The organism is Draconibacterium sediminis, from assembly GCF_000949475.1.
Taxonomy (GTDB): domain Bacteria; phylum Bacteroidota; class Bacteroidia; order Bacteroidales; family Prolixibacteraceae; genus Draconibacterium; species Draconibacterium sediminis.
This window is the reverse complement of the sequence record NZ_JRHC01000003.1, coordinates 115,343-173,013: the sequence shown is the minus strand read 5'-3', so window position 1 is coordinate 173,013 and position 57,671 is coordinate 115,343. Positions and strand designations below refer to the sequence as shown.

General features: G+C 41.5%; 53 protein-coding genes (2 of these 53 running past the window's edge). 37 read left to right on the top strand and 16 right to left on the bottom strand.

Translation table 11 applies throughout. The features are described 5' to 3' along the window. The 3 genes from LH29_RS13215 to rocD all read left to right on the top strand — a co-directional run. On the top strand, positions 1–785 hold the 3' portion of the coding sequence (locus LH29_RS13215; protein ID WP_045031030.1) for an isoaspartyl peptidase/L-asparaginase family protein. Its footprint begins 193 nt before the window's first position; the window shows 785 of its 978 coding nt (coding positions 194–978); the start codon falls outside the window, past its left edge; the stop codon is at positions 783–785. Positions 786–829: 44 nt separating this feature from the next. After that, a complete protein-coding gene (locus LH29_RS13210; RefSeq protein WP_045030572.1) occupies positions 830–2,884 on the top strand; it encodes a BatA domain-containing protein in 2,055 nt (684 codons plus the stop codon). Between the two features lie 223 nt (positions 2,885–3,107). Beyond that, complete coding sequence (gene rocD, locus LH29_RS13205) at positions 3,108–4,331, top strand: ornithine--oxo-acid transaminase (protein WP_045030570.1); 1,224 nt, start codon at positions 3,108–3,110, stop codon at positions 4,329–4,331. Between the two features lie 61 nt (positions 4,332–4,392). Here the strand turns inward: rocD and LH29_RS13200 are convergent, their stop codons facing one another. Beyond that, complete coding sequence (locus LH29_RS13200) at positions 4,393–5,316, bottom strand: hydrogen peroxide-inducible genes activator (RefSeq protein ID WP_045030569.1); 924 nt, start codon at positions 5,314–5,316, stop codon at positions 4,393–4,395. Positions 5,317–5,438: 122 nt separating this feature from the next. Between LH29_RS13200 and ahpC the strand changes: the two genes are divergently transcribed. Further along, positions 5,439–6,002 carry an alkyl hydroperoxide reductase subunit C gene (ahpC, locus tag LH29_RS13195; protein ID WP_045030567.1) on the top strand — a complete coding sequence of 188 codons (564 nt, stop codon included), beginning with the start codon at positions 5,439–5,441 and terminating at the stop codon, positions 6,000–6,002. A 70-nt stretch (positions 6,003–6,072) separates the two neighbouring features. Beyond that, positions 6,073–7,632, top strand: a complete 1,560-nt coding sequence (gene ahpF, locus LH29_RS13190; RefSeq protein ID WP_045030564.1) for an alkyl hydroperoxide reductase subunit F — start codon at positions 6,073–6,075, stop codon at positions 7,630–7,632. A gap of 190 nt (positions 7,633–7,822) precedes the next feature. Here the strand turns inward: ahpF and LH29_RS13185 are convergent, their stop codons facing one another. The 8 genes from LH29_RS13185 to LH29_RS13150 all read right to left on the bottom strand — a co-directional run bounded on the left by LH29_RS13185 (position 7,823) and on the right by LH29_RS13150 (position 18,192). Further along, entirely contained in the window at positions 7,823–8,626 is an 804-nt protein-coding gene (locus LH29_RS13185) for an SDR family oxidoreductase (RefSeq protein WP_045030562.1), read from the bottom strand. Positions 8,627–8,807: 181 nt separating this feature from the next. Then, complete coding sequence (locus tag LH29_RS13180; protein ID WP_045030560.1) at positions 8,808–11,282, bottom strand: AsmA family protein; 2,475 nt, start codon at positions 11,280–11,282, stop codon at positions 8,808–8,810. A 103-nt stretch (positions 11,283–11,385) separates the two neighbouring features. Next, positions 11,386–12,633 carry a competence/damage-inducible protein A gene (locus LH29_RS13175; RefSeq protein ID WP_045030558.1) on the bottom strand — a complete coding sequence of 416 codons (1,248 nt, stop codon included), beginning with the start codon at positions 12,631–12,633 and terminating at the stop codon, positions 11,386–11,388. Between the two features lie 161 nt (positions 12,634–12,794). Further along, positions 12,795–13,142 (bottom strand): DsrE family protein, encoded by a 348-nt coding sequence (locus LH29_RS13170; RefSeq protein WP_052670918.1) that lies wholly within the window; start codon positions 13,140–13,142, stop codon positions 12,795–12,797. 252 nt (positions 13,143–13,394) lie between these two features. After that, positions 13,395–14,633: a M48 family metallopeptidase gene (locus tag LH29_RS13165; RefSeq protein WP_045030556.1), complete on the bottom strand. Its 1,239-nt coding sequence runs from the start codon at positions 14,631–14,633 to the stop codon at positions 13,395–13,397. Positions 14,634–14,740: 107 nt separating this feature from the next. Next, a complete protein-coding gene (locus LH29_RS13160; protein WP_045030554.1) occupies positions 14,741–15,472 on the bottom strand; it encodes a LytR/AlgR family response regulator transcription factor in 732 nt (243 codons plus the stop codon). Next, complete coding sequence (locus tag LH29_RS23865; RefSeq protein ID WP_157493689.1) at positions 15,465–16,571, bottom strand: sensor histidine kinase; 1,107 nt, start codon at positions 16,569–16,571, stop codon at positions 15,465–15,467. Before LH29_RS23865 ends, LH29_RS13160 begins: the two co-directional genes overlap by 8 nt. A gap of 376 nt (positions 16,572–16,947) precedes the next feature. Continuing rightward, entirely contained in the window at positions 16,948–18,192 is a 1,245-nt protein-coding gene (locus LH29_RS13150) for an Lcl C-terminal domain-containing protein (protein WP_198152446.1), read from the bottom strand. Positions 18,193–18,355: 163 nt separating this feature from the next. On the opposite strand from LH29_RS13150, the gene LH29_RS13145 reads away from it, so the two are divergent. Next, positions 18,356–19,402, top strand: a complete 1,047-nt coding sequence (locus tag LH29_RS13145; protein WP_045030553.1) for a M20 family metallo-hydrolase — start codon at positions 18,356–18,358, stop codon at positions 19,400–19,402. Between the two features lie 159 nt (positions 19,403–19,561). Here LH29_RS13145 and LH29_RS13140 read toward each other — a convergent pair whose 3' ends face one another. Further along, positions 19,562–20,788: a transaldolase family protein gene (locus LH29_RS13140; protein WP_045030551.1), complete on the bottom strand. Its 1,227-nt coding sequence runs from the start codon at positions 20,786–20,788 to the stop codon at positions 19,562–19,564. Between the two features lie 324 nt (positions 20,789–21,112). On the opposite strand from LH29_RS13140, the gene mnmH reads away from it, so the two are divergent. The 14 genes from mnmH (at position 21,113) to LH29_RS13070 (ending at position 32,813) form a co-directional block, all read left to right on the top strand. Beyond that, on the top strand, positions 21,113–22,171 hold the full coding sequence (gene mnmH, locus LH29_RS13135; protein WP_045030549.1) for a tRNA 2-selenouridine(34) synthase MnmH: 1,059 nt from the start codon (positions 21,113–21,115) through the stop codon (positions 22,169–22,171). After that, entirely contained in the window at positions 22,128–23,174 is a 1,047-nt protein-coding gene (gene selD, locus LH29_RS13130) for a selenide, water dikinase SelD (RefSeq protein WP_045030547.1), read from the top strand. The genes mnmH and selD overlap by 44 nt, the downstream gene beginning before the upstream one ends. Positions 23,175–23,259: 85 nt before the next feature. Continuing rightward, entirely contained in the window at positions 23,260–23,505 is a 246-nt protein-coding gene (locus LH29_RS13125) for a VF530 family protein (protein ID WP_045030544.1), read from the top strand. Positions 23,506–23,685: 180 nt separating this feature from the next. Then, positions 23,686–24,330: a DUF4395 domain-containing protein gene (locus LH29_RS13120; protein WP_045030542.1), complete on the top strand. Its 645-nt coding sequence runs from the start codon at positions 23,686–23,688 to the stop codon at positions 24,328–24,330. 235 nt (positions 24,331–24,565) lie between these two features. Continuing rightward, positions 24,566–25,696: an NAD(P) transhydrogenase subunit alpha gene (locus LH29_RS13115; RefSeq protein WP_045030540.1), complete on the top strand. Its 1,131-nt coding sequence runs from the start codon at positions 24,566–24,568 to the stop codon at positions 25,694–25,696. 10 nt (positions 25,697–25,706) lie between these two features. Next, positions 25,707–26,021, top strand: a complete 315-nt coding sequence (locus LH29_RS13110; RefSeq protein WP_045030539.1) for an NAD(P) transhydrogenase subunit alpha — start codon at positions 25,707–25,709, stop codon at positions 26,019–26,021. 6 nt (positions 26,022–26,027) lie between these two features. Next, positions 26,028–27,467 carry an NAD(P)(+) transhydrogenase (Re/Si-specific) subunit beta gene (locus LH29_RS13105; RefSeq protein ID WP_045030538.1) on the top strand — a complete coding sequence of 480 codons (1,440 nt, stop codon included), beginning with the start codon at positions 26,028–26,030 and terminating at the stop codon, positions 27,465–27,467. Positions 27,468–27,677: 210 nt separating this feature from the next. Continuing rightward, complete coding sequence (locus LH29_RS13100; protein ID WP_045030536.1) at positions 27,678–28,250, top strand: acetate uptake transporter; 573 nt, start codon at positions 27,678–27,680, stop codon at positions 28,248–28,250. Between the two features lie 204 nt (positions 28,251–28,454). Then, positions 28,455–29,585 (top strand): sensor histidine kinase, encoded by a 1,131-nt coding sequence (locus LH29_RS13095; RefSeq protein ID WP_045030534.1) that lies wholly within the window; start codon positions 28,455–28,457, stop codon positions 29,583–29,585. 60 nt (positions 29,586–29,645) lie between these two features. Further along, complete coding sequence (locus tag LH29_RS13090; RefSeq protein WP_045031022.1) at positions 29,646–30,092, top strand: GreA/GreB family elongation factor; 447 nt, start codon at positions 29,646–29,648, stop codon at positions 30,090–30,092. Between the two features lie 81 nt (positions 30,093–30,173). Beyond that, positions 30,174–31,232, top strand: a complete 1,059-nt coding sequence (locus tag LH29_RS13085; protein ID WP_052670914.1) for a glycoside hydrolase family 53 protein — start codon at positions 30,174–30,176, stop codon at positions 31,230–31,232. Position 31,233: 1 nt separating this feature from the next. Beyond that, positions 31,234–31,611: a VOC family protein gene (locus LH29_RS13080; protein ID WP_052670911.1), complete on the top strand. Its 378-nt coding sequence runs from the start codon at positions 31,234–31,236 to the stop codon at positions 31,609–31,611. 1 nt (position 31,612) lies between these two features. Then, a complete protein-coding gene (locus LH29_RS13075) occupies positions 31,613–32,179 on the top strand; it encodes a pentapeptide repeat-containing protein (RefSeq protein ID WP_045030532.1) in 567 nt (188 codons plus the stop codon). Between the two features lie 22 nt (positions 32,180–32,201). Then, positions 32,202–32,813 (top strand): trimeric intracellular cation channel family protein, encoded by a 612-nt coding sequence (locus LH29_RS13070; RefSeq protein WP_045030530.1) that lies wholly within the window; start codon positions 32,202–32,204, stop codon positions 32,811–32,813. A 252-nt stretch (positions 32,814–33,065) separates the two neighbouring features. Here the strand turns inward: LH29_RS13070 and LH29_RS13065 are convergent, their stop codons facing one another. After that, positions 33,066–33,971: a phospholipase A gene (locus tag LH29_RS13065; protein ID WP_052670909.1), complete on the bottom strand. Its 906-nt coding sequence runs from the start codon at positions 33,969–33,971 to the stop codon at positions 33,066–33,068. A 729-nt stretch (positions 33,972–34,700) separates the two neighbouring features. Here LH29_RS13065 and LH29_RS23860 point away from each other — a divergent pair. From LH29_RS23860 to LH29_RS23850, 11 genes are all read left to right on the top strand, one after another. Further along, positions 34,701–35,813 (top strand): TlpA disulfide reductase family protein, encoded by a 1,113-nt coding sequence (locus LH29_RS23860; RefSeq protein WP_082063689.1) that lies wholly within the window; start codon positions 34,701–34,703, stop codon positions 35,811–35,813. Positions 35,814–36,014: 201 nt separating this feature from the next. Next, complete coding sequence (locus LH29_RS13055; RefSeq protein WP_045030527.1) at positions 36,015–36,623, top strand: hypothetical protein; 609 nt, start codon at positions 36,015–36,017, stop codon at positions 36,621–36,623. 49 nt (positions 36,624–36,672) lie between these two features. Continuing rightward, a complete protein-coding gene (locus tag LH29_RS13050; protein ID WP_045030526.1) occupies positions 36,673–37,617 on the top strand; it encodes a hypothetical protein in 945 nt (314 codons plus the stop codon). Then, positions 37,589–38,359, top strand: a complete 771-nt coding sequence (locus LH29_RS13045; protein WP_198152445.1) for a transposase — start codon at positions 37,589–37,591, stop codon at positions 38,357–38,359. Before LH29_RS13050 ends, LH29_RS13045 begins: the two co-directional genes overlap by 29 nt. A gap of 171 nt (positions 38,360–38,530) precedes the next feature. Then, entirely contained in the window at positions 38,531–38,944 is a 414-nt protein-coding gene (locus LH29_RS13040) for an RDD family protein (RefSeq protein ID WP_045030524.1), read from the top strand. Position 38,945: 1 nt separating this feature from the next. Next, complete coding sequence (locus LH29_RS13035; protein ID WP_045030522.1) at positions 38,946–40,127, top strand: tetratricopeptide repeat protein; 1,182 nt, start codon at positions 38,946–38,948, stop codon at positions 40,125–40,127. A gap of 64 nt (positions 40,128–40,191) precedes the next feature. Beyond that, complete coding sequence (locus tag LH29_RS13030; RefSeq protein ID WP_045030519.1) at positions 40,192–40,725, top strand: hypothetical protein; 534 nt, start codon at positions 40,192–40,194, stop codon at positions 40,723–40,725. Continuing rightward, the gene (locus tag LH29_RS23855; RefSeq protein WP_052670904.1) at positions 40,722–41,462 is read left to right on the top strand and encodes a putative signal transducing protein; all 741 of its coding nucleotides are present in this window, start codon (positions 40,722–40,724) and stop codon (positions 41,460–41,462) included. The genes LH29_RS13030 and LH29_RS23855 overlap by 4 nt, the downstream gene beginning before the upstream one ends. 314 nt (positions 41,463–41,776) lie before the next feature. After that, on the top strand, positions 41,777–42,979 hold the full coding sequence (locus tag LH29_RS13020; RefSeq protein WP_045030517.1) for a hypothetical protein: 1,203 nt from the start codon (positions 41,777–41,779) through the stop codon (positions 42,977–42,979). A gap of 11 nt (positions 42,980–42,990) precedes the next feature. Then, the gene (locus LH29_RS13015) at positions 42,991–43,554 is read left to right on the top strand and encodes an FMN-binding protein (protein WP_045030514.1); all 564 of its coding nucleotides are present in this window, start codon (positions 42,991–42,993) and stop codon (positions 43,552–43,554) included. A gap of 465 nt (positions 43,555–44,019) precedes the next feature. Continuing rightward, the gene (locus LH29_RS23850; RefSeq protein ID WP_157493688.1) at positions 44,020–44,826 is read left to right on the top strand and encodes a hypothetical protein; all 807 of its coding nucleotides are present in this window, start codon (positions 44,020–44,022) and stop codon (positions 44,824–44,826) included. Between the two features lie 169 nt (positions 44,827–44,995). Here the strand turns inward: LH29_RS23850 and LH29_RS13005 are convergent, their stop codons facing one another. The 5 genes from LH29_RS13005 to LH29_RS12980 all read right to left on the bottom strand — a co-directional run bounded on the left by LH29_RS13005 (position 44,996) and on the right by LH29_RS12980 (position 50,551). After that, complete coding sequence (locus LH29_RS13005) at positions 44,996–45,703, bottom strand: phosphoadenylyl-sulfate reductase (protein WP_232302842.1); 708 nt, start codon at positions 45,701–45,703, stop codon at positions 44,996–44,998. A 270-nt stretch (positions 45,704–45,973) separates the two neighbouring features. Next, positions 45,974–47,173: a class I SAM-dependent rRNA methyltransferase gene (locus LH29_RS13000; protein WP_045030509.1), complete on the bottom strand. Its 1,200-nt coding sequence runs from the start codon at positions 47,171–47,173 to the stop codon at positions 45,974–45,976. A gap of 2 nt (positions 47,174–47,175) precedes the next feature. Next, positions 47,176–47,748, bottom strand: a complete 573-nt coding sequence (locus LH29_RS12995; protein WP_045030508.1) for a 3'-5' exonuclease — start codon at positions 47,746–47,748, stop codon at positions 47,176–47,178. Further along, the gene (locus LH29_RS12990; RefSeq protein ID WP_045030505.1) at positions 47,749–48,354 is read right to left on the bottom strand and encodes a DUF5063 domain-containing protein; all 606 of its coding nucleotides are present in this window, start codon (positions 48,352–48,354) and stop codon (positions 47,749–47,751) included. A 298-nt stretch (positions 48,355–48,652) separates the two neighbouring features. Beyond that, the gene (locus tag LH29_RS12980; RefSeq protein ID WP_045030500.1) at positions 48,653–50,551 is read right to left on the bottom strand and encodes a RecQ family ATP-dependent DNA helicase; all 1,899 of its coding nucleotides are present in this window, start codon (positions 50,549–50,551) and stop codon (positions 48,653–48,655) included. 136 nt (positions 50,552–50,687) lie between these two features. On the opposite strand from LH29_RS12980, the gene guaB reads away from it, so the two are divergent. The 6 genes from guaB to LH29_RS12950 form a co-directional block, all read left to right on the top strand. After that, the gene (gene guaB, locus LH29_RS12975; protein WP_045030498.1) at positions 50,688–52,163 is read left to right on the top strand and encodes an IMP dehydrogenase; all 1,476 of its coding nucleotides are present in this window, start codon (positions 50,688–50,690) and stop codon (positions 52,161–52,163) included. Between the two features lie 85 nt (positions 52,164–52,248). Then, positions 52,249–54,147, top strand: a complete 1,899-nt coding sequence (locus LH29_RS12970; protein WP_045030494.1) for a peptidylprolyl isomerase — start codon at positions 52,249–52,251, stop codon at positions 54,145–54,147. After that, positions 54,140–55,003: a hypothetical protein gene (locus LH29_RS12965; RefSeq protein WP_045030492.1), complete on the top strand. Its 864-nt coding sequence runs from the start codon at positions 54,140–54,142 to the stop codon at positions 55,001–55,003. The genes LH29_RS12970 and LH29_RS12965 overlap by 8 nt, the downstream gene beginning before the upstream one ends. 7 nt (positions 55,004–55,010) lie before the next feature. Next, a complete protein-coding gene (locus tag LH29_RS12960; protein ID WP_045031005.1) occupies positions 55,011–56,357 on the top strand; it encodes a peptidylprolyl isomerase in 1,347 nt (448 codons plus the stop codon). 20 nt (positions 56,358–56,377) lie between these two features. Further along, positions 56,378–57,340: an AAA family ATPase gene (locus tag LH29_RS12955; RefSeq protein ID WP_045030490.1), complete on the top strand. Its 963-nt coding sequence runs from the start codon at positions 56,378–56,380 to the stop codon at positions 57,338–57,340. Next, on the top strand, positions 57,340–57,671 hold the 5' portion of the coding sequence (locus tag LH29_RS12950) for an OstA-like protein (protein WP_052670898.1). Its footprint extends 1,258 nt past the window's final position; 332 of the gene's 1,590 nt are visible here — the first part of the coding sequence; the start codon lies at positions 57,340–57,342; the stop codon falls past the right edge of the window. Before LH29_RS12955 ends, LH29_RS12950 begins: the two co-directional genes overlap by 1 nt.

The window sequence follows — 57,671 nt, the reverse complement described above, 5'->3', positions numbered from 1 at the left end:
ATGGTGCCGCAGCTACCGATGTTGTGGTGAAAGTGATTAACGTAATGGAAAACTCGCCACTATTTAATGCCGGCAAAGGAGCTGTATTTACGCACGACGGAATAAACGAACTGGATGCTTCCATTATGGAAGGCAAAACATTAAATGCCGGAGCCGTTGCAGGCGTGCAGGATATTAAAAACCCGATAAATGCGGCGCGCGAAGTAATGGACAATTCGGAACATGTAATGCTAAGCGGGAAAGGCGCCTCGGACTTTGCAAAAAAACAGGGCCTTGAAATCGTTCCCAACAAGTATTTTTATACCGAGCACCGTTACCAGTCGCTGCAAAGTTTATTAAAACGTGAACGCGAGCGTACACAAAAAGACAATACGGGAACAGTTGGTTGTGTAGTTCTCGACACACACGGAAATTTATGCGCAGGTACATCAACCGGTGGAATGACGAACAAAAAGTATGGCCGCATTGGCGACGCACCAATTATTGGAGCAGGTACTTATGCCAACAATAAAACATGTGCTGTTTCATGCACCGGTCATGGCGAATATTACATTCGTTTGGGTTTTGCCCGCGACATTTCGGCAATGATGGAATACCAAAACCTGAGTGTGACCGAGGCCTGTAAAAAAGAAATCGACAAATTAAGCGAACTTGAAGGCACCGGTGGTGTTATTGCTGTTGATGCCGATGGTAACATTGCCATGGAATTTAACACCAGCGGAATGTTTCGTGGATACATAAAATCAAGCGGCGAAAAAGAAATTGCTATTTTTAAAAACGAATAAAAAAACTGAGGTCCCAAAGTAAATAGACACAACGAAAAACCGGCATGAAGTTTCTTTATCCAACATTTTTGTTTGCACTACTGGCAGTTGCCATCCCAGTATTGATACACTTGTTCAGCTTCAAGCGTTATAAAACCGTGTATTTTAGCAACGTCAGTTTTTTAAAAGACATCAAAAATGAATCGAAAAAGAAATCAAGGCTAAAACAATTACTCCTTCTTGCCGCTCGAATTCTTACCATAATTTTCCTGGTTTTTGCGTTTGCCCAACCGTTTATTCCCACCAACGATGATGCGCAAAAACAAAGCAAACAGTTGGTGGCCGTTCACATCGACAATTCGTTTTCGATGAATGCCCTCTCGGAACAGGGACAGCTGCTGGAAGTGGCGCGCAACAAAGCCCTTGAAATTTGTATGGCCTACCCTCCCGGAACAAAATTCAGGTTATTTACCAACGATTTAAATCCGAAACACCAGCATATTTTTAATAAGGAACAGTTTATTCAGCAGGTTTCAGCTATTCAGGCCAGCCCAACAGTGGTACCGCTGTCGATCATCTACAACCGCTTTGCAAGCGAATTGAACGATAACGAGGCCGACAAAAACCTGTATTTTATTTCCGATTTTCAACGCAGCATTACCAACATCGATAATTTTTCGGATAACGGGATATTCAGTTATTACCTGCCGCTGGTTCCCAACGAAGTGGCTAATCTTTATATCGATTCGTGCTGGGTGGAATATCCGGCTCATGGTTTGGGGCAGGAAGAAAATATGTTCGTACGCATTAAAAACAGCTCGAACCAGAATTACCAGAATTTGCCCTTAAAGCTGTTTCTGAACGACTCAATAAAATCCATCACGAATTTCTCAATTGAAGCACAAAACGAAATTATTGCCAACCTTAAATACAACAATACCAGCAGTGGAGCGCAGTTGGGAAAAATAGAGATCACAGATTATCCGTTTACGCATGATAACAACTGGTACATCAGCTATTTTGTGGAGCCGAAGTTAAAAGCACTGGCACTTTACACCGATGCCACCGACTCGCAGGAAGGGCTGAATTATTTACGTGCCTTGTTTAATAACGACGATTATGTGGTGCTCGACGAAATGAACCGCCAAAACCTGCAAGCCAACCGACTGAGCGACTACAACACCATATTTTTGCTGAATATCGACAATTTCTCAAGCGGCTTGTTAAACGAGCTTGAATCTGTTGTAAACACCGGAACGTCAGTGGTTCTGTTCCCGAAATGGATAAGTGACATGAGTGCCGGAAACCGTTTACTGGCAACGTTCGGAGCAAATCGTATGGCTCGTATCGATTCCACAAAACAGGATATTTCGGCTATTGATTACGAGAATAAGTTTTATGCCGATGTTTTCAAAAAGCGGGAAGAAAATCCGGTTTTGCCACAGGTTGATGGGCACTTTCGTTTTGCACAAACTATGCAAACCGACGAGCACACACTGCTGGCATTTCAAAATGGCGACAAAGCACTTTCGCAACTCAATTACCTGGATGGAAAAGTGTGGGTATTTGCATTTCCCCTGTCGCAAAAAAACGAATCGTTTGCCCGCGATGTGCTTTTTGTACCAACACTTTACAACATTGTTTTGAATAGTTTACCCAAACAGGAAATGTCGTTTATTGTTGGAAAAAACAGCTTTATCAACCTACCCCGCAACCTGACGGTTGATCTGAATTCGTCGATCGAAATCGAGCATGCCGGAACTGCAGAAAAATTTATTCCTGTAAAAAATATCAACGGCAGAAATATTCGTCTCGAATTTGGCGAACAGATAACCACCGATGGTCATTACCTGATTGAAAACGATGATAATACCATTGCGTCAATGGCCTTCAACTATAATCGTTTGGAATCGGATTTGCGCTATTTCCAGACAAATGAGCTAAATACCCGGCTGCAAACCAATCAGCTAAGCAATGCAACGGTTATTGAGGAAGTTGACCGCAATTTCTCTGAGATATTCGACGACATTCAAAATGGCCGTCAATTGTGGAAATGGTGTTTACTGCTGGCATTGTTCTTTATTCTGTGTGAGGTGCTCATTGCACGTTTCTGGAAATAGAGAAAACACTCGTATCCGCTCAATTAGCTGATTTTTCTCACTGCTTTTTAACACCACTACTCCCGTTGCTTTTTCAGCGCAAAAATCGTAATTCTGCATTAAAATAAGATCACGGTTTCTCGCAGATTACGCAAATCCGCGCAAATAATAATCCCAAGAGGAGTTTCAGCGTAATTCAGCGTTATCTGCGAGAAATAAAACGACGATTATAAAAAGCTACACTATGACTAAATTAAGTTCTGCAGACTACATCGCCAAAGAGGATAAATTTGGCGCTCACAATTACCATCCGCTACCGGTTGTTCTATCGAAAGGCGCAGGCGTTTTTGTATGGGATGTTGAGGGTAAAAAGTATTTCGATTTTCTGGCGGCATATTCAGCTGTTAACCAGGGCCACAGTCATCCAAAAATTATTGATGCACTTACCGAACAGGCAAAAACGCTTGCATTAACGTCGAGGGCATTTTACAACGACGTTTTGGGCGAATGGGAAGAGTATATGACCAAGCTGTTTGGTTACGATAAAATGTTGCCGATGAACTCGGGGGCCGAAGCGGATGAAACAGCTTTGAAACTGATTCGCAAATGGGCCTATAAAGTAAAAGGCATTCCAACAAACGAAGCCAAAATTGTGGTTTGCGACGGTAATTTCCACGGGCGTACCATCACCATCATTTCCATGTCGAGCGATCCGGATTCCTACAGCCATTATGGTCCGTACACGCCCGGTTTTGTAAATATACCTTACAACGATCTTAATCGACTGGAAGAAGAGTTACAGGATCCGAATGTGGCAGGATTTCTTGTGGAGCCCATTCAGGCAGAAGCAGGCGTTTATGTTCCTGAAGACGGCTACCTGAAAAAAGCCAGTGAGCTGTGTAAAAAATATAATGTTTTGTTTGTGGCCGATGAAGTACAGACCGGTTTGGCCCGCACAGGAAAAATGCTGGCTTGCGATCATGAAAATGTTCGGCCCGATATTTTGGTGCTGGGGAAAGCGTTGTCGGGCGGAATTTACCCGGTTTCGTGTGTGCTGGCCGACGATGAAATTATGCTTACCATAAAACCCGGTGAACACGGTAGTACCTACGGCGGCAATCCGATTGCAGGAAAAGTTGCGATGGCGGCACTAGATGTTATTCAGGACGAAAAGCTGGTTGAAAATGCAGAGCGACTGGGCAAAATCTTCCGAGAAGAAATGCTATCGATCGATTCGCCATTGATTGAAATAGTTCGTGGCAAAGGACTATTAAACGCTGTTGCCATAAAACCTACCAATGGAAAAACAGCGTGGGACGTGTGTCTGGCTCTAAAAGAAAACGGACTGATTGCCAAACCAACACACGAGCATATCATTCGTTTTACACCTCCTTTGGTTATTACCGAAGAACAATTGATGGAAGCGATTGAAATCATCAAAACTACTTTGAAAGAATTTGAAGTTTAATCCAAAAAATAGTGATACTATCACTTGAAGTGATAGTATCACTATACTTCCTTTCAACTAATTACAACCTGATAGCAAACTTCTTTAAGCGCTCATCAATCATTTCATCCGGAATAATAGCTTTGAACGCCTCTCCTACTTCGTTTAAAATCCGCTCTTTCACAAAATTCTTGTGAATAACAATCGACACCTCGCGAATAGCCGGCGGGTCTTTTATTTCGCGTACATTTTTGCGTTGCTCATCACTTAATAAAGGCAAATGCAATTCGGGAATTAAAGTATAACCACCGTTTATATCAACAATCCGTACCAGCGTGTCAATGCTTCCGGCTTCAAAAATATGATTGTATGGCAGTTTAGTGGTGCAGAAATTAAAAACCTGATCGCGCAAACAATGCCCTTCTTCCAGCACCCACAATTTCTCGTGCGGCATATTTGTAGGGTTTAGCGGAACATCTTTTAACGGATGATCGGCAGCGAAATAGGCATAAAAGCGTTCGTAAAATAAAGGAATCTCCAAAAAGTCGGGTTCCTCGAGTGGTGTTGCTGCAATAAACATATCTATCCGGTCCTTTTTAAGCGTTTCAACCAGCGTTGCCGTGTTCATCTCCGAAATGGTAAGTTGCACTGTTGGGCAGCTTTCGCCAAACGATTTAATAAAACGAGGCACCAGGTAGTTGGCCAAAGTGGGGATAACACCAACATGTAACGCCCCGCTCAACGAATCGGTTTCATTCGATACCAGTTCTCCGATTTTCCTGATCTCTTTTATTGAGCGTTCGGCCTGTTCAATAATCTTTTTACCCAACGCAGTTGGCTCTATCGGATGTTTCGAGCGGTCAAAAATATCAACTTCCAGCTCGGTCTCCAGCTTTTGTATCATCGTACTCAACGTTGGTTGCGTAACCCCGCATTGTTTCGAAGCAGTTACAAAATGCCTGTATTTATTCACTGCCAGAATATATTCCAATTGTTGCAATGTCATAATATTGATTTTATCAATACAAATATACATTTTATCTGTTTGATTAATAAAGTGGCGCGCATTATGTTTGCAACAGAATTTAAAGAGAAACACAAATAAGTTAATTAATTAAAGAAAAAACTATGTCACAAATTGGAAAACAAGTAGTAGATTTTGAAGTACAGGCATTTGCAAACAACGCTTTCAAAACAGTAAAAAAAGAGGATGTATTAGGAAAATGGTCGATCTTTTTCTTCTACCCTGCCGACTTCACATTCGTGTGTCCGACCGAATTGGAAGACCTCGCAAACAAGTACGAAGAATTTAAAGCCACCGGTGCCGAGATTTATTCGGTTTCAACTGATACACACTTTGTCCACAAAGCATGGCACGACACTTCAGATACAATTAAAAAAATCAAATACCCGATGCTGGCCGATCCAACCGGTGTTTTGTCGCGTGGGTTTGATGTAATGATTGAAGAAGCAGGTTTGGCTGAGCGCGGAACATTTATTGTAAATCCACAAGGCGAAATTGTTGCTTACGAAGTTGTTGCCGGAAATGTAGGAAGAAATGCAGACGAGCTGCTTCGTCGTTTGAAAGCATTGCAGTTTGTTGCCGAAAACCCATCGGAAGTTTGTCCTGCAAAATGGGAAGAAGGACAGAAAACATTAGAGCCAAGCATCGACCTGGTTGGTGTGATCTAATAAACGTCTCAAAAATAAATCTTAAAAAATCAGGAGCAGCATTTTAGCTGCTCCTTTAAAAACCAAAGTCATGTTACAACAAGCCATAAAAGATAAATTAAAAGAGGTTTTCAGCCCCCTAAAAAACAATTACACCTTTCAGGTTGCAGTTGCAAATTCTCATCCTGACAAAGCCCAGCTAACTGGTTTGTTGGATGACGTTGCATCTACCTCGGAAAAATTTGATGTTACTATTGAAGAAGGAAAAGAGCTGGAATTTACCATCTTAAAAAATAACACCCCCACAAACATCATTTTTCGTGCAATACCCAACGGACACGAATTTCCGTCGTTGCTAACCGCAATTTTAAACCTCGACGGCATTGGTAAAAACCTGCCCGACGAAGCGGTTGCCAACCAGATAAAAGGGCTAAAAGGCGAGATTGTACTAAAAAGCTACATTTCGCTAAGCTGTACCAATTGCCCGGAAGTGGTTCAGGCATTAAATGTTTTAACGCTGTTAAACCCCAATATTCGTCACGAAATTATCGACGGACAAATTAACAAAGAAGAAGTTGAAGCGCTGGGAATACAAGCTGTTCCAACGGTTTATGCCAATGGCGAACAAATGCATGTTGGCCGCTCATCAATTGGCGAATTGCTGGCCAAACTGCAAGAAAAGGTAGGCTCGGAACCTGTTACAAGTGCACCCGTTGAAAAAGAATATGATGTAGTAGTTGTTGGCGGCGGACCTGCCGGCGTATCTGCAGCAGTTTATTCAGCACGAAAAGGTTTTTCGGTGGCTTTGGTGGCCGAAAAAGTTGGCGGTCAGCTAAACGAAACTGTTTCAATCGAAAACATGATTTCGATACCTCAAACTACCGGGACAAAACTTTCGGCAGATTTGATGAGCCACTTAAAAGACTACCCGATTGATGTACTTGAAAACCGTCGAGTTGAAAATGTAAGCCTAAAAGACGGCTTGAAAGAAGTACAAACATCGTTAAATGAAACATTTAAAACCCCTGCACTGATAATTGCCACCGGTGCAAGCTGGAAACGTTTGGGGGTTCCCGGCGAAAACGAATATATCGGTTCAGGAGTAGCATTCTGTACCCACTGCGACGGGCCATTCTACAAAGGCAAAAAAGTAGTTGTTGTGGGGGGAGGAAACTCCGGCTTGGAAGCTGCCATCGACCTTTCGTCAATTGCATTGGAAGTTACCGTGCTTGAGTTTATGGACGAACTAAAAGGCGACCAGGTTTTGCAAGACAAACTAAAAACATTACCAAATGTTACGATCCACACCAATGCGCAAACAACAGCTGTTATTGGCGATGGCAATAAAGTTACCGCATTGGAATACAAAAACAGAGAAACAGAAAAAACAGAAACAATTACTACTGATGGTGTGTTTGTTCAGATTGGATTGCAAGCCAACAGTAAAGTATTCTCCGAAGTGGTTGAAACCAACCGAATGGGCGAAATTGAGATTGACGCGCATTGCCGCACAAAACAAGCGGGCGTTTATGCCGCAGGAGACGTTTCGGTGGTTCCTTACAAACAAATTGTAATTGCAATGGGCGAAGGATCGAAAGCTGCCCTCTCAGCCTTTGAAGACAAGATTAAAAATAAGCTGGTTCAGAATTAACAACTGATAATTAACAGTGATACATTTTCGTTTTTAAATCATCCCGGCATTTTGTCGGGATTTTTTTTGTCTGGATGCCCCGACGCTTCCGGTCGGGATTTCGCTTCGCTCAACTGGATATCCGATACCAGATGCTCGATGCTGGATGCTGGATGCTTGTAACTCGTAGCTAGTGGCTCGTGGCTCTTAGCTATTTCAACGGTGAATCCGGTTCGTTTTTGAAAACGGCATAAAGAATCTGATCGACCAACCAGGCCCAGAGTTTAGCCACAAGAACAATCACCTTTCCATCCCAGAAAGAAACGATCATTTTTCGCCGGCGGTTTTTAATGGCACGGTACATAATTGATGCACAACGCTCGGCCGACATCATTTTATTTTCGTTGCGAGGTGTTTTGCCTTGCTGACTACCATCGGCAACCAGCGCGGTTTCGCGAATTTCAGAAGCTGTAAAACCTGGAGCTACTACTAAAACATGCAATCCGGCACGCAAATATTCAACCCGAAGTGTATCTAAAAATCCACGTACTGCAAATTTTGATGATGAATAGCCGGTACGACCTGGCAACCCAATGTATCCACCCGTTGAAATCACCCCAACAACAGAACCTTTTTGCTCCAACAAATACGGAAGTGCATATTTGGTGCAATAAACGGTGCCCCAGTAGTTCACATCCATTACTTTTCGCAATACTTCGGTTTCAACGTCTTCGAGTACCGCCCGCATCGAAATTCCCGCATTATTAATAAGAATATTGATTTTTCCGAAGCGCTCGATTGCTTTATCGATCAAATGCTTGCAATCCTCTTCATTCGAGACATCGGTTTTTACCGGCAAAACTTCAACATTGGAAAGTTTTTCTTTCAACGCCTCTAAACGCTCAATTCTGCGCGCTGCCAATACCAGGTTGAAACCCTTTGCTGCATATTTTTCGGCTAGTGCTTTTCCTATTCCCGACGAAGCTCCGGTAATTACAACTACTTTGTCTGTCATTTACTAATTCAATTGATAATGCTGCCTGGTTGCCCAGATAATTTGCGTCGGCAAAATACGCATTTTTCTGTGTTTATTCTGTGGATTACCTAATATTATACAACAAAACCCCACAGAATATTCAAAAGCTATTCTGATAATAAAGTTACACCATCCGGTTTAAACCAATTGGCGGTAAATGTTATTTGAATAATTTCTTAAGACCGTCGCCCAATTTATTCAACGAGTTTTTCAGATCGTCTTTTGTGGCATCGGTAACTGCTTTTTGCGTGGCACTTAAATCAAGATTTACTTTTGCATCGCCAACCGGACCTTTCAGAACAACTCCGGCCGGTAGCATGGTAATCTTTTCATTTCCCGGTAACACAGCCAGTATTTTCTGAATATCGGGGCCAAACATTTCACGCTCGACATTAAAATCCAGTCGCATATCGAGTAAACTTTCCGCATTTAAACTTCCACTTATCGTTGTTTCCTGCCCAATCACTTTAGTGGTAAACGGACGCAACAACAAGCTTCCGTCTTCAACGGTTAAATTTGCTGTAAAATCGCCGATAGTTACATTCCGAAGTTTTTCCTTTTTCAGAATCCCACTCAGTTGGTTAAACAATGGCGAATCATTAATTTCAACATTATTGGTGCTGAATGATCCTTTACCGTTGGTTGTGGCAGCAATCAGCTTAAGCTGCGGGCTCAATCTTCCTTTCATTCCCAGACTTGTGCTGAGTTTTCCGGTACTGTTTCCCGCGCCCGGAATCAGTTTCCTGAACCCCGCTACGGTATGGTACATGGTAGGAATATCAAATCCTGCAATGTCAAAACCAAGGTCAAACAAAGGTTGGTTTTGAGCGGTATTTTCGTATGATCCGTTCATGGTCATTTTTCCATCCAGCATGTTCATGTCCAGTCCGTCGAGGATCAGTTTTTTATCCACTGCCTGAACTTCTCCTTTTATGTCTGTAATCGGAATGCGGTTGAAAACAGCGCGGTTTATAGTTGAACGGAAGGTGATATCGATATTTTCCGGTACATCAAAAGCCAGTGTTTCCAGTTCTGTTTCCGCATTTTGCTCAGCCTCTTCTTCCATTACCTGTAAACGAAGCAATTCGTTTAAGTTTACGTAGTTCGAATTCAGCTGCAGATTCCCTTTCAGCACACCGTCTTTCATCACATAATTCAGGTAATTACTCACTTTTCCCGACAAACGAAAATCGCTTTCACCAACTTTAAGGATGAAATTTCCGAGGTTAATATTCTGCGGCGAAAAATCCATTTGCCCTGATGGAATTACCACCTGTTGTGTGAGATCGGGCGAATCGTAAACAAAGTTGCTTAACAACACTACTCCATCCGATTTTATTTTGTCGTAAGCCTCGGCTTCAACGTCGGAGTAACGACCGTTGGCAAACAGATTGGCATCAATAATTCCTGAAATATTTACGCTGTCCATTGGCAGCGCATCTTTTAAATGATCGAGATTTATTTTGCCAACAAATGCGCCATCAAATAACGGATCGCTTACCGGATTCGAAATTTTCAATGTCAGATCAACCGGGTTGTTACGAATTTCAGCATGTGCTTTGTTGATGTTTATTTTCAGCAGATCCAGCTCGCCTTGAGGTTTTCCGATCAGCATTTCGGCTCTGATATTTTTGATTTCCTCGGGCATTTCGGCATACTTAAAGTTGCCATTGTCGACTTTAACCTGCAAGTCTATTTTCGGATAATCCTCATCAATGTAATAGCCCGAAACGCCACCTGAAATCGTTGCCGATCCGGTGGTGGTAATGTCTTTTAAATATTCCTCGTAATCTTTGGGAACCAGCGCTAAAAAGTTCTCGAAATCCGATGCTTTTGTTTTTAGCTGAAGATTCAGAAAGGTAGTATCGTTGGGCACGCTAACATCGCCACTCAATTCAAGTGGCAGACGGTTTATCAGCAACTCGCTTTCGGCAATCGTAAACAACATCGATTCAAAATCAACATCAAGCAAGGTTTTCAAATCCAGCGAAGTATTCGACACATAGTTAATCCCTTCCATTGAATAGGTAAGATTGCTAACCACTCCCCCAATATTCAGTTGTGTAGTATTGCCAAACATTTCGCCCGAAATATCCAGGTTGATGTCTTCCAAATCGGCACGCATTTTTGCCAACTTATCGTTATAAATCAGGCGCGCATCCTTCACCTCAATATTTTCGAGCGCCAACTGGAACTCCTCAGCATCAGCTCTGGTTGCACTTTCTTTTTCAGCCGAAGCCGAAGCCGGAGCAACATCCCAGTTTAAATTTCCTGATTCTGCAACAACCAAATTCAGCGAGGGTTTTTCAAGAATGATTTCCTCAATACTTCTGTCTGAACTAAAAAGCGATGACAAATTCATTGTTGCAGCAAAACGCGGGATATTTAGCAATGTATCCTGTGCAAACTCAGCTTTCCCTTTGATCAGTACATCCTGCAGATCAACTGTAACTTTTGGGAAATTTTTAAACAACGACAGTTTCAGATCGGCAAATTCAACCTCAGCATTTAATTGTTTATTGAGGGTCGTTTTTGCTGTATTCAGAATATTCTGTTTGAAGAACACCGGAATTGCCAAAATGGCTCCAAAAAGCACTACAATTACGATGAGTATAATTACTAGTATTCGTTTCATATTTTTCTGTTTTCTGATTCAAAAATACATCATTAGAACGTTTAAGAACGTTAGAAGTTGTTAAAAAGTTGGAAGATTGAAGACGACAGACCGAAGCTGAAAATTAAAGCTCACCAAGCACCATTCGTCGCAGCAATTGCAGTGCTGTTTGGCCGGAGCGTACAATATTCCGGTCGCGCTGATCGCCAACAAAGGTGTATTTTTTCACCAATGTTTTCTCCGGTCCCGACACAGCGATCCAAACCGTTCCAACTGGTTTTTCTTCTGTACCTCCTGTTGGTCCGGCTATTCCGGTGGTTGCCAGAGCATAATCGGCATTCATCACACGTTTTACGCCTTCAACCATTTCGCGTGCCACTTGCTCGCTAACAGCACCGTATTTTTCCAGATTTTCGCGACTAACGCCAAGCAACCTTTCTTTCATTTCGTTGGAATACGACGTAACCGAACCGTTGTAATAGGCAGAACTACCGGAAACAGAAGTGATAAGGTGCGAAATATAACCGCCCGTGCAACTTTCGGCAACAGCCAGTTTTTTATTTTGCTGCACCAATTCACGGCCAATTACCTCCGCCATCGTTTCAAGATCGTAGCCGTAAATGGCCTCCGGAATTATGTTTTTAAGCTTTTCTATTTCGCTCTCCACATCGCTTTTTAAAGACTCCACATTGTAACCAATTGCGGAAAGCCGCAGTCTCACAGCCATCGGATTGGGTAAATAAGCCAGTTTAATGTGCGTTGGCAAAGCATCTTCCCAATCGGCGATTCGTTCGGCCAGCATCGACTCGGGAACCCCCTGTGTCAGCACCGTTTTATGAAAAATTGCTTTTGTTCGTCCGGTTTCGCGCAAACGAGGTAACAATTCAAATTCTACCAGGTATTGCATTTCAAAAGGTACGCCCGGCATCGACACAAAAATGGTATCGTTCTTTTCGAACCACATTCCCGGAGCAGTTCCCATTTTATTGGGTAGAATCGTACACGATTCGGGCAACATTGCCTGGTCGCGATTCATTTTGTTCATATCAATCCCACGGAATTTGAATCGCTCGTAAATTGCTTTTAAAGTGGGTTCGTGAAAAACAAGTTTGGTGTTGAAATACTCGCAAAGCGTGTGTTTGGTAATATCGTCTTTGGTGGGTCCAAGTCCACCGGTAATTACCACCAAATCGGCATGTTCTTCTGCACTTTTTATCGCTCGCATAATATGATCGTGATCATCGTGAACTGATGTTATTTGGTAAATTTCAATACCATTCAGGTTAAACTGCTCGCCCATCCAGGCCGAGTTGGTATCAACAATCTGTCCGATCAGTATTTCATCGCCTATAGTAATTATTTCTGCTTTCATTCCTTTAATTTAATTGCACATGTTTTAGGATTAGCAAATTTAACATTATAAAAGGCAAAAGGACAAAGTAGAAAGGCAAAAGTAAAAAAAGCCACTAGCTCCGAGTTTCGAGCCGCGAGTTCTCATTTAAGCATTATCGCATTAAAACATTCAGGATTGATTTAGAGGTTCACAACCTTTTCCGCCACTTTCTGAAAATGCATAATGTCAACCATTGTTCCGGCTATACCGACTTCAACTTTTTCCAGCAATCGAAAATGGTTTAAACAAGTTTTGCAAGCCACCAGTTTTACTCCTTTTTCCGCGAGCTGTTTTAAAGGTTCAAGAGCTACGGAACCGGAGCAGATAAGTTTCACCCCTTCATTGTAAAAGGTAATCACTTTGGGAACTTCTTCTTCTTCGCAAAGTAATGTCAGGTAGTTTTTTACCAGTAGTTGCCCCAGTTCTTCATTGCCTGATCCCATTCCGTTATGTGTGATTTGAATGAGTGTATTTTTGAAAGAATTCATTTGTGTTTTGTTTTGTTAGCACTAAAGTAAGTGAAAAACTATTTGGATGAAGTAAATCGAATGAATTGCAATTTGCGGCCGGGACTTTTCTTCTTTGTGCAACCTTGTGCCGACTTTGAGCAACTTTGTGGTTAAATTTTCAAATGCGTAAATGCTTTAATGCAACAATGCTTAATAGGCTTTCCAAATAAGCTCCGTCAAAAACATGAATATTTCGCTTCGCGCTTTTGCGCCTTTGCGAGAGTTTTCGTCCTACTTCTCAAACGACTTTAAAAACGCCAAACGCTGCAACAAAGTCGGGTGCGAGTAATGAAAGAATACAAAGGTTTTGTGTGGCGTTAGATTACTCAGGTTATTGATCGACAACTTTTTTAATGCCGATGCCAACGCTTCCGGTTTATAATTTTCAGCTGCAAAACGGTCGGCCTGGTATTCGTTTTTCCGCGAAAGGATATTCATAAAAATGCCGGTGAAAAAGGAAATGGGCGTATACAACACACCAAAAGCCACCATGCCAATATGAAAATTGGGTTCTTCAACACCCAATGCAGCACTTAAAACCGGGCTGTCGATCAGCAAACCAAAAACAAACAAAACAATGGCTGTTTGCACCAAACCAATCAATAGTCCCTGTACTACGTGTTTCTTTTTGTTGTGGCCAATTTCGTGTGCCAAAACAGCTACCAGCTCTTCGGTATTCAGGTCGTTTATCAAAGTATCGTAAAGAACGATTCGCTTTTTTGCGCCCAAACCGGTAAAATAAGCATTGGCTTTTGTCGATCGTTTTGATCCGTCGATGACAAAAATGTTATCCAGTTTAAAACCGACTTTCTGTGCAAAAGCGCTGATGGCATCGCGTAATTCGCCTTCTTCAAGTGGCGTTTGTTTATTAAACAATGGCACAATCAGGTTGGAATAAAACATAGCCATAAAAATGGAAAAAGCCGAAACCACAAGCCAGGCGTAAATCCAGAACATGCTACCGGTTAACTGATAGATAAAAATAATCAGTGCCAGCAATCCGCCACCAATAAGTGCACTTACCAGCCAGCCTTTAATTTTATCAAAAACAAATGTTTTAGGTGTGGTTTTGTTAAAACCGTATTTCTCCTCGATTTTAAAGGTGTCGTAAATTTCAAACGGGATATTTATAATATCGGAAGCGAACATGATTATTCCGAAAAAAATTAACGCTGCCAAAATCGCGTTTCCGGTAAAACTCCATGCCCAACCATCAACCAATGCAAAACCATAAAACAAAAACATAGCTAAGGTAAGTACCATGCTAAAGCTGCTGGTTAATATCCCGAAACGATGATTTTCGCGCTGGTAGGCCTGCTGTTTTTTGTATTTCTCTTCGTCGTAAATCCCCTTTACCTCCTCGGGAATGGTGTCGCTCATGGTTGTGGTATTCAGGTACGACAGGTATTTCTCGAAGATAAAATCAACAACAAGAATTCCGATAATGATCCAGAAAAGTATTTCGTGCATAGCTTTGTTCTATTTAGAGGCGCAAATATACGGGAAGTAATTTTAGCGTTCAAAACTTTAGTACTACTTACTAAATACCTGTAATAAAATTACTGGCAAACAAGAACTTAACCCATAAAGTTCTGATCTAAAAAGTCTTGAAATTTTTCCTTGTAATTATCTGAAACGGGAATTATTTTTTTATCATCGAAAATAATTCGGAAACGCTCAACCATACGAACTTTTTCAAGATTTACGATAAATGAACGATGAATCCTCATAAATTTTGATTCCGGTAACTTTTCTTCAAGAGCTTTCATACTCAGCAATGTCATAACCGGTTTTTGGTTAACCTGATGAATTCTTACATATTCTTTCATACCTTCAATGTATTGTATGTCATTCAGATTTATACGTATCAGTTTGTATTCTGATTTGATAAACAAATAATCGTCATCACTAGCGAACTGCTCATCGTTCTTTTTATATCCATTTACTAATTCAAACTGAGCCAGGGCTTTTTGTGCTGCTCCTGAAAACTCAGCGAAGGAAAACGGTTTTAACAAATAATCGATGGCATTAACTTTAAAGCCTTCAACAGCATATTCGCTGTAAGCGGTAGTGAAAATTAAAAGTGGTTTTTGGCTTAGAGTTTTTACAAAATCAAGCCCATTAAGATCGGGCATATTTATATCAACAAACATCAGATCAATGGTCTCTTCTTCAAGTAAATCATATGCTTTAACAGCACTTGTATACTGCCCTGCCAGCTCGAGGTAAGGAACATCCTCAATATAAGCCATTATTTGTTTTAAAGCAAGGGGTTCATCGTCAATCGCTATACACTTTAGTTTATTCATTTACCGGTAATTTAATACTTATCTCAAATCGGTTTTCAGTTTCTTTCTTTATCATACTGAAGCTGGTTCCATAAATCAGATCTAATCGCTTTTTCAGATTTTCAAGACCAATGCCTCCATACTCTTGCTTTAGGTTTGCATTGCCGTTTTTACTGTTGCTTATTCTGAATATCAAAAACAAGTCTTCCGAATCAATTTCAATTCTCACAAATGAATCTTTCTGATAGCTAACTCCATGTTTAAACGCATTCTCCAACAGCGATGTAAAAAGCATAGGAGGAATCTTCACATTCGGGATATCCTCTGGAAAAGACAACTCGATTTTAACCTGTTCTGTAAAACGTAGTTTCATCAAATCCACATAACTTCGAATAAACTCTATTTCCCTTTTTAAAGAAGTTTTCTCTTCATCGGATTCGTATAGCAAATAGCGCATTAGTTTCGAAAGTCGGATTATTGATTTTTTTGCATCGTTGGAATCCACATCAATCAACGCATGAATGTTGTTCAGGGTATTCATAAAAAAATGCGGGCTTAACTGATTTCTTAAGAATGCCAACTCAGTTTCCAATTTTTCTTTGCGCAGATCTTTTAACTTTTGTTCCTCAAATTGTTTGGTGATAGCCAGTTTTATTGCCAGATTAAATCCTACCACCAATGTGCAAATAAGTAAATCATCGAGAATCATTAAGCGTTGTGGAGGAAATATTCTCCTCGAATACATTCCTTCGGAAGCTGGTGGCATTCCCTGAATCATTTCAGGAATTCCACGTTGTCTCACTTCTCCGGGACCGGCTACAAGATCGTGCAGCACGTGTCCGAATATAGATTTAAGGTAAACGATAAATACAATGGTTCCAATCGTTAAAAAAAGGTAATACCAATATCTTTTTCTTCTGAAATAATATGGAAAGAGAAAATAATTGTGAATCAGAAAAACAAGTAAAAATGGAGCCACCCGAATCCATTCGAGCCATACCCTTTGCCAAATGATTGATTCGTCGCGGGTAAATACTATCGGCATTAAAAAAACAACCATCCAAACGATGACATTTACCAATAGTTCAACACTTCTTAATTTCGTAATTCTAATCAACACTTTTTTAACAAAATAAATAAAAAAACGAATTGCAAAAAGAACAAGGAGGACAGAATGTCCTCCATTGGTCTTTTTTGGGTTGTAACTAGAAAAGGTACAGTCATTCCCTTATTCTTATCTTCAGTTTTTCAAATGGAATGATTTGAATGTGCATTACAAACAAAGTCATAATAGTAAAGTAGCAAAAACAAATTCAACCAATCGGGTAATTCTATCAACGAATCAGGTACGTATCCGACTGAATTGTACTTTTCATCATCAAGTGTAATTCAAACAGCAGGCATATATACTTTTCTAAAAAGAAAAAGGGAAGACAAACCCATATCTTCCCTCAACAAACCACTTGGTTGTAATTATCAACACTCTGCATATATGATCATTTTATGTTTCTTACTAATCTCACGTAATTGTAAATTCGAACTGCATCTCCCTGCGGTCCTCGTCCGTTTGAAAACTGCTGCGGGTCTCCAATTTTCGGATCGCTGCGTTGCGCACCTGCACCGTGTATATCGATCCACCCCCACATGTTTCCCAGACTTCGGCCAAAAGCCACATAAACTGCTGCTTTGCCACTCATCTGACTGGCATGTGTTGTGCTGCTCCAATACCACGGAAAATCTTCCTGCCCCGCTTCATTAACGATTCGGGAACAATTAAACACAGGATTTATTGCTGCTGATCCGGTTGTTGCAGGCGATCGTTCATAGTCGACAATACTTTGTAATTCTTTTGCATCGGGTAAACGCCAGTCGTCATAACCGGCAAACACCGCTCCTTCAGCATATGCCAAAGCATCCTTCCAAAGCATTCCTTCTCCGTTATCATCTTGTTTCCACATTAAGCCTGTGGCTAAATCAGAAATCGTTCCATCACCGTTATCCTGAAATTGATTTATACCGTACGATACATTCCCTCGTACCAAAAGATAATTAAAAGCCTTTTTCTTACCTCCGGGAAACACCGTTCCATATCCTTTAATCCGGCCATCAGCAAAATTCACCCCGAACACCATGTAATTTACCTCATCACTAACATAAACCGTTGTTGTTGCACATTGCATATCAATCAGGCGTTCTCCAGCGTTAAGATCTCCATACTCAAAAGCATAAGTTTCATTGTCGATAAAGGGAGTTAAATGCAAAGTTGATGTGCTAACGGGGCTAATGTCTTTGCCACTAAAGAGAACAAGAGAATACATCTCTTTTATAGAAGGCAAACGCCAGTCATCATACCCGGCAAAAGAAACACCTTTATCAACAAGATCAAGAATCTCATCATAAGAAAGTTTGTCTTCGTAATCAATCGATCCATCATTATTATGATCGAAAGATTGTTGCCACATTAATCCGCTTACATTATCGGTAACTGTTCCGTCTCCGTTGTCGGTATAAGATGGAGAATTGCCCGGATAATTGGAGTTCTGCCCATAAAAAGGATCACCAACTGCAGGTTTTTCAATCTCAGCAAAATTATCGAAAGATGTAGTTTGATTTGTTCCAACAATTGGGAAACCGGCAATTTCAGCCAGGTCTAACCGACCAATGGTTTCCTGTGAGTTTTCCTGACATGATGCAAAAATGGATAGTAAGAGCATAATTCCAAAAATAACCTTGGCTTTCACTTTAATCTGTTTTAATGTTCACTGTAAAGGAAAAGGGAAGAAAATTCAAATGAAAAAATATTCAACGAAACGGTAATTTCTCTCAACGTTTCAGTAAATCAATGAAATCATATTTGCGATATGATATTTTTTCCCACTTTTGCAGCGTTACAATAGGTAAACTATGGAGAAATACATCGAACTGTTAAAAACACTGATCGCTACGCAGTCGTTTAGTAAAGAGGAGGAAAATGCAGCCGCCGTTATGCGTGCATTTTTGGAAAAAGAAGGTATTCCGTATAAAACAAAGGAGAACAACACCTGGGCCTACAATAAATACTATTCGGAAGAAAAGCCTACGATTTTACTCGACTCGCATATCGATACGGTTCGTCCGGCGAAGGGCTATACCAAAGATCCGTTTTCGCCCATTGAAGATGGCGATATTTTATACGGATTAGGAAGCAACGACGCCGGCGGCCCGCTGGTTTCACTGCTGGCAACTTTTGTACATTTTTACGAACGCGATGACCTGCCCTACAACCTGGTTTATGCGGCAACTGCCGAAGAGGAAATTTCGGGCCGCCGCGGAATGGAAATTGTTATTCCGGAGATTTCGCCGATTACCTTTGCCATAATTGGAGAGCCCACAAAAATGGAGCTGGCCATTGCCGAAAAAGGGTTGCTGGTGTTGGATTGTTACGCCCATGGCAAATCGGGCCATGCTGCCCGCGAAGAAGGCGAAAATGCACTATACAAGGCTATTGAAGACATTTTAAAACTACGCAATTTCGAGTTCGAAAAAGTGTCTGAAGTGCTCGGAAAAGTAAAAATATCGGTTACTCAAATTGAGGCCGGCACGCAACACAACGTAGTTCCCGACAATTGCCATTTTGTGGTTGATGTGCGTACCAATGAGCATTACACCAACAAGGAAGCCGCTGAAATTATCAGCCAACTGATTGATTCGGAAGTTAAACCACGTTCGGTTCGTTTAAATTCATCGGGTATTTCGGCACATCACCCATTTGCCAAACTGGTTAAGGAAAAAGGCATAAATACATACGGTTCACCAACAACTTCCGACCAGGCCATTATTCCTTTCTTATCTGTAAAAATGGGACCCGGCGATTCGGCACGTTCGCACACTGCCGACGAGTACATTCACAAAAGCGAAATTATTGCAGGGATTGAACGCTACATTGAATTGCTGGAAGAACTAAAGCTGTAATCAGTCTTTGTAAGAAAACGCCAAATGCTGCGTTACTCTCGGTTTGAAAACGGTCGATTACGAAAGTAAACTCCCTGATTTCCAAACCTTCGAAAGCCTTGCCTTTGACGCGTTCTTATCAAAGACAAAGAAATAGCTGAGTTTTCTGGCAAACACTAATTAGCCTCCAATTATTCTTCTGATGCGGTCGTCCAGAGCAGCCTGATCGGCAGTAAAACTTGCCAGTCCGGCCAGGTTTAGTAAAGTATCGATAGCCAGTTCACCATTGGCAAGGCGCTGTGCCCAACGCTGATGATTGGGTATTTTTCCATCGTCAGCAATCAGTTTATAATCTTTTTCGCTGAGGTATGGAAACATATCGCCGCATTCCGCTTCGTGAACCCGGTCGATCAATTCATTTTCATTTATTGGAAGATTCGCATCCAGACTTTTTGCAAGCTCTAGTTCTTTTTTACTCACCTCCCATAATTTTTCAGGGAAATAGCTGGCAGCATCGTCGGTTAAATCTACCGGATAAACTTCGTTCAGTTTTGATTGAAAGTTGCCATCCATGTTTATTTTTCCCTCGGCAGCCACTTTTGTGGGCATGGTAAAAACATCGGTTCCGGCCAGTGCATCCAGCTGCGAATAATGGCGCAAACTTGCGGCAATCAATTTGGTAGGTGTTTCATTGTGTTTGGTCAGTTCGGTAACAATATGCTGTGCCGAAATAACTGTCCGCTCACCTGCCCCGCTGCCGCTTCCCAGCTCGTTATCTTTTATGTAAGCGCCAATCCGGCCTAAAAACACATTGCAATAATTGGGTTTGGTAATGGCAGCCACCATCGCATTTTGCCGGGCCGAAAACTCAAGTGTAAAATTGATTTTCACACCCAGCTCACGCAGTTTTCGTGCCCCCAACAATCCGGTTGCCGTGTAGGGTACCTTTACAATAAACTGATCGGGACAAATGGAAAAGTAGCGCAATCCGTAATCAATAATGGCATTAAAATTATAGGCCGTATTGGTGTGCAATTCAACACTTACAAAGCCTCCAAACTTTTTGGCCAGCCGAATACCGTGCCGGGCATTTAAAATAAATGCGATCTCAACAATTTGCTCCTCTGTTGGCAGGTCTTTTACAATTTCAACGGTCTGCTCAATAAAATCGTCATAAATACCTTTCTGAATTTCGTTGTTTACCAGCGAGTTGTTGGTGGTTAAAGCCGTCATTTCGGCCGACCAGTTTTTTTCGGCCTCCTCCATATCGCCGGTGTCGAGCCAAAGTTCTGTGCCTGTGTTTTTTAATCCCTGCCAGAATGGATCCGGGCCGGCACTCACTTTCGATTCATTTACATCTTGTAAAACAAATTGTTTGATCTTTTCCTTTAACTTTTCATTCATCATTATTCAGCTTTGTAATTATACCATCATTACGTTAATTTAACTTTTGGGTTATACCCGCCAAATCAATACTTGCTAACTACTTTTAAACCTGAAAAATTGGTAAAATTTTTCACACGAAGTGTTGACGATTGAAAATCTGCATGTTACAAAAACAAAATAGGGTGACTTTCAGATTTTCAATGTCAAGGTTAACCCCGTCAAATAATTGTATTTCAATTATTTCGTCAGCGTTTCAGGTGATTAATTCACTTTTATAAATTAATCAGGGTAACATTATGCGCGTTCTGTTTATGATATATTGCCCGAATAAATAACTTTGTCACCATGTTACACGAGATCAGTATTTCAGAATATATAAAACTGGCCGAGTCGGTTCCGCTTGTCGATGTTCGTTCGCCGGGCGAATACGAAAAAGGGCACATACCGGGAGCATTTAGCATTCCGTTGTTCTCGAATGACGAGCGTGCCGCTGTGGGCACTGTGTATGTTCAGCGATCAAAAGAGAAAGCCATTGAGTTGGGTTACAAATACGTTACACCAAAGTTGGAATGGTTTATTTCGGAATCAAGAAAGCTGGCTCCCGATGGTATAATCGCCGTACATTGCTGGCGTGGTGGAATGCGCTCAAGGTCGTTTGCCCAACACCTTGCAGAGAACGGTTTTTCAAAAGTTTATGTAATTACCGGTGGTTACAAAACTTTCCGAAACCATGCATTGGAGTCGTTTAAAACAGAAGCAAATATTTGTATTCTGGGAGGATACACCGGCAGCGGGAAAACACATATTTTATATTCGCTGAAAGAACAGGGGGAACAAATTATCGATTTGGAAGGACTGGCCAACCACAAAGGATCGGCTTTTGGCCGTATTGGAGACGGCAAGCAACCCTCCATCGAGCAATTTGAAAATGACCTGTTTTGGGTATGGAAAGACCTGGATTACAACAAAACCATATGGATTGAAGATGAAAGTCATCGTATTGGTTTGGTAAATATCCCCATGAACTTTTTTGAGAATATGAGAAGCCAACCGGTGATTTTCCTTGATATTTCACGGGCAGAAAGAGCGCGTTTTCTGGTTAAGGATTATTCAGAAGCCGACAAAGCGATGCTGAGAGATTCGATTCTGCGAATAGAAAAGCGACTGGGAGGTTTAAATACCCGATATGCGCTGGAACATCTTGAAAAAAACGAACTATTTGAAGTGGCGATGATATGCCTGATTTACTACGACAAATACTACCTGAGAGGATTAAAAAACAGGGAACACCAGGATATTTACACTATAGAATCGGATACCATTTCGCCGGAAATAATTACCAAACAAATAAAAGCCTTTTATGAGTCTGTCAGATACGAAAAATATAAAGCTCACACAGTATAGCCACGGAGCCGGTTGCGGCTGCAAAATATCGCCTAAAGTTTTAAGTACCATTCTTGAAACTAAACTCGACATGGGAATTCAGCCCAATCTTTTGGTGGGCAACGATAGCCGCGATGATGCGGCCGTTTTGGATTTAGGAAACGGTACAGCCATTATCAGCACCACTGACTTTTTTATGCCCATTGTTGACGATCCCTTTACTTTCGGTCGTATAGCTGCCACCAACGCCATTAGCGATGTATTTGCCATGGGCGGGAAACCAATACTGGCCATTGCCATTTTGGGCTGGCCGATAAACAAACTGGCCCCTGAAATTGCCCGCGAAGTGGTTGAAGGCGGTCGTCAGGTTTGTAAAGATGTGGGAATAAGTTTGGCCGGAGGACACAGTATCGACAGCCCTGAGCCGATTTTCGGCCTGGCAGTTACCGGACAGGTGGATCTGAAAAACATAAAACAAAACGATACAGCCACTAAAGGTTGTCAGTTGCTTCTTACAAAACCGCTGGGAGTTGGTATTTTAACGACTGCACAGAAAAAAGGCGTTCTGGCAAGCGAACACGAACAAACTGCACCTGAATTGATGTGCCAGCTAAATACACCCGGTTTTGAACTTGCAAAAATAGAAGGTGTAAAAGCCATGACCGACGTTACCGGGTTTGGTTTGCTGGGCCACCTCACTGAAATGTGCGAAGGCAGCAAGCTTTCGGCACAAATTGAATATGATAAAATTCCGACATTGCCCATGCTTCAACCCTACGTGGAACAAAATTGTATTCCGGGAGGTACCTTGCGCAACTGGGATAGTTACGGGCATAATGTTTCGATGAAAGAAGACAGCTACAAAAACATTTTATGCGATCCGCAAACCAGTGGCGGGTTGTTACTGGCTGTTGAACCCGAAGCGCTTTCGGAAGTGGAAGCCTGCCTGGCTAAATTCAATATCACAGCTACACCATTCGGCCAATTAACAGAAAAGCAGGAAAAACTTATAACGGTAGTGTAAATTTCTGGTAGTCGCAGTTTTCAGTCACAGTATCCAGTCGTAGTTATCAGTCACAGTTAACAGTATCAAGAATCCAGTATCAATTATGGAAAAAAATGCACATAAAACACCGGAAAAACAACCAAACAATCCGCTGCACGGGAAAACTCTTGAGGCCATTTTGGTGTACCTGGTAAGTTATTACGGATGGGACGAACTGGGAGATATTATCCACATCAATTCATTCCGGAATAATCCCAGCTTAAAATCGAGCCTGAAATTTTTACGCAAAACACCCTGGGCCCGCGAAAAGGTGGAGCAACTTTATGTTGAAACGGTAAAAAAAGCTTAAGCTAGCTTCACAAATTATCTGCCCCCAACAAGTATTTATCTTGCTCTTACTAAAGTTTTAGGTGAACACGATGTTAATAGCTCATGTGTTTAAACCTTAAACCAAACGTTTTGTTATATTGGCGTTATTCCAACGACGAATAAAAATTAAAAACAACTATTAACCAATCAATTCAACAAAATGAGTAAGATCGTTCAATTTGGAGAAAACGTTCAGGGATACACCATCCCGGTTTTAAACGAAAGAGAAATCCGTGCCGCAGCAGGTATGCTTTTTATGCTGATGTTTATTTCCATTCAGCAAGCCACCGAAGGCAACTTTACACCCTTAAAATATGCCATTGTTGTTTTCCTTACCGATATGCTGATTCGTGTACTGATTAACCCGAAATATTCGCCAACACTTATACTTGGGCGTTGGATAGTACGCAACCAAACTCCGGAATATGTTGGGGCACGCCAAAAGAAATTCGCGTGGAAAATAGGAATTGCACTGGCATTTACCATGTTGGTATTGGCCGTAATTGTAAATTCATACAGCCCGATAACCGGTATTATCTGCATGATCTGCCTGGTATTTTTATTCTTCGAAGCCGTATTTGGTATTTGCCTCGGTTGCAATTTTTATCCTTTATTTTTTAAAGACAAAGTGCAATATTGTCCGGGCGAAGTTTGCGATATAAAGTCACGCCACGAGATTCAGAAAACAAACTGGTCGCATTTACTTATCGTATTAGGATTTGCAGCTTTTATCGCACTCACCTATTTTGCATTTAATGAGCAATTTGTAAAACCACCCTTCGATTTGTTTGGGTTAAGCTCATAAGCGAAATAAACTGTACCGTTCTTGTATTTTTTGGGTTTTCACGGAAACGCGGAAATACAAGCCGGTTCAGCCTTTTGTATCCCCTCCATCCGGCAAGTGGTTTTATTATCCGAAATATTATGTGAACTGTGTCACCCGGAAAACTGTTGTAAATCATAATAATAAACATTTCCGTGTGCGAACACGGTAAATAAAATTTTATAGATTTACAAAATAACTATCTAAATAAAAATTTATGATTCTTGGATTATTAAAGGAACACGGTAAAGAAACACGTGTCGCTTTACTTCCGGAAACTGTGAAAGCTTTTACCGATCTGAAAGTTGAGGTATTGGTTGAACAGGGAGCCGGCGAAAAAGCATTTGCATCCGATGCCGACTACGAAGCCGTTGGAGCAAAAACAGTTTCGCGCGACGAAGTGTTTGCCAAAGCCGAAGTTCTGCTTCAAATTCAGCCACCCGCTGAAGGTGACACCGGGAGAATTAAAGATTCTCAGGTTTGGATTAGTGCGTTCAACCCGCTTTGGGATACAACGCTGGTAAAAACTTTTCTTGATAAGGGTATCACAACATTTAGTCTCGATTTGATTCCGCGTACAACACGAGCGCAGGCCATGGACATTTTGTCGTCGATGGCAACGGTTTCGGGCTATATGGCGGTGCTGGAGGCTGCAGCAAAACTGCCAACCTTCTTCCCGATGTTTATGACAGCCGCCGGTACCATTCGTCCGGCTAATGTGCTTATTCTGGGTGCCGGTGTTGCAGGCTTGCAGGCTATTGCCACCTCGCGTAAACTGGGTGCACAGGTGCAGGTATTTGATGTACGCTCGGCGGTAAAAGAAGAGGTAATGAGCCTTGGTGGTAAATTTGTTGAAGTTGAAGGAGCAACCGAAGACAAAGCTGCCGGTGGATATGCAGTTGAACAAACCGAAGAATATAAAAAGAAACAACAGGACAGAATCAATGAGGTAGCTGCCAAATCTAATGTGGTGATCTGTACCGCACAGATTCCCGGGCGCAAAGCACCGCTTTTGATTCCGAAAGAGGCTGTTGACGCTATGAAACCGGGATCGGTAATTATCGACCTGGCTGCTTCAACAGGCGGGAACTGCGAACTTACTAAAAACGACGAAACTGTTGAATACAAAGGCGTTTCGATAATCGGGCAATCAAATTATCCGGCGCAAAAACCGGTTGATGCCAGTCGCATGTTCGGAAAGAACGTTTTGAACTTCATGAAGTTAATGATTGGCGAAGAAGGTGAACTCAACCTGAATTTTGAAGATGACATTGTAAAAGGAACCTGCATTACCCATGCAAAAGAACTTTACAACGAACGAGTAAAATCAATAATCGAAAACGCATAAATCTACAGGTATGGAACAATTCTTAACGTTTTTCTTTGAATACAAAGAAGCCATTTTCATCATTGCTCTATCCATATTTGTGGGTATTGAAGTGATTTCAAATGTGCCGGCCGTATTGCACACTCCGCTTATGTCGGGGGCAAATGCAATTAGCGGTGTAATTATTATTGGTGGTATCATCCTGGTTGGGCATGCCGACCTTTCAAAATTCTCACTCGACCTCGTACTGGGTATTTTAGCCCTGATATTTGGAACCTTAAATGTGGTGGGTGGTTTTGCCGTTACCGACAGGATGCTTGAAATGTTTAAAAAGAAAAAAAAGTAGGCAGTTATGGATAAAGTATTAGGAACACTAAACGGAATAGAATTTACGGTTGGCGATACTTTGCTCGAACTGAGCTACCTGATTGCCGCACTTTTATTTGTATTTGGTCTGAAACTGCTTTCGCACCCCGAAACGGCCCGCCGAGGTAACCTTTGGGCTGCAGGAGGTATGGGACTGGCCATGATAACAACCTTACTTTTGCACAAAAACAGTGCTGGCGAAGGAATTTCGATAACCAACATTTGGATCATTTTATGCGCCATTGGCGTTGGTGCTGCCATTGGCTGGATGGTTGCCCGAAAGGTAAAGATGACCGCGATGCCACAATTGGTATCGTTGTACAACGCAACCGGTGGTGGTGCTTCAATGTTGGTGGCATTGCTGGAATATCCGGCTGCTATGGCCGGCGATATACAATCAATTTTGGTAACCGTGCTTGGATTAATTATCGGTGCAGTTGCTTTTAGTGGTAGTTTAATCGCATTCGGGAAACTTGATGGCCGCGTGGGCGATATCATGAAACCATTTATGACCTACATAAACCTGGTTTTAATGGTATCAACCCTAGCCTTGGCTGTTTTCATTGTAATCTCACCAAATCCACCGTCAGAAATGATGTGGGCCATTTACGGGCTTACCGCTCTATCACTGATTTATGGTGTGATGTTCGTTATGCCAATCGGTGGTGCTGATATGCCTGTGGTAATTTCGCTGTTAAACTCGTTTACAGGTATTGCCGCCGCTATGGCCGGTTTTATCTATAACAACCAGGCAATGATTTTGGGTGGTATCCTCGTAGGTGCTGCCGGAATGATTCTGACCTTGCTGATGTGTAAGGCAATGAATCGCTCGCTAATCAATGTAATTATTGGTGCTTTTGGTGGCGGTGGTGCTGCCTTGGATCGGGAACAGGGAAACATAAAGGAAATTACTTTGAGCGATGCTGCAGTTCTTTTAAGTTACTCGCAAAAAGTGGTTGTTATTCCTGGTTACGGACTGGCTGTAGCACAAGCTCAACACATTGCCCACGAACTGGATTCACTGCTGGAAAGTAAAGGCGTGGATGTAAAATATGCTATTCACCCGGTGGCAGGACGTATGCCGGGACACATGAATGTTCTGTTGGCAGAGGCTGATGTGCCGTACGAGCAGTTGGTAGAAATGGACAACATTAACCCGGATATGCCTAACGTTGATGTGGCAATTGTGATTGGTGCCAATGATGTGGTAAACCCTGCGGCTTACGACGATCCGAGCAGCCCGATTTACGGAATGCCGATCATCGATGCACATCTGGCTAAAAATATCATTATCATGAAACGTGGTATGGGGAAAGGTTATGCCGGTATCGAGAACTTCCTGTTCTTTAACGACAAAACACGTATGTTGTTTGGCGATGCCAAGAAATCGATTACCAGCCTGGTAAGCGAGATTAAGAGCATGTAAACACAAAATGCTTTAAGCTTTGAACAAAATAGAAAATGCCACTTCGAAATCGAAGTGGCATTTTTTTGCGCCTGAAACTTGTTCCTTGCCCGGCAGTCTTAAATCAATTAAATATTAAACCGTTAATCTGAAACCAAATAAGAGTTAGTTCTTCTAACTGAAATCCTATTTTCGCAGGCTTAAAAATTTCAATTATTTAAATATTTAAGAATGAGTACTCAAAAAATTGGAAATCCGGCAGTTGTTGGTCTGGCCGGTTTCGGATTAACTACCCTTTTACTGCAAATTCACAACATCGGTTTATTGGGCATTGGTCCTGTACTGGCTATGGGTTTGGTTTTTGGCGGTCTGGCACAAATGATTGCCGGATTTATGGAGCAAAAAGTTGGTAATAATTTCGGATTCAGTGCCTTTGTTGCTTACGGTTCGTTTTGGATTGGCCTGGGAATTATATGGTTACTGAACCATTTTAACGTTTACAACGCCTCGCATACCGATGTGGGCTGGTTTTTGGTAGCCTGGGCGCTGTACACTTGTATTATGCTTGCAGCATCGTTTTATGTGCACAAAGCAATGACCATTACATTTATTTTACTCGAACTGGGTTTTATTCTATTGATTATCGGTCATTTTGGATACCCAAAAATGAATGTAGTTGCCGGCTACGAGCTTATTTTATGTGCTTTGTCGGCCTGGTATATGATGGCTGCCATTATCATCAACGACCTGGCAGGAAAAACAGTACTTCCATTTGGTGCTGCATGGGCTAAAAAAGCAAACTAAAATCTAAGTGATAAGATATTTAAAGGGTCAGACTGAACGGTTTTGACCCTTTTTTGTGCTTCACAACTACCTCTTTACTACTAATCAGCATGAAAAAATTGTTTAAAATCTCTATTAATTAGCGAATTAGCACCCTTAAGCTTTTATTTATTCAACACTTTTGATACATTTGTTGTGCAAACCATTTATCAAAAGGACGTACACATGCTTGAAGAACAAACCTTAACAAGCTATGCTCCGGCAATGCGTTATACAAACGGGCAGCTTGAGAGCCAATTCAAAACAATCCTTGAAAATAAACAACTGGTGAATTTTGTGGAGTCGATCTCACAAATGGTGATTATTTTAAACAAACACCGCCAGGTAGTTTATGCCAACAATAGTTACAAGGATTTTTGTAAACAGCTTAATCATGATCCACTTATTGGGAAACGCCCGGGAGAAACTTTCAATTGTGCCAATGCATTCAATTCGTTAACAGGATGTGGAACTACCGATGCCTGCAAATCATGCGGAGCAGTAAATGCAATTTTGGAGTCGCAAAAAGGAAAACGTTCAACAAAAGAATGTCAGATACTCACCATTCATAACGATGCTTTGGATCTGGAGGTAACAGCAAATCCTTTAGATCTCGACGGAGAAAAATTAACAATATTCTCGGTTAACGATATAAGCGCCGATAAAAGAAGAAAATCGCTGGAACGGGTATTTATCCACGATTTGTTAAACAGCGCAGGAGCCATTTCCGGCCTATCTTCTATTCTTAAAGAAATTGATGATCCTGAACAATTAAAAGACATTGCCCAAACAATTGAAGACGCTTCGCAAAACCTTATTGAGGAAATACAGGCGCAACGCGAATTAAGCGCAGCAGAAAGAGGTGAACTTCAATTGCAGCTCAGAGAAGTGAGCAGTAACACCCTTCTTACTGATTTGCAAAAAACCTATGCAAAACATGAATTGAATAACGGTAAACCTATTCAACTCAGCATGGATTCAACCGAGTGCACACTTACAACCGATCTTGTATTGGTACGGCGTATTCTTGGAAATATGATCAAGAATGCCATTGAAATGAATGTACCGCACGATACCATAACGCTGTGCTGCAAAGAAAATGAAAACAGCATCGAACTTTCTGTACACAATAACAGTGTTGTCCCCAACAAAGTAAAAGATCAACTATTCAAACGTTTTTTCTCTACCAAAGGACAAGGCCGCGGATTGGGCACTTACAGCATGAAACTTTTGGGCGAAAAATACCTGAATGGCAAAGTTGGTTTTACCAGCTGCGAAGAAAGTGGAACAACATTTTATATTCAACTTCCTAAATAGTTACTCACAAAGACTTTTTATAACACTTGAGCTTTATATCTTTGGTTGTTTTATTACGAAATGACCAAAGAAAAGCTCTTTTTAAAAATTATGGCGCTGATCGATGAACGGATTGAATCGGCACAAATGGCTATTGCCTTGGCTAAAGAATCGCGCGACAGCGAAACAAAAAGCAGCGTGGGCGACAAATACGAAACCGGTCGCACTTTAATGCAGCAGGAAGTAGAGAAAAACCGTGTTCAACTGCACAAAACCGAAAGGCTTAAAGCTGAACTGGAAAATATCGATCTGAAAAAAAAGTTCGACAAAGTGGAATTTGGCAGCCTGGTTTCAGATGGCAAAAACCTGTATTTTATAGCTACAGCCCTTGGTAAAATTGAAGTGGATGGCAAAAACTGTTTTTGCATATCACTGGCCTCGCCAATTGGTAAAGCGCTGCAAAACAAAAGCGTTGGCGATAAGGTGAGTTTTATGGGGAGAACCATTGAGATTATGGCTATCGATTAAAGCAAATCATAAGCTGAACTTCGTCAACCTTTCAAAATTTCATCTAACTTTAGGCATACAAAATCATAAAAACACCTTGCCATGCAAACTAATACACCTCACCATTTTAAAACGATTACATTTCTGTTTCTGCTGCTTATTTTAAGTTCATTATCGATAAATGCACAGGAATACGCCGTTGGTGCCGACCTGTCGTTTTTAAAACAAGCCGAAGACAATGGTTTTAAGTTTAAGGAAAACGGTGAAGCAAAAAAAGGTATTGAGATATTCAAAAACCACGGGTACAACTGGATACGTCTGAGGCTGTTTCACACACCCACCCGACTTCCTAATAACCTGGAATACACCATTGCTACTGCGCAAATGGCGAAAGAGCATGGCTTCAAATTTCTGCTCGATTACCATTATTCCGATACCTGGGCCGATCCCGCAAAACAGTTTATCCCAAAAGCATGGGAAGGACTTTCGCACGAAACTTTGGTTGACTCGGTTTACGAATACACCCGTCAAACCATGATCGCCTTTCGCAAAGCCGGTGTTTTCCCCGAAATGGTGCAGGTGGGAAACGAAATAAGCAATGGCATGTTATGGCCCGACGGCAAACTGCCCGACAACTGGGATAACCTGGCAGAATTGATTCAAGCCGGAATTAATGGGGTTTATGCCAGTTGCGGCAACAATCCCTGCCCGCAAATCATGATCCACATCGACAAAGGCGGCGATAAGGAATTCACTAAATACTGGTTCGATAAGCTCCTTTCGTACGGAGTGGATTTTGATGTTATGGGACAATCGTATTACCCCTGGTGGCACGGCTCAATTCTCGATTTGCGCGAAACACTGAACTTTATGGCCCGTGCCTATCAAAAAGAAATAATTGTGGTGGAAGCCGCCTACAATTTTGCACCGGCCGAATACATTGATAAACCGGCACCTTTTGCCGAGTCGCCCGAGGGACAGCGCCAGTTTTTGGAGGAAGTGAACCGTGTGGTATTAAATGTGCCAAATGGTTTGGGAGTTGGTGTTTTCTGGTGGGAACCTGCCGTGGAAAACAAAGGTTTTGGCTACCGCACTTTTTTCGATGCCGAAGGAAATGTACAACCTGTAATTGAAGTATTCGACCGATTCACAAGACACTAAAATGAATATGCTAAGAAAAGAACACGAATTGCCACAGGCGCTTGTTGAGTGGGGCTGGAAATACCATCATTTAGGTATTCCTACCAACGAAAAAATGCCCGGAGAGAAATACCTGCCTCAGTTTAAGTTTTTCCATTCAGGTTTCCCTACAAGCCCTTTTGGTGTTGAATGGATGCGTTTTGAGAAAGACAGTCCTATTCATCCGCTTATTCAAAAAGTACCTCATCTGGCTTTTGAGGTCGAGAACCTTGACTGTGAGCTGACCACCCGAAACTTAAAGGTAATTACCCCTCCAAATCCCCCTATGGAAGGAATTCGCGTGGCTATGATTGAACACAACGGAGCACCAGTTGAATTAATTGAATTTGAGAAGAAATAAGATGACATACATTACCGACAAAGTTTTTAAAAACATAGATTACTCCGATAAAGGATTGGAACAGGCCGATTACGAAAGCTGTAATTTTATCAATTGTATTTTTTCATCTGCCGACCTTAGCAGTTACAGCTTTGAAGACTGCAGTTTTGAGAACTGCGATTTCAGCAACACAAAAATTACCAATACCGCCTTTAAAAATGTGAGCTTTAAAAACTGCAAACTCATCGGGTTACAATTCGACGAGTGCAACCCATTTCTACTCGAATTTAGTTTTAACGGATGTATGCTTAATTATGCATCGTTTTACCAGTTAAAAATAAAAGGCACCCGCTTTAACCGCTGCACTATGCACGAGGTTGATTTTAGCGAATCCGATCTCTCCAAAGCCATCTTCTCGGAATGCGACCTGGCCGGAGCAGTTTTTAGCCGTACCAATCTGCAAAAAGCCGATCTGCGCAACTCCATCAACCTGGATCTCAATCCGGAACAAAACCAACTGGCCGGAGCTCATTTTTCGCTCGACATGCTTCCCGGATTGCTCGGTAAGTATAACATTAAGGTGGATTAAATATTTTTTGTTGTTTTGCAGTATGGAACTTTTACTTTGGTTTGACTACATCGGGACATTTGTTTTTGCCATAAGCGGCACGCTGACAGCTGCCGACAAGCGCCTCGACTTTTTTGGGGCTACCGTAATTGGTTTTGTTACTGCTATTGGCGGTGGTACCATGCGCGACATTGTGCTGGGCGATACGCCGGTGGCGTGGATGCAAAACAACAACTATTTCTGGATGATTATTGCTGCGGTTGTGGTAACCATTATTTTCCGCAGGCAGGTAATGAAACTCAAACGTACCCTTTTTCTTTTCGATACCATAGGAATTGCCACATTTACCCTGCTGGGATTAAAAAAGGCTTTGCTTTTTAATATTGATCCGTCGATGGCCGTGCTGATGGGCCTGTCGTCAGCGGTTGTAGGAGGCGTTATTCGTGATATCCTTTGTAACGAAGTACCTCTGATCTTTCACCGCGAGATTTATGCCACCGCCTGTATTGCCGGAGCACTGGTGTACCTCTTGCTGAGCCGACTGGGCGTTTCAGAAGTAATCTGCGAAACAGCAACCGTATCTTCCATTATTGCCATCCGTATCCTGGCCATTCGTTTTAACATTGCCCTGCCCCGGCTGACGCATAAGGATTGAGGGACTGAGGGACTAAGTAGTGAATGAGTTATTGAGTGAATGAGGAGGAATTTTGTGGTTAAACGCTCTGATTGCCTGAATGCCTGAATGCCTGAATGCTTTAATGCACAAATGCTTTAATCCAGAGGATGTATTCCTGGAATTGCCAAACTGATAAATTGTTAAATTCTACTCGCAACTCGTATCTAGTGGCTAGAAGCTACTTTTGCCTTTTGCCTTTTGCCTTTAAACTTCTTTCTTTTACATGCCTCCCTACCACTCCACCAGCGACAAACCAAAACCAACAACTGTTTGCCGGTGGTTATAATCGATCATGCTTTCGCCATAACCCGAAAACACCTGCGCATGGAATTTCAGATTATCAATAATTTTTATGGAATAAGCCAGCCGGATGCTACCTCGGTTATTTTCGCCAAAACGTAAACTGTGACGGGCGGTGCAATTAACGGCATGAATTCCTTTTCCCCACGTAAACAGCAGCTCGCTGCGCCCCAGGTAATTTTCAATTCCGGGATTATCATCATCTTCATCCGATTCGGGCAAACGCCACCAGGGTTTAAACACTATCGATGTATTTTTCCCCTCCAGCGCCACCTGCGCAACAATGCGGTTCCAGCTGCGTGACAGCGGATTTGCACGCCCGTTGCTCTGATGATTTAAGCCCAATCCCAGAAAAACAACATCCATTCCAAAAAGCCGGTAATGAACTGGAAGAATAAACATAGCTTCAGGTTCGTAATTTGTTTCCCGGAAAGGGCGCGACAAATCGGTGTTAAACACCTGCCAGAACGATGCCTGCGTGTATGCCACCCAAATATCGCCACCAACTTTATCGCCAAATACATCATTAAACACTTTTGTTTTCAGGCTTAACTGAAACATCTGCTCCGTTTTATTCAGCGGAATGGGCTCATCGATATTCCGGGCGGGATTTGTGCTGTGAGGCAAACGATTTACATTGTTCGACACTTTGGCCACCAATACATAAACCGGTTTATAGGTGCGTATTACAAACAAATCTTTATCATCGTTTTCATTATCTCCAAGGTCCCAGTGATCGGCCAGGGTGTTCTCCGCCTGCCCAAAAAGTTCCTGCGCAAAAGAGGTGTAGCCCGCAAGCACCAGACCTAATAGCAGCATCGTGATTTTTATTCTCATTATTTGGTGTTTACTCTACGAAGATAGGCAATAACAGCATGCTTTACCTCATGCGATGGCAGTTTGGCTAACATCTTTTAACAGCTGGAGGGGAATGAGGGACTGAAAGGTTGAGGGATTGAAGGATTGAAGGATTATTAAGTGAATGAGTTATTGAGTTAATGAGTTAATGCTCTAATGCTTTAATCCAAAGGCTGTATTGCTGGAATTGCAAAACTGATAAATTGTAAAATTGTACTCGTGGCTCGCAGCTAGAAACTTGAAGCTTGTAGCTTTTAACTTCTTCCCTCCTTTTCCCTTGAAAATGCATGAATACTTTAATGCGAAAATGCTTTAATCCAAAGGCTGTGTTGCCAGATATTGCAAAACTGATAAATTGTAAAATTGTACTCGAAACTCGTAGCTCGTGGCTAGAAGCTAGAAGCTTGTAACTTCTTCCCTCCTTTCTCCTTGAAATCTTTTTCCTTGTTATCTTTTATTTTATGTAAACCTTTGCTACTTTAGGGCTTCCTTACCCGGTCACAGAGAGAAGATTCGTTGCGTTGGACAGGCCCCGGAAGAAAATTGTAATAGCCATTGGTATACGTTTATCCGTCAGCTGACGGATTTATAAACGATTACAAATGGATATATCATTAAGGGTAAACACCTTATAAGAAATTAATGCGATAAGCGATATAAGAGTAATACTCTTACACATACGTTACAATCCATTTTAAACGAAAACCTATGAGAGTTCAACTAACATTAATACTTCTTATTCTTTTAGTCGTTTCATGCAGTAATGATGAGAAACGAGAATGTAATTTAACAGGGACTTTGAAAAATGCACCTGACAAGACCACGCTGTTCCTTGTTGATATGGAAAGCAGAATTCTTGTAGATTCCATTCAAGTTGTAAATGGAGAATTTAACTACTCTCTTCCACTTTCTCATCCTCAATATTTTCTATTGCATAATCAACGAAATAAGCAACCTTTCAGAGACATGAAGTATGTTTGGCTTGAACCGGGGCAAATTATAATCAACGGAGACTTTGAATTCTTAAAAAATTCAACCATCGTAGGGTCAACATCACAAAATGAATTTGAGGCTTACAGTAAGTTGGTTGATAATGCAACAAAAGAAATCAACAAAATGCAGGAGGAGCTTTATTTTAAGTCACCTGAAGACCAGAAAGCAGATTCACTGCTAATTGAAGAATTGAAAAGTAACCTGAGCGATGGCATTGTTGGATTCATCTCAAATCACTCAGATTCTTACGTGGCATTAAACATCCTTCATTCTGAAAGTTACCTTGCCTTTAGACACTTAAAAAAAGACCAAATTAAATATGCTTTTAATAGCTTGTTCAGCGAGTTAAGAGAATCTGAAAAGGGAATTGAAATCGAAAAATATATTGAATTACCGGAACCGCCAAAGGTTGGAGATTTGGCTCCTGAGATTATGCAAGTTACTCCCACTGGAGATACAATAAAACTTTCCGACTACAGGGGTAAATATGTACTGATTGATTTTTGGTCATCATCTTGTGGTCCGTGCAGGGCAGATTTTAAATGGCTTAAAAAGATTTATAGCAAGTATAAACCCAAAGGATTGGAAATCGTGGGTATTTCAGCAGACCATGATAAAAATAGCTGGACAAATGCAATTAGGCAAGATTCAATTTCTTGGATTAATGTATCTGATTTAAAGGGATGGAAAAATGAAGCCTTTTTACGATATGATGTAAAATTCATTCCACAGAATTATCTTGTAAATCCTGACGGAAAAATTATAAAATATAGACTGTGTAGTGAATCTTACGCGGACTATGAATTAGGACAAATATTTGAAAATTAAAAAACGGTTTGTAACAAGGTACATATTGCAGGTCGGGTTTGGTGGTACGCCAACTACGGATTGGCTTTAGGCCGATTTCCGCTTCGCTCCAATTCTCGTTTCGCAGTTCCGTGTCCGCCAGCTGGCGGACAGAGACGCTCTCCGAAATCCGCCCCGACAACATGTACCAACCGTAACACATTTGAGAAAACGAACCTTAATATGAGAATCTACTTTTTAACAATTTTGAGTTTAGTTTTATTTGTTTCTTGTAATACTGACCCGAATAAACAAGTTGACGAAGGAAAAGTAATAGAAAACAAATATTACAGTAAAGAAATTGGTTGGTCAATAGAGATCCCTAAAGGTTGGAACGTAACTAACCGTAACGTAACTCAAGAAAGAGAAGACAAAGGACTTAAAGCAGTCAACGAAGCGAATGGAATTAACTATGATATTAGTGGTTTAAAACAACTTATAAGTTTCCAAAAAGACAGATTCCATATTTTTTCAGCAACTTCAGAAAAATGTGAGATTGAATACGAGGGAGAATATGAAGAAAATAAGATATTGGTGAAACAATTGCTCTATAATACTTATGCAAATAATGGGATTAAATTTGATACAATTTCCTCAACAGAAATAATTGACAATTTAGAGTTTGACTTATTTCATATAACGATATATGACCCAAAAGGAAATGTCATTCTTTATCAGGACTTTTATTCAAGATTCATAAACGGACTTGATTTTGGAGTAAACCTAAATTACATTGATGAAAAAGAGAAAAATGAATTAATGAAGGTTTGGAAAAACTCCAAATTTGATTAATAACAACCTCATACTAAAACCGTTAACGGCAATTTTAAAAAACCAGACTATGAAAAAAACCTTATTACTGATTATCATTACACTTTATACGATCCCTTATTCATATTGTAATGAAACAGAAATAGTTATTAATAAAATATTACATGATTTAGAATTAACCATTAAGAACTCTCAGACGAAAAATGAGTATGTTCAAAACTGTTATGATTTAGCGATAAAGTGTATCAAAAATGGCGAGGTAACAATGGCTTATGACTCTACATTAAGCAAAAGTTTATATGGTTGTTGTGCTATTGGAACTTCAGAAGACCTTTCCAAAGTACAGTTAAAGTTTGGTAATTTTGTAATAGACACATACAAAAAGCACCCGACCATTGTCCAGGCGATATTAATTCACGAATTTCAGCACATCTATGACTTAAAAACAAAACCAGAATTGTTTAAAATCAGCTTTTCTAATCAAGTTGAAAAACTGTACTTTGACATAGATGCCTTGGTTGTTGAGACAATGTTTATCAATGATTATCTAAAGCCAAACAATGAGCTATCACCATTTGAGAAATATCTGTGCTCTGACTTGAAAAACAATATGGTAAGCGTGTCAACCTTATTCGAAAATGCTGACATAAATTTGGTTCATCAAATGGATGCACTAGATAATTCAGACCAAAACTTAGATAAGACAATAGATGAATTAGTGAATATTGGAAAAAATTTGTTGATTGAATATGACCCTAATAATTCTGATAACAATTGGGCAAAATACTGCAATTTCACTACTTTGAATACCTTCAATAGATATTACAAACAAGCACTGTACGATATTGTAAACTCAAAATCAAAAAAACCAATACAACCAAATGAGTTTAATGTAGAAGATTTCCCAAAGGTAGTTGAAGTAGTAGAGTCCATTAAAACTCATTTAGAGACAAACATTGGAATATTACAGTTTAAAAATAAGATTGTTGAGAATTTTGAAAATTACTACCACTAACCACCGCTACCGCGCCCCCGATGCTTCGGGGCATCGCGTGGTTTTTATAAAACGAAAGTCAAACATGTATAACCCGAATATCCATAACAGAAGAAGCATCAGGCTAAAAAACTACGATTATTCAGCTGCAGGATTATACTTTATTACCCTCTGCACAATAAACCGCGAACCTATTTTTGGCCAGATAATAAATGGCGAAATGGTTTACAATGCCTTTGGCACCATTGCTAACAACGAATGGATAAAAACACCCGGGATTCGGAAAAATATTTCCCTCTGCGAATTTATTCTAATGCCCAACCATTTTCACGCCATAATCAGCATCGATTATAAAATTACTGAACAGGGAAACGATCATATCGGGAAATTTCAATCACCATCGCAAACCATCGGCGCAATAATAAGAGGCTATAAAGGCGCTACCACCAAACGGATTAATCAATTAATCCGAGAGGCCAGGGAAGAGAAAGGAAGCGAAAGAACGGACGCAGCTGATACGGGCGAAAGAACGGGCGCCACAGATACGGGCGAAGCTACGGGCGTATTGCAATACGCCCCAAACGAGAACGCCCCATCAGACGCCCTATCGGAAGCCCCAAACGAGATCGCCCCAAGCGGAGCCGGCTCTATCTGGCAACGCAATTATTACGAAAGCATCATTCGATCGGAAAGGGCCTATCGAAATATTTCGAATTATATTATCAATAATCCCAAAAACTGGAATAAAGACACATTGAAATAATCTCCGGAAAGCACGGGCGTATTGCAATACGCCCTGACAAATTCCCGAAGGATATCTCCATAAAAATTATAAAAGAAAATTGGTTGCGTATTCCCAATCCGTTGAAATTTACTACATTCGCTGGTGCCGATTTGTAATCCGTGCCACCAAATAACTACCAATAAACAAATAATGGAAAACCAAAACTATCCCGGAGTTTTTGTAAGAGTAAAAGCAGTAATAACCGATTCGGTAATCCTTCTGATTTTTATGCTGGGTATTGTTGCTTTGTTCGATCGGTTCGAAAACGTTCCCGATATTGCACGTATAGCCGCTTTTGTATTTATCTTCCTGCTTTACGATCCGCTTTTTACCAGCATCTTTGGCGGAACAATCGGGCACTTTTTGTTGGGTATCCGGGTAAAACCGGCCAATAATCCGCACAAGAATATTCTTTTCCCGCTGGCTGTATTCCGCTATATTATTAAAGCTTTGCTGGGCTGGCTTTCGCTAATTACCGTAGGCGGTAACAAAACGGGTAAAGCCATCCACGATATGGCCGTGCAGTCGATTGTTGTTTTTAAAAATCAAACCGAAACGCTATAAGATGAAACTAACACTTACATCAATTTTAATTTTCTTTTTTACAGTTTCTTTTGCTCAAAAAAGTGCATTGGAAGAAGCCAGTGAATTAATTGAAGCCAAAAAGTATGAATCGGCATACAATGTACTTAACAGGGCCGATGCCCGAAATGAAAATCCCGATATTACGATTGCAAAAACAGACCTGCTATTAAACTACTTTGTTACCAGCATTATGCATCAGCTTTTTGCAATAAAAGATCTGGAGCCAAATGAAGATATACTTGATGTGCGCGGCAGTGCAGGGGATTTTACCATGTTTACATTTCCGGCCGATACCATATTATTAAAACTGATTGATAAATACCCCGACAATTATGAGTTGAAAAAAGAACTTGGATTTTACTATCACGAGGCTCATTTAAAATATCAGGGTAACTGGTTGATACCGGATTCAGATGTGATAAATAAGTTTAAATCGCTTTACCTGGATGCTTACGAAAATGGCGTTTTTGATTATTGGTCGACCTACGGAATTGGGTATGCTTATCTGATGAATCAGGATTTCAAAGCATCGATTCCCTATTTTAAAAAATCGGTTGAATTAAAACAGGAATACCCGTCGAGCCATTATAACCTCGCTTATGCCTATTTATACACCGACCAAAGAGAAAAAGCCATAGAAAGTGCACAAAATGCCATGAAACTGTATGAATTTGCTGAATATAAAGCGGATGCGGCCAGAATGATTGCTGTGATTTATCAGGAACTTGAGGAGAATGAAAAGGCTATTGACTTTTATAAACAGGCAGACAAAATACAGGCTAATGATTATTATACATTAAAACCTCTGTTGGAGATGGAGCTTGCGCTAAACAAAACCTCCTATACAGAAAGAACAAAACAGTTCTTTTTGATAGATCCGGGCAACCCAACAATTTATAAGGATTTGATGAGCATATATTGGAGTAATGAGAAAGTTGATGAACTTATGGAATTTCTGACTACGCAACATGATGAATTTGCTACTGATGATAAGGTGAACGGAAATTTATATTTCTATTCGGCGGTTATTCAGTTCGACAAAGAGGAGTATTCCAAATCGAAACAAAATTTTGAAAAAGCGCGGGAAATATTTGCTAAAGTTTTTGAAAAGAATCATGGCGTTTTTGAAGCAATAGATTCTTATGTAAAAGAAATGAATTAAGGAAAAACGACCTCTGCCGGCACGGATTCTTAATCGTTGCTTGTAATCTAAACATCGACACATTATGAAACTCCGAATAAAATCAACTAAGACTACCATCCTGATCTTAGGGATTTATCAAATCGTTGGCGCCCTTTTGGGATTCTATATTATTGCCTCAATTCTCCTTAAAACAGGCGAAATAAATGGTGCATTGCTATTAATTTACCTGGTAGCTGTCGGACTTTATAGTTTATCCTTTAAAGCCGGCAGCCTGCTTATTCGAAAACAACACAAAAGAGGCTTATTACTCTCGATGCTCAATCAGACGATCCAAATATTTGCCGTTGGGGTTGGAGCATATACTTATAATTTTATTTCCGGTGGCAGACTGGGTGGAGGGGTTGAATTTACGAATGGATTTGAAATGAATATGGACGTTGCCCTAACATCACGTTTTAGTTTTGCATGGAATTCCGGCGAGGAATACTATCTGTATATCAACCTGCTGGCTGTTTTCCTGATTTATGTTTGTATTGACATTTATGAGGAACTTTTCAAAAAAGATAAAGCAGTTTCGATAACTGAAATTGAACCGCGATCAGAAATACATGCATGATTCAACTTGTAACACTTTTTAGTTCAAACATTCCGGTGGACTGCCACATTTTAAAAGGCCGGCTTGAAACCGAAGGGATCGATTGTTTTGTTTTTGATGAAAATATTGTTTGGGTGCATCCGTTTCGGGCAGTTGCCGTTGGAGGTGTGAAGTTAAAAGTACCATCGCACCAGCTTGAGCCGGCTACTGCAATACTCGCTCACCTAAACGAAGGCTGTTTGTTCGATAAAAAGGGGGAATACAAAATCAGTGATATCCTTAATTCGGAATATGAACGACAGCGGGAGGTGTTACGAATTAAATCGGTAATCCGCAGCAATCCGGTTTTGCTGAATACACCTGCCGAAATAGAATCCTCGCTTTTAAACACTGCTGAAGTGGCCGAAATTGTTGAAGCAGAAAAGGAATTTCAATTACTGGCAAGCAAAACACTGCATTTTAACTGGAATGATTTTTTTTATGAACTGTTTGATTTCGACAGAGATGTTTTTAAGTATTTACGAATCCGACCCGTTGAATACTACCTGGATAAAGAGCTGGTAGATCGTTATAATTCTCATCATGATAACGAAAATGAGATTATTTGCCCGAACTGTAAATCGGATAACACCAAATACGGATTTGCGATCGACTATAAATGGGATGTGTTGTACCTGGTTTTGTCGCTGGTAGTCAGTACTCCCTTTCCGTTAATCCGTAAAAAATGGCACTGTTTTAATTGCGGTCACAATTTTTAATAGAAATCGTTTCCGCTATAAAGGACGGTGCAAAAATCCGCTACCGCGTGAATCATTGCACGAGGGAATAGATTGCTTCTCTGCCAGCTGGCGGCTAATGGCTCGCAACTTAATCCCTTAATCAATAATCCTTTATCTTTAATCGTTTCTCCTGTCGTTCCACCCCACAATCACAATTTCAGGTGATATAGCCTCCATTCATCACTACTAATAGTAGTTACCAACATCTAAAATCACCACTTTTTGGGATTTCACACCTCAGGTCTTCAAGCTAGTTTTGCAATGTGAATATTTAACAACTTTATCCATAGATCATGAAGAAACTATTACTATCATTTTTAATTGTAAGCGCGGGACTTTTTTCTTTCGCACAAAACGAGGAAATCAATCCCAACCAATACACCAACTCAGCCGATAATCTTTTAATTCAAGACAGCAAACTGCTGATTGGCGGTTACGGCGAAGTACATTACAACCAGCCATTATCGGGCGACACTTATAACAACGGCAAACTGGATGTACACCGTGTGGTGATGTTGCTGGGTTATAACTTCAACGAAAAAACACAGTTTATTACCGAAATTGAATACGAGCACGTTAAAGAGGTTTATGTAGAACAGGCTTTTTTGCAGTACAAACTAAACAACGCCATTAATTTCAGAGGTGGATTGATGTTGGTACCCATGGGAATTATTAACGAATACCACGAGCCTACAACCTTTAACGGTGTTGAACGCCCGCTGGTTGACAATACCATTACGCCAACTACATGGCGCGAAATTGGTTTTGGTATCAGCGGAACAATTTTACCTGCATCGTTAAAATACCAGGCTTACGTAATGAACGGTTTTAACGGTTACGATGGTTCGGCAAAACTAAGTGGTGCCAAAGGAATGCGCAGCGGCCGCCAAAAAGGAGCTGAATCGTATATGAGCGCACCCAATTTTGCAGGAAAAGTCGAATATTTCGGAATAAGAGGATTAAACCTGGGTGTATCTACTTACCTCGGAAAAACACAAAGCAAGTTGTACAACGGTATCGACAAAAATGATGACGCCGCTGTTGCCATGGCTGATTCGTCGGTAGTAGGCATTTCAATGCTCGGACTGGATGCACGTTATTCGGTAAAAGGACTTCAGTTGCGCGGTCAGTTGTACTATGCAAGCCTGTCAAACACCGATGAGTATAATGCATTTACAGCAAAAGACGGAAGCATGAACGATGTTGGAAGTGCTATGATCGGGTATTACGCCGAGGCAGCATACAACGTTTTCCGCACAGTCGACACTGAGTTGCAACTGACACCATTTGTACGTTACGAGTTTTTAAATACACACAGTTCGGTAGAAAACAATATTGCTAAAAACGCGTCGTACGAAAAAACAGCAATTACCACAGGACTTACGCTGGCATTAACAAAAGGAGCGGTTGTTAAAACCGATATCCAGTTTGTTAAAAATGCCGCCACCGATACTTACGCAAAAACGTTTAGCGCCGGAATTGGTGTAATGTTTTAAACTACAGAAAGATGAAATTAAAATCAGGAATAATATTAATTGCTACTTTATTTAGTGCCTGTTTGGCCTTTGCCCAAAGCGAAGTGGATTTTCAGCCAAAAGCATTGGAAAAGACCCTTCAAAAATCGGGTATCGAAACACTGTCGGGGGTTCAGGAAATGAAAATTACCGACCCAACCTGCGACGAAATAAATGGCAAATACTTCCTGGTTACCGAAAATAATGAAAATGCTTACCGATACATTTACATCGGGCGGGTGAACAGCTGCCGCGCCGGAGGATGTTCGGTAGTGCACGAATCGTTGACAACACTCGATTCGGAATATTTTGATTATTACATTTTATTCGACGAGAACAAAACTGTGCAGGCAGTAAAAGTATACAACTACCAGGCCACGCACGGCCACGAAATTACAGCCAAAGGCTGGTTAAAACAGTTCATCGGTTTTAATGGCTCGGGTTCGTTAAAAGTGGACAAAAACATTGATGCTATTTCAGGTGCCACCATCTCGGTATATGCCATCACCGCTGATGTGGAAAACAAAACGGCACTGCTGAAAAATCTTCAGCTATAGTACGCAAAAGTTATACATTACATACGTTTTAAGTCCCGGTTGACATTGCTTGTCGATCGGGACTTTTTTTTTGAGTAGGCATACATTCAGGCTAAGTACTTAGATTGCTTCTCCGTCAGCTGTCAAATCGCAATGACATTCTTTTTAGGTATAGATCTGCAGCGGACAATGACCTGTTTTGTCCCCGCACAATTCTCTTCTGTCCGCTGCCCTGAACCTGGATATACCGTGTCATTGCGAGCGAAGTGAAGCAATCTACCCCTGCTACACCACTCCGTCAGCGAAAGCAGATTAATCATCCAACTTAATAGCTTACATTGCTGAACCCCCTCCTGTCAGTAGGGGAAATCCGTGAAGTTATGTTCTGTTACATTAAAAATAAAAGGAATTTGTATCGCAAGTTTAGAATCAGGCTTGTGTCTAATTCTGAAAACATTGATTTTTATTCAACAAAAATTGCAATTTATGAATCTACTTAACAGGCGATCAGTGAAAATGATCGGCTACATTTTCCTTTCTTTATTTTCCTTTTCGTGTGCCAAAATTCCGGTATATCAAAGCCAAAATCTTTCCGGCCAACCAACTCCTGAATTTTCAGCGATTCCAACTACTCATTTTGATAAAAAAAACAATATCCGGTATGGAGTGGCGGTGAATGACACGAACTTCTTTTTTACAGCTACTTTGAGCGACCGTACAATTTACCCAAGGATTATGCGCAGCGGACTAAATCTTTATTTTGATCCTCAAGGCAAAAAAAGCAAAAAGTATGCACTTAAAATTGAACGTTCTCCCGATCAGTTGAACCGGCAAAATTTGCAGGGCCGACCAATGCAAGAGCCGGGGATGAACGGAAATATAGCCGCAGCCATAAACAGTACCCTAAAAAAAGTAACATGGGATGCCAATGGTGAAGAATTTACCTTTTATCGTAGTCCCCACTTGTATGCTATTGAAGTTAATTTTACCACTAACCAATACAACGAACTTGTTTTAGAATTGCAGATGCCGCTAAAAGAAATTCCGCTTGCCGGAGATCATACTTTTTCTGCAGGACTGGAAACGGGAAGTTCAAGTCCATCCATGAATGGAAGCGGTTCCATGTCAGGTAATTCCGGTTCCGGACGAGGCAGAGGCTCAGGAGGGGGAATGGGAAGAATGCCCGGCGGCGGCGGCGGTGGCCGCGGTGGGCAGATGAAAGGCATGCAGCAACACCCAGCCGGCACCAGCTCATCCTCGGCGGTTTCTTCGTGGTTTAAGGTTGCTTTATAGATGATAGAACAGATTGCTTCTCCGTCAGCGAAACCCTATTAATCATCCAACTTAATAGCTCAAGTCGCTGACATCCCTCCTGGCAGAAGGGGAAATTTTCAAGTAAAAGATTTGGTAACAAAAAAGGCACGGAAAACTCCGTGCCTTATAGCTATAGTGTAATTTGAATCTACTTTTTTACAGAATGCAGCCCGCACTCTTTTCCTGAGCCCTGCTCCCACCACCAGCGTCCGGCACGGAAATCTTCGCCCGGCTGAATGGCACGTGTACATGGCTGGCATCCGATACTCACAAAACCTTTGTCGTGCAGCACATTGTAAGGTACGTTGTATTTTTTCACCCAGTCGATGGTTTCTTCCAGGCTCCATTCCATTAGCGGATTGAATTTTACAATGTCGTTTCCTGCATCGTACTCAAAAAATTTCATGTCGCTGCGGTTATCCGACTGTGAAGCACGTAATCCGGTAATCCAAATCTCGTTCCCTTTCAGGGCACGTTTTAAAGGAATTACCTTGCGGATGAAACAACACTCTTTGCGGTTTTCCAGCGACTCGTAAAAGCTAAAAGGCCCTTTTTCGTCGAGCAGTTTCTCCACTTCTTCGGTTGGCGGGAAATAGGCTTTAATCGGCTTGTTGTATTTTTCAAGCGTACTGCGGTACACTTTAGACGTTTCCGGAAACAAGCGGCCGGTATCCAAAGTAACTACTTTTATGGGCAGGTCGTTCTTAAAAATGATATCTGTAATCACCTGGTCTTCGTAACCAAAACTGGTGGTAAAAACCACTTTATCAGGATGCTGTTCAACCAGGAATTGTAATTTCTCTACAATCGTTTTTTCTTCCAGTTGGGAGTTATACTTGTTTGTTAGTTCTTGCATTTTCATGTAATTATATTTTAACACAAAGTTTTACAAAGTAAGCACAAAGCTACACAAAGTTGTTTGTCAATCACTCAATAAATCATTCACTTTACAGTACTTCAACAGACTAATGGCAAAATTAGCTACGAGCTACGAGCCGCTAGTTGCAGTACAATTTATCAATTTTACAATTTTCGGCAATACAACCATGTGATTTAAGCATTTTGGCATTAAAGCATTCACGCATTTCTTCCTTCATTCCTTCAATCCTTCAGTCCCTCAGTTCTCTTACTCCACATATAAAACCAATCCCTTCAAATATTCACTTTCAGGGTGATAAATATCAACCGGGTGATCAACCGGCTGGCTCATTTGGTGCAGGATACGAACCTTTCGTCCGGAAATTGCTGCTGCAGAGAAAACAGCTTCCCTGAATTTCTCTTTCGACACCACTTGCGAGCAGGAGAAGGTAAACAGAATTCCGCCTTTACGAATTTGCTCGAAAGCGCGGGTATTAATTCGTTTATAACCTTTTAATGCCTGCGTCAATGCTTTGCGGTGCTTGGCAAATGCCGGCGGATCAAGAATGATCAGGTCGTATTTATCTTTAATATCTTTCAGGTACTCAAAACCATCAATCACTGTTGCTTTATGGCGCTGGTCTCCTGGAAAATTCAACTCTACGTTCTCATCGGTCAATTCAATTGCAGTTGCCGATGCATCAACCGAGTGCACCGATTTGGCACCTCCCTGCATGGCATAAAACGAAAAACCTCCGGTGTAACAAAACATGTTCAGCACATCGCGGCCTTTCGAAAATTCCTGCACCAGCTTACGGTTTTCGCGCTGGTCGACAAAAAATCCGGTTTTCTGTCCATTTTCCCAGTCCACTTTAAAACGCAGTCCATGTTCCAGCACTTCGTGTGCTCCCGAAACATCGGGGCCGCCAAACAAATAACCGTCTTCCGATTTTACCTGGGCTTTAAACGGCAATGTTTTTTCGCTTTTATTGTAAATAGCTTTTAGGTGGTCGCCCATCACTTCCTGCAAAGCTTTCACCAGTTCTTCGCGAATGAGGTGCATGCCAATGGAGTGCGTTTGCATTACCGCTGTTCCATTGTAGAAATCAACGATCAGCCCCGGCATTCCGTCTCCTTCGGCATGTATCAGTCGAAAAACATTCGTTTCCGGGTTATTCTCAAAACCTATTTTTTTACGCAGGTTCCAGGCACTTTCGATTTTGCTTTTCCAGAAATCGTAATCCGGTTCAACATCTTCAAACGACACAAGACGAATGGCAATCGATCCGATCTGGTAGTGGCCCATTGCCAAAAACCGGTCCTGGTTCGAATACACTTTTACCATGTCGCCCTCGGCAGGTTTTCCGTACATTTCTTTAATGGCTCCGGAGAATACCCACGGGTGAAAACGCAGCAATGACTGGTCTTTACCCGACTTTAATACAACTTTGACAAACTCTTTTGCCATCTCTAATTTTTTGAAAAGTTCTCGAAAATTTCCAGTGCAGCCCACGCGTCGGTAGCTGCATAATATTGTTGTGCTTCTGTTAATTCGCTGGCTTCCCAGTTGGTCAGCTGCTGTCCTTTCGAAATACGGAAACCACAGGCAATAGCAGTCAGTTTTTTCAGGCTGAAATTCTGAATGCCCATTTCTTTTGCCTCATCCTGCAACTCAACAAAACCACCCGGTTTAAAAGGTACAAATTCCTGTAAGCCTTTAATATCGTCGCGAATAGCAACGCCCGGTTTAATCACGTTCTCGTTGGCCAGTAATTCCACAATTTCGCGTGGCAAACCAATTCGGTTAATCCGGAATAAAAAAGCCTTGTTTTTGGTCGACAATTGCAGCAGGGCCACTTTGTTTACCACGCCTTTTTTAAACGAAGGTTTTGTTTCGGTATCAAAGCCAATTATGCTTGCTCCGTTGAGCTCTTCCATGGCATATTTTACCTGTTGTAACGAATCGACTAAAAAGATCTGCCCTTCAAAACGTTTTAAAGGCAGGCCCGTCAATTCTTCGTTTGATATTTTTTCTTTAAACATTTATTCCTCTTCTTGATCGGTTCCCCAGAATTTATCAAGCCATTTGGGATTTCCTTTCCCGGGAACCGCTTCGTCATTACTACTTTCAGTTGAAAAATCAGCACCGCTGTATACCAGCATGTGCACGGCACGCATAACATTTACCAGCTGCTGTCCCCAAAACTCTTCGAAATGATAAATACACTCCGAAATTGCATCGTTCATTACTTCTTCGTTACCAATGCTGTAATTTGTGATACAATCCTTCAGGTCCTGGTAAATATCCATCAGATTTTCGGAAACACTTGCCCGTACCGTTTCTTCTCCAAACTGAATATTGGGATCGAAAACTTCGTGAAAACCATCGTTCTCGCCCAACAACTGCAACCATTTCTGGCACAACATATTGTAGTCGAGCTCGCTTACAAATTTCTCCAGTTCCTCGTCCATCACCATTTCAATCTTCCCAACAACCGAAGCCTTTAAATAGAGTAATGGCAACAACTTTTGAAGCTTTGCAAGATTTTCTTCTGCAGTGAGATGCGACACATTCTCGATGGTAGAACAGTACTCGTTAGCCACTGTTACAAATTCAACTACATTTTTTGAATATACGATCTGATCCATAGTCACACCTAATTTCCCAATAATTAAACTGCTGCAAAAGTAGTAAAGATTTTTAAGACAGGAGTGTAATGATGGAAGTGGAAAGATTAAAGGCTTAAGTTGGCGTGATAGTATTATTGAGCACAGTGCTTTCTTAGAGAAGATTGAGGTAGATTGATTTTAAGATTGAAGTTGATTGAAAGCGAATCAGTCAATTGAGAACTGCGACCGGATACTGCAACTTTTGCTCCCGACGCTTCGGTCGGGATTTCGATCAGCACAGCTAATCTCAACTTTTGCCTTTTGCCTTCTGCTCTATTTACTTCCATTCCAGCAGTCCATCAACGCGGTAAATTATTTTTTTGTTATCGAGTAACCACTTAACTATTTCGCGCATTTTTTGTTGGTCGCCCTTTAGTTTAAACAAGAGGTTTTCGTAGGTGCTTGGTTCCTCGAGCAACTTCTGCACACGTTTGCTAACGGTTTCAAATTCGTAATCGCTAAGTGCCAGTGCCTGTTTGGCTTTACAAATATCGCAGGTGCCACAGGGGGCAGCATCGCTTTCGCCAAAATAGTTCAACAAAATCAGGCTGCGGCAAGTGGCCAAATCGGTAGCATAATGAATTACCGACTCAATTTTTTCGGTATAGTCCTTTTTCCGCAGATCATAGTTCTCTTTCGAGATCTTCAGGCGGTCGATATGCACTCGCTCTTTGGTGAAGTAGATAAACGGCGTTTGACTTTTCGGTACATAATCAATCACCTTCGACTGGCGCAAGTGTTTCAGGTAATTATACACCTGGTCGCGGTTAAGCCCCGAACGTTTCGACAACAACTCTTCATCAACCGATACATAACCGGTGAATAAACCGGTGTACGAGCGCAACAGCAGTTTTATAAAATCGTCGAGTTTGGCGTTGGCCACCTGAAATTTGTACAGCTCATCGCGCGAAATCGGGAAATAGATCCGCGACGGACTGTCAACCTGCTCTGTAAATTCAAGGTATTCCTGGCGTTGCAAAATCTTCAGGCTATTGTAAACCATCGCCTGCTGAAATTTGTAGGCCTGGGCAAATCCCTGTAAGCTAAATTCGCGCACCTGCCCTTTTCCGTGGCCCACAGCGATTTGAAAATAGTTACACAGCGAATCATAAATGCGTTTTATATTATCAATTTCGGGAAACGAAGTTGAAATATGCTTTTTCAGTTTTGTGGTATCGGCATTATTATATAATAACACCGCTGCCGATTTTTTCCCGTCGCGGCCTGCCCTACCTGCCTCCTGGTAATAGGCCTCCAGCGAATCGGGCGCATCAATATGGATTACAAAACGAACGTTGGCTTTGTCGATTCCCATTCCAAAGGCGTTGGTAGCAACAATCACACGCGTTCTTCCGGTTAGCCAGTCGTCTTGCCGCGAACTACGAACAATATTTCCCAAACCGGCGTGGTAATAATCGGCCGAAATTCTGTTTTGCTTTAGTTCTTCAGCAATTTCGCGGGTGGCTTTGCGGCTTCGTACGTACACCACTCCCGAGCCTTTACTTTTTTTCAGTGTATCCAGCAGATATCCGGTTTTATTCTCGACATGACGCACCAGGTAACTCAGGTTTTCGCGGTGAAAAGACATTTTTAACAAATTCTTCTCTTTGAAACCGAGTTTGTCCTGAATATCGTCGGCCACCTTAGGCGTTGCGGTTGCTGTTAAAGCCAGTATTTTAATTTTGGGCAGCAGTTCCCGCACTTTAATAATGCTTAAGTAACTGGGCCGAAAATCGTAGCCCCATTGCGAGATACAGTGCGCTTCGTCAACCGTTAACAGGTTTACTTTCATTTGCTCCAGGCGCTCTATAAAACGCTCTGAATTCAAGCGTTCGGGCGATACATACAAAAACTTGTAATTGCCCCAAACAGCGTTATCGAGCGTCAGTCTAATTTCGCGTGCCGACATTCCGCTATGCACGGCCAGTGCTTTTATCCCTTTCCGGTTCAGGTTTTCCACCTGGTCTTTCATTAAAGCAATTAAGGGTGTAACCACCACACAAATGCCTTCGTGTGCCAGTGAGTAAACCTGAAAAGTAATTGATTTACCGCCTCCGGTTGGCATTAGTCCAAGCGTGTCATTACCCGCTGCAACAGACTCAATAATTTCGAGCTGCAGCGGCCGGAATTCGGGGTAGCCCCAATAGCGGGTAAGTATCTGCCTGAAGTCTTCCATTAATACAAATTAAGAAATCATTTTAACCTTTAACAATTTTTATTCTTCAAAAGTAAGCACAGCTTAAATAAATCAGTTCTGGTCCACTATTTTTTTGTAGTTTTGCGCTTTAATAAAAACATTAAAATAGTTAGGCATGTCGTTTCTAGAAGACAAAATACAGTTTGAAGGATTAACCTTCGATGATGTTCTTTTAATTCCCTCATATTCAGAATTGTTACCACGCGAAGTTGATCTATCTTCGAAATTCACTCGTAACATTATCATTAATACTCCGATTATTTCGGCAGCTATGGATACGGTTACCGAGAGTAAAATGGCCATTGCCATTGCACGCGAAGGCGGTATTGGTGTGATTCACAAAAATATGGGTATTGAGGAGCAGGCGCACCAGGTAACAACTGTAAAACGTGCCGAAAATGGTATGATCTACGATCCGATTACCATTACTCCTGAGAAAAAAGTGAAGGATGCACTGGATTTTATGGCCAAATATAAAATTGGTGGTATTCCGGTTGTTGATGGCCACGGCCACCTGGTAGGAATTGTTACCAACCGCGACCTTCGTTTTGAACTTAATATGAGCCGCCCTATTTCAGAAGTGATGACCAGCGAAAACCTGGTTTCTACGCTCGAATCAACAGATTTGCATAAAGCTGCCGAAATTCTTCAGCGACATAAAATTGAAAAACTACCGGTTGTTGATAAGGAAAATAAACTGATCGGGCTGGTTACCTATAAAGATATTACCAAAGCAAAAGATAAACCGTTTGCCTGTAAAGACGAAAAAGGCCGTTTGCGCGTAGCAGCCGGTGTTGGTATTGCAGGCGACACCATGGATCGTGTAGATGCACTGGTGAAAGCACAGGTTGATGCACTTGTTTTGGATACTGCACACGGACATACCAAAGGTGTGGTTGAAATGCTAAAACGCATAAAATCAAAATATCCGGATAAAGATGTGGTTGCCGGAAATATTGCCACTGCCGAAGCTGCACAATTGCTGGTTAGCGCCGGTGCCGATGCGGTTAAAGTTGGAATTGGACCGGGTTCAATTTGTACCACCCGTGTTATTGCCGGTGTGGGTGTTCCTCAGCTTTCGGCTATTTACAATGTTGCAAAAGCGATTAAAGATTCAGGTGTTCCTGTAATTGGCGATGGCGGACTCCGCTACTCAGGCGACATTGTTAAAGGTTTGGCCGCCGGTGCCGACTCGATGATGGCCGGAGGATTATTTGCAGGTGTTGAAGAATCACCGGGTGAAACCATTCTTTACCAGGGAAGGAAATTTAAAGCTTACCGTGGAATGGGATCGGTTGAAGCCATGCAAAAAGGATCGAAAGACCGCTATTTCCAGGATATGGAAGAAGATATTAAGAAACTGGTTCCTGAAGGAATTGCAGCACGCGTTCCTTTTAAAGGATCGTTATACGAAGTGCTTTATCAGCTGCTTGGTGGTATACGCGCCGGAATGGGATATTGCGGAGCACAAAATATTAAAGCGCTTCAACAGGCTAAATTCACCCGAATTTCAAATGCGGGTGTTCAGGAAAGCCATCCACACGATGTAAGTATTACTCGTGAAGCACCGAACTACAGCAGCCGCCAGTAAGCGCGGGCTGCTTTTACCCGAAGGGGTGTAAAACATTCGCAATTTGCTCAAGCAGAGTTGTTCAAATATAAACCGATGGTGTAAAATGAACAGAGTTTTCTTTTCATTGATTTTTTTTGTTGTCATTACCTTACAGGTTGTAGCACAATCTGACGAGGTGTTGTTAACGATTGATCAACACGAGGTTAGTAAAGATGAATTTGAATTCGTCTACAACAAAAACAACAGCAGCCTGTATTCTGATGCCGATAGAAAAACACCCAAAGAATACCTGGAACTGTTCATTAATTTTAAGCTGAAAGTTGTTGAAGCTGAAAACTTAAAGATGGACACCAACCAGACCTTTATTAATGAACTGGCCGGCTACCGGAAAGAAATTGCAGCGCCTTATCTCACCGATATTGATTTTAACGAACACCAGGTTGAAGAGCTTTACCGCCGCATGAAACTGGAGGTAAATGCAAGCCATATTTTGTTGGGTGTTGACAAAGATGCGTCGCCAGAACAAGAACAGCAGGTACTCGACAAAATTACTAACATTCGTAAGCAGATAATCGCCGGAAAACCTTTTGAGGATGCTGCAATGGAATACTCGGAAGATCCGTCGGCAGAAACAAACAAAGGACATTTAAACTATTTTTCGGCTTTTACCATGGTGGCTCCTTTTGAAGATGCGGCATTTAACACGCCTGTTGGAGAAGTTTCGGAGCCGGTGCGTACCGACTTTGGATACCACCTGATTAAGGTGCACGACACACGCCCCAACAAAGGAGAATTGCAGGTTGCCCACATAATGAAAAACGTGAGCAGGAATGCCACTCCTGAAGAAAAAGCAAAAGCAAAAATGGCCATCGATTCCATTTATCAGTTGCTGCTCAACGGAGCTGATTTTGCGGCTTTGGCTAAAGACGAATCGCAGGACCGACGCTCTGCAGTACGCGGTGGAGAAATGCCCTGGTTTGCGGCAGGCAGGATCGTTAAGGAATTTTCCGATCCGGCATTTGCGTTGAAAAACGATGGCGATATTTCGGAACCTGTTGAAACGCCTTTTGGCTATCACATTATAAAACGCCTAAGTGCGCGCCCGGTTCCTCCTTTTGAAGAAGCCCGTGCATCAATTGAAAGTCAGATAAAAAAAGATGCTGCACGTCAGGCATCGGGAAAAAAAGTGTTTGTTGAGAAACTGAAAAAGGAGTATAATTTCTCGGAAAACGAAGTCGCCAAGGTAAAACTAGCAGAGCTAACCATTGCCGGCACTTCTGCTTTGCCCGAAGAAACTTTCTTTACTATCGACAATAAAAACTTTGGAGCCGAAGAACTGACAGCGTTTATTACACAAAATAATATAAAATCGAGCTCTTACCTTTCGGTTTACGATAATTGGGTAACGGATGAGATTACAAATCTGGAAGACTCAAAACTGGAGGAGAAATACCCGGAGTTCCGCTACCTGATGAACGAATACCACGATGGCATTTTGCTGTTTAATATTTCGCAGGAAAAAATCTGGAACTATGCAGCGCAAGATACAGCCGGGTTGGAAAAATTCTACCAAAATAACAAGGATAACCACCTTTGGGGCGATCGTTTTAACGGTCATATAATTACCTGCAAGGATGTGTCGGTTCGCGAAGAAGCGGAAAACCTTTTTGGTGCCGGCCTGAATGCCGACGAAGTACTCGCACACATAAATACGGATGGTGAAGAACTGATTTCCATTGAAACCGGAGCCTGGGAAGAAGCCCAAAATCCGGTAGTGGATTATTACGTTTGGAACGGCAAAGACCCGGAAAATTTTGACAGTGCCACTACTTTTGTTCGTGGCGACAAAATTAAACCGGAGCCAAAAACGTTGGATGATGCACGCGGCCTTTTTATCTCGGATTATCAGGACTACCTGGAAGAACAGTGGATAAAAGAACTGCGCAATAAGTACAAGGTTAAAGTGAATAAAAAACTGCTAAATTCCATCGAGGGTGTTTAAACGAAAAATCACATATAGCTTAATCGCTGCACTGGCGCTTGCACTTGCCGGATGTTCGTCGGACTTGAGCGATGAACCGGTTGCCAGCGTTGGTGAAAAAGTGCTTTACCGTTCAAAAGTGGAAGAAATTCTGCCCAAAGGAATAAGTAAGGAAGACAGCATCTCGATGAGCGACAATTACATCGACAAATGGATTAAGCAGGAATTACTGATTCAGAAAGCCGATGAAAACCTGAGTGACGAGCAAAAAGATCTTCGGAACGAGCTGGAAGAATACCGCAATTCGCTGATTATTTATAAATATAAAAACGAGTTGATCCGGCAACGGATGGACACTGTTGTTACCAATCAGCAGATTGAAAAATTTTACAACAATAACCCGACAAATTTCAACCTGAATAACAGCATTGTAAAAGCCACTTTTGTAATGATACCAAGCGATTTGGCCGATCCCAATATGGTAAAATCCCTGATTGCCGACACTTCACCTGAAGGAATTGACGAACTTCGCGACTATTGCAGTCAATACGCAAAAAAAGCAAACATATCAGCCGACGAATGGATCAGCTTCCAGATGCTGGAAAACAACTTTCCGCAAAAGGTGGAAGATCCCGAGTCCTTTCTGAAGCGGAACGAGCTGTATGAAATGAATGATTCAAATTATTACTATATTGTCAGCATTCATGATTATAAGCTAAGTAACGATCTGGCTCCGATTGAATTTGTTCGGGACAATATTAAAAATCTGATCCTGAATCAACGTAAGATCAGGTTCTTAAAAGAAATTGAAGAAAATATTTACACGGAAGGTGTAAGAAAAAAGAAATTCAGAATTTATGACACGAAAACGAATTAATAAAAATATGAAAACTAGAATTTTTGTAACAGCGATGCTTATGCTTGCGGTACTTACCGGAGCAAATGCTCAGGATAAAGTTATCGACCAGATTGTAGCCGTGGTTGGTGGTAACGTTATTTTGAAATCGGACATCGAAACCATGAACATTAACCAGCAGGCGCAGGGAATTACTTCGGAAGGAGATATGAAATGCGAGCTTCTGGAAGATTTTTTGATCAATAAACTATTGGTTGCCGAAGCCGAACTGGATACCTTGATTACGGTAACACCCAGCCAGGTTAACCAGCAAATGGATGCCCAATTGCAAATGTACATGCAACACTTTGGTACCGAAAGCGCCGTTGAAACCTACTTTGGCAAATCAATTGCCAGTATTAAAGCCGACATGCAGGAAGCCATTCGCGAGCAGTTGCTAAGCCAGCAAATGCGCTCGAAAATCGTTGAAAATGTAACCGTTACCCCGTCAGAAGTGCGCTACAATTACCGCAACCTAAGCAAAGAGGAGATTCCAACGATACCAACACAATACGAGTATGCACAAATTACCGTGCAACCAAAAATAGAATTGGAAGAAGAAAACCGGGTAAAAGCCAAACTGCGCGAGATTAAAAAACGAATTGAAAACGGTTCGAGCTTTGCTGCAATGGCTGTAATTTACTCTGAAGGACCGTCAGCGAAAGATGGCGGCGTTATTGGTTATTCGGGTCGTGCACAGCTTGATCCGGCTTATGCAACAGCTGCTTTCAACCTAAAAGATGATAAAGTATCGAACGTAGTAAAAAGTGCGTTTGGCTACCATATTATTCAATTGGTAGATAAGCAAGGTGGAAAAGTAAACACGCGCCATATTTTGATGAAACCAAAAATTTCGGTTGACGCAAAAGAAGAAGCTTACGAACGCCTCGATAGCCTGGCCAACCTCATTCGTAAAGATGAAATTGCTTTTGATCAGGCAGCTCAAATGTTCTCTTACGACAAGAACACCCGTAACAATGGTGGAATTGCCATTAACCCCAACACCATGTCGTCGAAATTTTCGATTGAAGAGGTTGATCCCGATGCCAGCAAGATCATCACAAAAATGAACATCAACGAGATTTCGGAGCCGTTTGAAACTATTGACACTAAAAACCAGCAACAGGTTTATAAAATTATCAAGCTGTTAAGAAAAATCGATTCGCATAAGGCCAACCTGCAAGACGATTACCAAACGCTTGCCGAAATGTACCTGGCGAAAAAGAAAGAACAGGTTTTGGAAGAATGGATTGCAGAGCGCCAGTCGCAAACCTACATCCGTATCGACAGAACTTATGCTAACTGCAACTTTAATTTCGACAACTGGATTAAATAATAACCCACGAATTTTTGTTTATGAATTTTAAAAACGACGTTGAAGCCTTAGATGCACTTCAGGGAAAATTTAAAGACCTGAAAAAGGAAATTACAAGCGTAATCTATGGCCAGGATGCAATTATCGATCAGGTACTGATCTCGCTGTTTAGCCGCGGTCATGTTTTGCTGATTGGTGTTCCCGGGCTGGCAAAAACGCTGCTGGTAACTACCATTGCAAAAATTCTGGGGCTTAAGTACAACCGTATTCAGTTTACACCCGATTTGATGCCATCGGATATTATCGGTACCGAAATTCTGGACAACGAACGTAATTTTAAATTCATACAAGGGCCATTGTTTGCCAACATTATTCTGGCCGACGAGATTAACCGTACACCGCCAAAAACGCAATCGGCACTATTGGAAGCCATGCAGGAACAATCGGTTACTGCTGCCGGACAACATTTTGAGCTTGACAAACCGTTTTTTGTGCTGGCAACGCAAAACCCAATCGAGCAGGAAGGAACCTATCCCCTGCCCGAAGCTCAGCTCGACCGTTTTATGTTTTCGGTTTGGCTCGATTACCCAAAACTGGAAGACGAAATTACCATCGTAAAAAATACAACTACCATACAAAACACCCAGTTAAAACCAGTTATTTCAGGAAAAGAAATTCTGTACTACCAGGATTTGATCCGTAAAATTCCGGTAAACGATAATGTGTTACGTTATGCAGTTACACTGGCGGCAAAAACCCGCCCGGAGAATGAACATGCGGCAGAGATCAGTAACCAGTACCTGAAATGGGGAGCGGGGCCACGTGCATCGCAGTACCTGGTATTGGGCGCGAAAACACATGCTGCTTTGCATGGTAAATATTCGCCCGATATTGAGGATGTAAAAGCCGTTGCTCCCTCTATTCTTAGGCACCGGATTATTAAAAACTACAAAGCCGAAGCTGAAAATATTTCAATCGACGAAATCATCGACAAATTGCTTTAATGTCTTTTTACCGTATTAATACCAGCGCTACTTTGCGCAAATTAACTCCTGCAATTTTCTTCCTTTTCCTTCTGTTTACAGCAACAAAAGGATTCGCGCAGGAAAAGAAACGTGTGGAAATCATTCAGGCTGAAACATTGGAACAAGGCGAAAATGTTGCCAATGCCCAGCGCCTGATCAACGACGTAATCATTAAGCATGAAGATATTCTGATGTATTGCGACAGCGCGTACACTTACGATCAATCAAACCGCGTAGATGCTTTTGGCAACGTACACATTAACAAGGGCGACACGCTGCACCTTTATGCGCGAAAAGTGTATTACGATGG

Bases quoted from the DNA above. Each gene is read 5' to 3' on its own strand.
- LH29_RS12980 (WP_045030500.1), bottom strand. From the start codon at position 50,551: ATGGAAGACTTCAGGCAGATACTTACCCGCTATTGGGGCTACCCCGAA.
- LH29_RS13000 (WP_045030509.1), bottom strand. From the start codon at position 47,173: ATGGCAAAAGAGTTTGTCAAAGTTGTATTAAAGTCGGGTAAAGACCAG.
- LH29_RS13210 (WP_045030572.1), top strand. From the start codon at position 830: ATGAAGTTTCTTTATCCAACATTTTTGTTTGCACTACTGGCAGTTGCC.
- LH29_RS13100 (WP_045030536.1), top strand. From the start codon at position 27,678: ATGAGTACTCAAAAAATTGGAAATCCGGCAGTTGTTGGTCTGGCCGGT.
- LH29_RS13080 (WP_052670911.1), top strand. From the start codon at position 31,234: ATGAATATGCTAAGAAAAGAACACGAATTGCCACAGGCGCTTGTTGAG.
- LH29_RS13085 (WP_052670914.1), top strand. From the start codon at position 30,174: ATGCAAACTAATACACCTCACCATTTTAAAACGATTACATTTCTGTTT.
- LH29_RS12960 (WP_045031005.1), top strand. From the start codon at position 55,011: ATGAAAACTAGAATTTTTGTAACAGCGATGCTTATGCTTGCGGTACTT.
- LH29_RS13145 (WP_045030553.1), top strand. From the start codon at position 18,356: ATGGAGAAATACATCGAACTGTTAAAAACACTGATCGCTACGCAGTCG.
- LH29_RS13065 (WP_052670909.1), bottom strand. From the start codon at position 33,971: ATGAGAATAAAAATCACGATGCTGCTATTAGGTCTGGTGCTTGCGGGC.
- LH29_RS13095 (WP_045030534.1), top strand. From the start codon at position 28,455: ATGCTTGAAGAACAAACCTTAACAAGCTATGCTCCGGCAATGCGTTAT.
- rocD (WP_045030570.1), top strand. From the start codon at position 3,108: ATGACTAAATTAAGTTCTGCAGACTACATCGCCAAAGAGGATAAATTT.
- ahpC (WP_045030567.1), top strand. From the start codon at position 5,439: ATGTCACAAATTGGAAAACAAGTAGTAGATTTTGAAGTACAGGCATTT.
- LH29_RS13015 (WP_045030514.1), top strand. From the start codon at position 42,991: ATGAAATTAAAATCAGGAATAATATTAATTGCTACTTTATTTAGTGCC.
- LH29_RS13165 (WP_045030556.1), bottom strand. From the start codon at position 14,633: ATGCACGAAATACTTTTCTGGATCATTATCGGAATTCTTGTTGTTGAT.
- LH29_RS12970 (WP_045030494.1), top strand. From the start codon at position 52,249: ATGAACAGAGTTTTCTTTTCATTGATTTTTTTTGTTGTCATTACCTTA.
- LH29_RS13035 (WP_045030522.1), top strand. From the start codon at position 38,946: ATGAAACTAACACTTACATCAATTTTAATTTTCTTTTTTACAGTTTCT.
- LH29_RS12995 (WP_045030508.1), bottom strand. From the start codon at position 47,748: ATGTTTAAAGAAAAAATATCAAACGAAGAATTGACGGGCCTGCCTTTA.
- LH29_RS13090 (WP_045031022.1), top strand. From the start codon at position 29,646: ATGACCAAAGAAAAGCTCTTTTTAAAAATTATGGCGCTGATCGATGAA.
- LH29_RS13160 (WP_045030554.1), bottom strand. From the start codon at position 15,472: ATGAATAAACTAAAGTGTATAGCGATTGACGATGAACCCCTTGCTTTA.
- ahpF (WP_045030564.1), top strand. From the start codon at position 6,073: ATGTTACAACAAGCCATAAAAGATAAATTAAAAGAGGTTTTCAGCCCC.
- LH29_RS13185 (WP_045030562.1), bottom strand. From the start codon at position 8,626: ATGACAGACAAAGTAGTTGTAATTACCGGAGCTTCGTCGGGAATAGGA.
- guaB (WP_045030498.1), top strand. From the start codon at position 50,688: ATGTCGTTTCTAGAAGACAAAATACAGTTTGAAGGATTAACCTTCGAT.
- LH29_RS13140 (WP_045030551.1), bottom strand. From the start codon at position 20,788: ATGATGAATGAAAAGTTAAAGGAAAAGATCAAACAATTTGTTTTACAA.
- LH29_RS13050 (WP_045030526.1), top strand. From the start codon at position 36,673: ATGAAAAAAACCTTATTACTGATTATCATTACACTTTATACGATCCCT.
- LH29_RS13005 (WP_232302842.1), bottom strand. From the start codon at position 45,703: ATGCAAGAACTAACAAACAAGTATAACTCCCAACTGGAAGAAAAAACG.
- LH29_RS13105 (WP_045030538.1), top strand. From the start codon at position 26,028: ATGGATAAAGTATTAGGAACACTAAACGGAATAGAATTTACGGTTGGC.
- mnmH (WP_045030549.1), top strand. From the start codon at position 21,113: ATGTTACACGAGATCAGTATTTCAGAATATATAAAACTGGCCGAGTCG.
- LH29_RS13175 (WP_045030558.1), bottom strand. From the start codon at position 12,633: ATGAAAGCAGAAATAATTACTATAGGCGATGAAATACTGATCGGACAG.
- LH29_RS13125 (WP_045030544.1), top strand. From the start codon at position 23,260: ATGGAAAAAAATGCACATAAAACACCGGAAAAACAACCAAACAATCCG.
- LH29_RS13075 (WP_045030532.1), top strand. From the start codon at position 31,613: ATGACATACATTACCGACAAAGTTTTTAAAAACATAGATTACTCCGAT.
- LH29_RS13200 (WP_045030569.1), bottom strand. From the start codon at position 5,316: ATGACATTGCAACAATTGGAATATATTCTGGCAGTGAATAAATACAGG.
- LH29_RS13030 (WP_045030519.1), top strand. From the start codon at position 40,192: ATGAAACTCCGAATAAAATCAACTAAGACTACCATCCTGATCTTAGGG.
- LH29_RS13055 (WP_045030527.1), top strand. From the start codon at position 36,015: ATGAGAATCTACTTTTTAACAATTTTGAGTTTAGTTTTATTTGTTTCT.
- LH29_RS13180 (WP_045030560.1), bottom strand. From the start codon at position 11,282: ATGAAACGAATACTAGTAATTATACTCATCGTAATTGTAGTGCTTTTT.
- LH29_RS13115 (WP_045030540.1), top strand. From the start codon at position 24,566: ATGATTCTTGGATTATTAAAGGAACACGGTAAAGAAACACGTGTCGCT.
- LH29_RS13120 (WP_045030542.1), top strand. From the start codon at position 23,686: ATGAGTAAGATCGTTCAATTTGGAGAAAACGTTCAGGGATACACCATC.
- LH29_RS13070 (WP_045030530.1), top strand. From the start codon at position 32,202: ATGGAACTTTTACTTTGGTTTGACTACATCGGGACATTTGTTTTTGCC.
- LH29_RS13040 (WP_045030524.1), top strand. From the start codon at position 38,531: ATGGAAAACCAAAACTATCCCGGAGTTTTTGTAAGAGTAAAAGCAGTA.
- LH29_RS12990 (WP_045030505.1), bottom strand. From the start codon at position 48,354: ATGGATCAGATCGTATATTCAAAAAATGTAGTTGAATTTGTAACAGTG.
- LH29_RS23850 (WP_157493688.1), top strand. From the start codon at position 44,020: ATGAATCTACTTAACAGGCGATCAGTGAAAATGATCGGCTACATTTTC.
- LH29_RS12955 (WP_045030490.1), top strand. From the start codon at position 56,378: ATGAATTTTAAAAACGACGTTGAAGCCTTAGATGCACTTCAGGGAAAA.
- LH29_RS13020 (WP_045030517.1), top strand. From the start codon at position 41,777: ATGAAGAAACTATTACTATCATTTTTAATTGTAAGCGCGGGACTTTTT.
- LH29_RS23855 (WP_052670904.1), top strand. From the start codon at position 40,722: ATGATTCAACTTGTAACACTTTTTAGTTCAAACATTCCGGTGGACTGC.
- LH29_RS13170 (WP_052670918.1), bottom strand. From the start codon at position 13,142: ATGAATTCTTTCAAAAATACACTCATTCAAATCACACATAACGGAATG.
- LH29_RS23860 (WP_082063689.1), top strand. From the start codon at position 34,701: ATGAGAGTTCAACTAACATTAATACTTCTTATTCTTTTAGTCGTTTCA.
- selD (WP_045030547.1), top strand. From the start codon at position 22,128: ATGAGTCTGTCAGATACGAAAAATATAAAGCTCACACAGTATAGCCAC.
- LH29_RS13110 (WP_045030539.1), top strand. From the start codon at position 25,707: ATGGAACAATTCTTAACGTTTTTCTTTGAATACAAAGAAGCCATTTTC.